At 52.2% G+C, this 55,316-nt stretch carries 64 protein-coding genes and 5 tRNA genes (2 of these 69 only partly in view); 47 read left to right on the top strand and 22 right to left on the bottom strand.

What is annotated here, in order from left to right; translation table 11 throughout:
• The 6 genes from AArcSt2_RS13375 to AArcSt2_RS13350 all read left to right on the top strand — a co-directional run.
• Positions 1-1,283 carry the 3' portion of a PrkA family serine protein kinase gene (locus AArcSt2_RS13375; protein WP_250585310.1) on the top strand. 796 nt of this gene lie to the left of the window's left edge, so only the last 1,283 of its 2,079 coding nucleotides appear in the window; its start codon lies beyond the left edge, outside the window; the stop codon is at positions 1,281-1,283.
• Entirely contained in the window at positions 1,276-3,546 is a 2,271-nt protein-coding gene (locus AArcSt2_RS13370; protein ID WP_250585308.1) for a PrkA family serine protein kinase, read from the top strand. Before AArcSt2_RS13375 ends, AArcSt2_RS13370 begins: the two co-directional genes overlap by 8 nt.
• A complete protein-coding gene (locus AArcSt2_RS13365; protein WP_250585306.1) occupies positions 3,537-4,853 on the top strand; it encodes a DUF444 family protein in 1,317 nt (438 codons plus the stop codon). The genes AArcSt2_RS13370 and AArcSt2_RS13365 overlap by 10 nt, the downstream gene beginning before the upstream one ends.
• Positions 4,854-4,860: 7 nt before the next feature.
• Positions 4,861-6,873, top strand: coding sequence for a SpoVR family protein (locus tag AArcSt2_RS13360; RefSeq protein ID WP_425493665.1), 2,013 nt, complete (start codon positions 4,861-4,863; stop codon positions 6,871-6,873).
• 61 nt (positions 6,874-6,934) lie between these two features.
• On the top strand, positions 6,935-7,468 hold the full coding sequence (locus AArcSt2_RS13355; protein WP_250585301.1) for a DUF7344 domain-containing protein: 534 nt from the start codon (positions 6,935-6,937) through the stop codon (positions 7,466-7,468).
• Between the two features lie 43 nt (positions 7,469-7,511).
• On the top strand, positions 7,512-8,966 hold the full coding sequence (locus tag AArcSt2_RS13350) for a DASH family cryptochrome (RefSeq protein ID WP_250585300.1): 1,455 nt from the start codon (positions 7,512-7,514) through the stop codon (positions 8,964-8,966).
• A 4-nt stretch (positions 8,967-8,970) separates the two neighbouring features.
• Here AArcSt2_RS13350 and AArcSt2_RS13345 read toward each other — a convergent pair whose 3' ends face one another.
• From AArcSt2_RS13345 to AArcSt2_RS13335, 3 genes are all read right to left on the bottom strand, one after another.
• The gene (locus tag AArcSt2_RS13345; protein ID WP_250585298.1) at positions 8,971-9,381 is read right to left on the bottom strand and encodes a disulfide bond formation protein B; all 411 of its coding nucleotides are present in this window, start codon (positions 9,379-9,381) and stop codon (positions 8,971-8,973) included.
• Between the two features lie 63 nt (positions 9,382-9,444).
• Positions 9,445-9,552 (bottom strand) — tRNA-Glu (locus tag AArcSt2_RS13340).
• A 130-nt stretch (positions 9,553-9,682) separates the two neighbouring features.
• Positions 9,683-11,656, bottom strand: a complete 1,974-nt coding sequence (locus AArcSt2_RS13335) for a 3-hydroxyacyl-CoA dehydrogenase/enoyl-CoA hydratase family protein (RefSeq protein WP_250585296.1) — start codon at positions 11,654-11,656, stop codon at positions 9,683-9,685.
• A 125-nt stretch (positions 11,657-11,781) separates the two neighbouring features.
• Between AArcSt2_RS13335 and AArcSt2_RS13330 the strand changes: the two genes are divergently transcribed.
• The gene (locus AArcSt2_RS13330; protein WP_250585293.1) at positions 11,782-12,384 is read left to right on the top strand and encodes a DNA-3-methyladenine glycosylase family protein; all 603 of its coding nucleotides are present in this window, start codon (positions 11,782-11,784) and stop codon (positions 12,382-12,384) included.
• Positions 12,385-12,389: 5 nt separating this feature from the next.
• Here the strand turns inward: AArcSt2_RS13330 and AArcSt2_RS13325 are convergent, their stop codons facing one another.
• Entirely contained in the window at positions 12,390-12,602 is a 213-nt protein-coding gene (locus tag AArcSt2_RS13325; protein ID WP_174654050.1) for a PLDc N-terminal domain-containing protein, read from the bottom strand.
• A 62-nt stretch (positions 12,603-12,664) separates the two neighbouring features.
• Positions 12,665-14,029, bottom strand: coding sequence for a putative ATP-dependent zinc protease (locus tag AArcSt2_RS13320; protein ID WP_484549546.1), 1,365 nt, complete (start codon positions 14,027-14,029; stop codon positions 12,665-12,667).
• 119 nt (positions 14,030-14,148) lie between these two features.
• On the opposite strand from AArcSt2_RS13320, the gene AArcSt2_RS13315 reads away from it, so the two are divergent.
• The 7 genes from AArcSt2_RS13315 to AArcSt2_RS13285 all read left to right on the top strand — a co-directional run bounded on the left by AArcSt2_RS13315 (position 14,149) and on the right by AArcSt2_RS13285 (position 20,184).
• Positions 14,149-15,174, top strand: coding sequence for a succinylglutamate desuccinylase/aspartoacylase family protein (locus AArcSt2_RS13315; protein ID WP_174654052.1), 1,026 nt, complete (start codon positions 14,149-14,151; stop codon positions 15,172-15,174).
• 63 nt (positions 15,175-15,237) lie between these two features.
• Positions 15,238-15,630 (top strand): succinate dehydrogenase, cytochrome b556 subunit, encoded by a 393-nt coding sequence (gene sdhC / locus AArcSt2_RS13310; RefSeq protein WP_174654053.1) that lies wholly within the window; start codon positions 15,238-15,240, stop codon positions 15,628-15,630.
• A 1-nt stretch (position 15,631) separates the two neighbouring features.
• On the top strand, positions 15,632-16,009 hold the full coding sequence (locus AArcSt2_RS13305; protein WP_174654054.1) for a succinate dehydrogenase/fumarate reductase transmembrane subunit: 378 nt from the start codon (positions 15,632-15,634) through the stop codon (positions 16,007-16,009).
• 6 nt (positions 16,010-16,015) lie between these two features.
• Positions 16,016-16,900, top strand: a complete 885-nt coding sequence (locus tag AArcSt2_RS13300; protein WP_174654055.1) for a succinate dehydrogenase/fumarate reductase iron-sulfur subunit — start codon at positions 16,016-16,018, stop codon at positions 16,898-16,900.
• A 51-nt stretch (positions 16,901-16,951) separates the two neighbouring features.
• Complete coding sequence (locus tag AArcSt2_RS13295) at positions 16,952-18,793, top strand: FAD-binding protein (RefSeq protein WP_250585291.1); 1,842 nt, start codon at positions 16,952-16,954, stop codon at positions 18,791-18,793.
• An 86-nt stretch (positions 18,794-18,879) separates the two neighbouring features.
• On the top strand, positions 18,880-19,752 hold the full coding sequence (locus AArcSt2_RS13290; protein ID WP_250585289.1) for a prenyltransferase: 873 nt from the start codon (positions 18,880-18,882) through the stop codon (positions 19,750-19,752).
• Positions 19,753-19,959: 207 nt separating this feature from the next.
• Complete coding sequence (locus tag AArcSt2_RS13285; RefSeq protein WP_174654058.1) at positions 19,960-20,184, top strand: helix-turn-helix domain-containing protein; 225 nt, start codon at positions 19,960-19,962, stop codon at positions 20,182-20,184.
• Position 20,185: 1 nt separating this feature from the next.
• On the opposite strand, the gene AArcSt2_RS13280 is transcribed toward AArcSt2_RS13285, so the two are convergent.
• A complete protein-coding gene (locus AArcSt2_RS13280) occupies positions 20,186-20,344 on the bottom strand; it encodes a DUF7563 family protein (protein ID WP_174654059.1) in 159 nt (52 codons plus the stop codon).
• 109 nt (positions 20,345-20,453) lie between these two features.
• On the opposite strand from AArcSt2_RS13280, the gene AArcSt2_RS13275 reads away from it, so the two are divergent.
• Positions 20,454-21,089, top strand: a complete 636-nt coding sequence (locus tag AArcSt2_RS13275; RefSeq protein ID WP_250585287.1) for a uracil-DNA glycosylase — start codon at positions 20,454-20,456, stop codon at positions 21,087-21,089.
• Positions 21,090-21,093: 4 nt separating this feature from the next.
• On the opposite strand, the gene AArcSt2_RS13270 is transcribed toward AArcSt2_RS13275, so the two are convergent.
• Positions 21,094-21,291: a hypothetical protein gene (locus AArcSt2_RS13270; protein ID WP_174654061.1), complete on the bottom strand. Its 198-nt coding sequence runs from the start codon at positions 21,289-21,291 to the stop codon at positions 21,094-21,096.
• Positions 21,292-21,358: 67 nt separating this feature from the next.
• Here AArcSt2_RS13270 and AArcSt2_RS13265 point away from each other — a divergent pair, with 67 nt between their 5' ends.
• Both AArcSt2_RS13265 and AArcSt2_RS13260 read left to right on the top strand, forming a co-directional pair.
• Complete coding sequence (locus AArcSt2_RS13265) at positions 21,359-22,117, top strand: glycosyltransferase family protein (RefSeq protein WP_174654062.1); 759 nt, start codon at positions 21,359-21,361, stop codon at positions 22,115-22,117.
• Positions 22,118-22,194: 77 nt separating this feature from the next.
• A tRNA-Ser gene (locus AArcSt2_RS13260) sits at positions 22,195-22,277 on the top strand.
• 153 nt (positions 22,278-22,430) lie between these two features.
• Here AArcSt2_RS13260 and AArcSt2_RS13255 read toward each other — a convergent pair.
• The 3 genes from AArcSt2_RS13255 to AArcSt2_RS13245 all read right to left on the bottom strand — a co-directional run bounded on the left by AArcSt2_RS13255 (position 22,431) and on the right by AArcSt2_RS13245 (position 24,173).
• Positions 22,431-22,697: an elongation factor 1-beta gene (locus AArcSt2_RS13255; RefSeq protein ID WP_174654063.1), complete on the bottom strand. Its 267-nt coding sequence runs from the start codon at positions 22,695-22,697 to the stop codon at positions 22,431-22,433.
• 2 nt (positions 22,698-22,699) lie between these two features.
• Positions 22,700-22,876, bottom strand: coding sequence for an HVO_2753 family zinc finger protein (locus AArcSt2_RS13250; protein WP_174654064.1), 177 nt, complete (start codon positions 22,874-22,876; stop codon positions 22,700-22,702).
• Between the two features lie 79 nt (positions 22,877-22,955).
• Entirely contained in the window at positions 22,956-24,173 is a 1,218-nt protein-coding gene (locus AArcSt2_RS13245) for a tripartite tricarboxylate transporter permease (protein WP_250585285.1), read from the bottom strand.
• A 116-nt stretch (positions 24,174-24,289) separates the two neighbouring features.
• Here AArcSt2_RS13245 and AArcSt2_RS13240 point away from each other — a divergent pair, with 116 nt between their 5' ends.
• The gene (locus AArcSt2_RS13240) at positions 24,290-25,027 is read left to right on the top strand and encodes a hypothetical protein (protein WP_250585283.1); all 738 of its coding nucleotides are present in this window, start codon (positions 24,290-24,292) and stop codon (positions 25,025-25,027) included.
• A 7-nt stretch (positions 25,028-25,034) separates the two neighbouring features.
• Here AArcSt2_RS13240 and AArcSt2_RS13235 read toward each other — a convergent pair whose 3' ends face one another.
• The 4 genes from AArcSt2_RS13235 to AArcSt2_RS13220 form a co-directional block, all read right to left on the bottom strand.
• A complete protein-coding gene (locus tag AArcSt2_RS13235) occupies positions 25,035-25,874 on the bottom strand; it encodes a beta-keto acid cleavage family enzyme (RefSeq protein ID WP_250585281.1) in 840 nt (279 codons plus the stop codon).
• Complete coding sequence (locus AArcSt2_RS13230; protein WP_250585279.1) at positions 25,871-26,092, bottom strand: hypothetical protein; 222 nt, start codon at positions 26,090-26,092, stop codon at positions 25,871-25,873. Before AArcSt2_RS13230 ends, AArcSt2_RS13235 begins: the two co-directional genes overlap by 4 nt.
• Before the next feature lie 66 nt (positions 26,093-26,158).
• Positions 26,159-27,124, bottom strand: a complete 966-nt coding sequence (moaA, locus tag AArcSt2_RS13225; protein WP_250585384.1) for a GTP 3',8-cyclase MoaA — start codon at positions 27,122-27,124, stop codon at positions 26,159-26,161.
• Positions 27,125-27,295: 171 nt separating this feature from the next.
• Complete coding sequence (locus AArcSt2_RS13220) at positions 27,296-28,048, bottom strand: MBL fold metallo-hydrolase (protein ID WP_250585277.1); 753 nt, start codon at positions 28,046-28,048, stop codon at positions 27,296-27,298.
• 93 nt (positions 28,049-28,141) lie between these two features.
• On the opposite strand from AArcSt2_RS13220, the gene AArcSt2_RS13215 reads away from it, so the two are divergent.
• Both AArcSt2_RS13215 and AArcSt2_RS13210 read left to right on the top strand, forming a co-directional pair.
• Positions 28,142-30,898 carry an ATP-dependent helicase gene (locus tag AArcSt2_RS13215; protein ID WP_250585275.1) on the top strand — a complete coding sequence of 919 codons (2,757 nt, stop codon included), beginning with the start codon at positions 28,142-28,144 and terminating at the stop codon, positions 30,896-30,898.
• A 57-nt stretch (positions 30,899-30,955) separates the two neighbouring features.
• Positions 30,956-31,639: a VOC family protein gene (locus AArcSt2_RS13210; protein WP_250585273.1), complete on the top strand. Its 684-nt coding sequence runs from the start codon at positions 30,956-30,958 to the stop codon at positions 31,637-31,639.
• Here the strand turns inward: AArcSt2_RS13210 and AArcSt2_RS13205 are convergent.
• On the bottom strand, positions 31,627-32,124 hold the full coding sequence (locus AArcSt2_RS13205) for a DUF6789 family protein (RefSeq protein WP_174654072.1): 498 nt from the start codon (positions 32,122-32,124) through the stop codon (positions 31,627-31,629). The two genes, AArcSt2_RS13210 and AArcSt2_RS13205, sit on opposite strands and share 13 nt — an antisense overlap.
• A gap of 57 nt (positions 32,125-32,181) precedes the next feature.
• Complete coding sequence (locus tag AArcSt2_RS13200; RefSeq protein WP_250585271.1) at positions 32,182-34,875, bottom strand: ATP-dependent helicase; 2,694 nt, start codon at positions 34,873-34,875, stop codon at positions 32,182-32,184.
• A gap of 110 nt (positions 34,876-34,985) precedes the next feature.
• On the opposite strand from AArcSt2_RS13200, the gene AArcSt2_RS13195 reads away from it, so the two are divergent.
• The 4 genes from AArcSt2_RS13195 to AArcSt2_RS13180 all read left to right on the top strand — a co-directional run bounded on the left by AArcSt2_RS13195 (position 34,986) and on the right by AArcSt2_RS13180 (position 36,642).
• Positions 34,986-35,339 (top strand): hypothetical protein, encoded by a 354-nt coding sequence (locus AArcSt2_RS13195; RefSeq protein ID WP_174654074.1) that lies wholly within the window; start codon positions 34,986-34,988, stop codon positions 35,337-35,339.
• A gap of 53 nt (positions 35,340-35,392) precedes the next feature.
• A complete protein-coding gene (locus AArcSt2_RS13190; protein WP_174654075.1) occupies positions 35,393-35,944 on the top strand; it encodes a hypothetical protein in 552 nt (183 codons plus the stop codon).
• A gap of 63 nt (positions 35,945-36,007) precedes the next feature.
• Complete coding sequence (locus AArcSt2_RS13185; protein ID WP_250585269.1) at positions 36,008-36,421, top strand: nuclear transport factor 2 family protein; 414 nt, start codon at positions 36,008-36,010, stop codon at positions 36,419-36,421.
• The gene (locus AArcSt2_RS13180; RefSeq protein WP_250585267.1) at positions 36,421-36,642 is read left to right on the top strand and encodes a hypothetical protein; all 222 of its coding nucleotides are present in this window, start codon (positions 36,421-36,423) and stop codon (positions 36,640-36,642) included. Before AArcSt2_RS13185 ends, AArcSt2_RS13180 begins: the two co-directional genes overlap by 1 nt.
• An 18-nt stretch (positions 36,643-36,660) precedes the next feature.
• Here AArcSt2_RS13180 and AArcSt2_RS13175 read toward each other — a convergent pair whose 3' ends face one another.
• Together AArcSt2_RS13175 and AArcSt2_RS13170 are read right to left on the bottom strand one after the other, a co-directional pair.
• Entirely contained in the window at positions 36,661-37,614 is a 954-nt protein-coding gene (locus tag AArcSt2_RS13175) for a zinc-dependent metalloprotease (RefSeq protein WP_250585265.1), read from the bottom strand.
• Between the two features lie 63 nt (positions 37,615-37,677).
• Entirely contained in the window at positions 37,678-37,974 is a 297-nt protein-coding gene (locus tag AArcSt2_RS13170) for a hypothetical protein (protein ID WP_250585263.1), read from the bottom strand.
• A 119-nt stretch (positions 37,975-38,093) separates the two neighbouring features.
• On the opposite strand from AArcSt2_RS13170, the gene AArcSt2_RS13165 reads away from it, so the two are divergent.
• The 5 genes from AArcSt2_RS13165 to rpl12p all read left to right on the top strand — a co-directional run bounded on the left by AArcSt2_RS13165 (position 38,094) and on the right by rpl12p (position 41,999).
• Positions 38,094-39,158: a M20/M25/M40 family metallo-hydrolase gene (locus tag AArcSt2_RS13165; protein WP_250585261.1), complete on the top strand. Its 1,065-nt coding sequence runs from the start codon at positions 38,094-38,096 to the stop codon at positions 39,156-39,158.
• A gap of 103 nt (positions 39,159-39,261) precedes the next feature.
• A complete protein-coding gene (locus AArcSt2_RS13160) occupies positions 39,262-39,735 on the top strand; it encodes a 50S ribosomal protein L11 (protein WP_174654081.1) in 474 nt (157 codons plus the stop codon).
• A 225-nt stretch (positions 39,736-39,960) separates the two neighbouring features.
• A complete protein-coding gene (locus AArcSt2_RS13155) occupies positions 39,961-40,599 on the top strand; it encodes a 50S ribosomal protein L1 (RefSeq protein WP_174654082.1) in 639 nt (212 codons plus the stop codon).
• Positions 40,599-41,642 carry a 50S ribosomal protein L10 gene (locus AArcSt2_RS13150; protein WP_174654083.1) on the top strand — a complete coding sequence of 348 codons (1,044 nt, stop codon included), beginning with the start codon at positions 40,599-40,601 and terminating at the stop codon, positions 41,640-41,642. The genes AArcSt2_RS13155 and AArcSt2_RS13150 overlap by 1 nt, the downstream gene beginning before the upstream one ends.
• Positions 41,643-41,666: 24 nt before the next feature.
• Positions 41,667-41,999, top strand: a complete 333-nt coding sequence (rpl12p, locus tag AArcSt2_RS13145) for a 50S ribosomal protein P1 (protein ID WP_174654084.1) — start codon at positions 41,667-41,669, stop codon at positions 41,997-41,999.
• A 92-nt stretch (positions 42,000-42,091) separates the two neighbouring features.
• Here rpl12p and AArcSt2_RS13140 read toward each other — a convergent pair whose 3' ends face one another.
• A complete protein-coding gene (locus tag AArcSt2_RS13140; RefSeq protein ID WP_174654085.1) occupies positions 42,092-42,535 on the bottom strand; it encodes an acyl-CoA thioesterase in 444 nt (147 codons plus the stop codon).
• A gap of 421 nt (positions 42,536-42,956) precedes the next feature.
• On the opposite strand from AArcSt2_RS13140, the gene AArcSt2_RS13135 reads away from it, so the two are divergent.
• From AArcSt2_RS13135 to rpsB, 13 genes are all read left to right on the top strand, one after another.
• Positions 42,957-43,041: transfer RNA gene (locus AArcSt2_RS13135), tRNA-Ser, on the top strand.
• A 21-nt stretch (positions 43,042-43,062) separates the two neighbouring features.
• The gene (locus AArcSt2_RS13130) at positions 43,063-43,575 is read left to right on the top strand and encodes a 30S ribosomal protein S13 (protein ID WP_250585260.1); all 513 of its coding nucleotides are present in this window, start codon (positions 43,063-43,065) and stop codon (positions 43,573-43,575) included.
• The gene (locus tag AArcSt2_RS13125; RefSeq protein WP_174654087.1) at positions 43,572-44,099 is read left to right on the top strand and encodes a 30S ribosomal protein S4; all 528 of its coding nucleotides are present in this window, start codon (positions 43,572-43,574) and stop codon (positions 44,097-44,099) included. Before AArcSt2_RS13130 ends, AArcSt2_RS13125 begins: the two co-directional genes overlap by 4 nt.
• Positions 44,100-44,105: 6 nt before the next feature.
• Positions 44,106-44,495, top strand: a complete 390-nt coding sequence (locus tag AArcSt2_RS13120; protein ID WP_174654088.1) for a 30S ribosomal protein S11 — start codon at positions 44,106-44,108, stop codon at positions 44,493-44,495.
• 6 nt (positions 44,496-44,501) lie between these two features.
• Positions 44,502-45,251 carry a DNA-directed RNA polymerase subunit D gene (locus AArcSt2_RS13115; protein WP_250585258.1) on the top strand — a complete coding sequence of 250 codons (750 nt, stop codon included), beginning with the start codon at positions 44,502-44,504 and terminating at the stop codon, positions 45,249-45,251.
• 176 nt (positions 45,252-45,427) lie between these two features.
• Positions 45,428-45,512: transfer RNA gene (locus tag AArcSt2_RS13110), tRNA-Leu, on the top strand.
• Positions 45,513-45,542: 30 nt separating this feature from the next.
• Positions 45,543-45,899, top strand: a complete 357-nt coding sequence (locus tag AArcSt2_RS13105) for a 50S ribosomal protein L18e (RefSeq protein ID WP_174654090.1) — start codon at positions 45,543-45,545, stop codon at positions 45,897-45,899.
• Positions 45,896-46,333 carry a 50S ribosomal protein L13 gene (locus tag AArcSt2_RS13100; RefSeq protein WP_174654091.1) on the top strand — a complete coding sequence of 146 codons (438 nt, stop codon included), beginning with the start codon at positions 45,896-45,898 and terminating at the stop codon, positions 46,331-46,333. Before AArcSt2_RS13105 ends, AArcSt2_RS13100 begins: the two co-directional genes overlap by 4 nt.
• Entirely contained in the window at positions 46,327-46,725 is a 399-nt protein-coding gene (locus AArcSt2_RS13095; RefSeq protein ID WP_174654092.1) for a 30S ribosomal protein S9, read from the top strand. The genes AArcSt2_RS13100 and AArcSt2_RS13095 overlap by 7 nt, the downstream gene beginning before the upstream one ends.
• A gap of 12 nt (positions 46,726-46,737) precedes the next feature.
• Positions 46,738-46,932, top strand: coding sequence for a DNA-directed RNA polymerase subunit N (locus tag AArcSt2_RS13090; RefSeq protein WP_174654093.1), 195 nt, complete (start codon positions 46,738-46,740; stop codon positions 46,930-46,932).
• Positions 46,929-47,105 carry a DNA-directed RNA polymerase subunit K gene (locus AArcSt2_RS13085; RefSeq protein WP_174654094.1) on the top strand — a complete coding sequence of 59 codons (177 nt, stop codon included), beginning with the start codon at positions 46,929-46,931 and terminating at the stop codon, positions 47,103-47,105. The genes AArcSt2_RS13090 and AArcSt2_RS13085 overlap by 4 nt, the downstream gene beginning before the upstream one ends.
• On the top strand, positions 47,105-48,307 hold the full coding sequence (gene eno / locus AArcSt2_RS13080; RefSeq protein WP_250585256.1) for a phosphopyruvate hydratase: 1,203 nt from the start codon (positions 47,105-47,107) through the stop codon (positions 48,305-48,307). Before AArcSt2_RS13085 ends, eno begins: the two co-directional genes overlap by 1 nt.
• Positions 48,304-49,116, top strand: a complete 813-nt coding sequence (gene rpsB, locus AArcSt2_RS13075; RefSeq protein WP_174654096.1) for a 30S ribosomal protein S2 — start codon at positions 48,304-48,306, stop codon at positions 49,114-49,116. Before eno ends, rpsB begins: the two co-directional genes overlap by 4 nt.
• Before the next feature lie 65 nt (positions 49,117-49,181).
• Here the strand turns inward: rpsB and AArcSt2_RS13070 are convergent, their stop codons facing one another.
• The gene (locus AArcSt2_RS13070) at positions 49,182-50,024 is read right to left on the bottom strand and encodes a VOC family protein (protein WP_250585254.1); all 843 of its coding nucleotides are present in this window, start codon (positions 50,022-50,024) and stop codon (positions 49,182-49,184) included.
• Positions 50,025-50,330: 306 nt separating this feature from the next.
• On the opposite strand from AArcSt2_RS13070, the gene mvk reads away from it, so the two are divergent.
• From mvk to AArcSt2_RS13050, 4 genes are read left to right on the top strand one after another with little or no spacing between them, the layout of a single operon-like run.
• Positions 50,331-51,347, top strand: coding sequence for a mevalonate kinase (gene mvk / locus AArcSt2_RS13065; RefSeq protein ID WP_174654098.1), 1,017 nt, complete (start codon positions 50,331-50,333; stop codon positions 51,345-51,347).
• A complete protein-coding gene (locus AArcSt2_RS13060) occupies positions 51,348-52,088 on the top strand; it encodes an isopentenyl phosphate kinase (RefSeq protein ID WP_250585252.1) in 741 nt (246 codons plus the stop codon).
• 59 nt (positions 52,089-52,147) lie between these two features.
• The gene (locus AArcSt2_RS13055) at positions 52,148-53,194 is read left to right on the top strand and encodes an Mrp/NBP35 family ATP-binding protein (RefSeq protein ID WP_174654100.1); all 1,047 of its coding nucleotides are present in this window, start codon (positions 52,148-52,150) and stop codon (positions 53,192-53,194) included.
• Entirely contained in the window at positions 53,191-53,481 is a 291-nt protein-coding gene (locus tag AArcSt2_RS13050; protein ID WP_250585250.1) for a DUF7976 family protein, read from the top strand. The genes AArcSt2_RS13055 and AArcSt2_RS13050 overlap by 4 nt, the downstream gene beginning before the upstream one ends.
• A 14-nt stretch (positions 53,482-53,495) precedes the next feature.
• Here the strand turns inward: AArcSt2_RS13050 and AArcSt2_RS13045 are convergent.
• Both AArcSt2_RS13045 and AArcSt2_RS13040 read right to left on the bottom strand, forming a co-directional pair.
• Positions 53,496-53,569, bottom strand: a tRNA-Thr gene (locus AArcSt2_RS13045).
• 11 nt (positions 53,570-53,580) lie between these two features.
• Positions 53,581-54,066: a GNAT family N-acetyltransferase gene (locus AArcSt2_RS13040; protein ID WP_250585248.1), complete on the bottom strand. Its 486-nt coding sequence runs from the start codon at positions 54,064-54,066 to the stop codon at positions 53,581-53,583.
• Positions 54,067-54,184: 118 nt separating this feature from the next.
• Between AArcSt2_RS13040 and AArcSt2_RS13035 the strand changes: the two genes are divergently transcribed.
• Positions 54,185-55,316, top strand: the 5' portion of a protein-coding gene (locus tag AArcSt2_RS13035) for a branched-chain amino acid ABC transporter permease (RefSeq protein ID WP_174654103.1). 5 nt of this gene lie beyond the right edge of the window; only the first 1,132 of its 1,137 coding nucleotides appear in the window; the start codon lies at positions 54,185-54,187; the stop codon falls past the right edge of the window.

Below are 55,316 nucleotides of genomic sequence, written 5' to 3'. Positions count from 1 at the left end.
AGCTAACGGGTGATGTTAACTATTCAAAACTCGCAATTTATGGCGAGTCCGATCCTCGAGCATTCGATTACTCCGGTGCGTTCTGTAACGCAAACCGTGGGATATTCTCCGGTGAGGAGTTACTGAAACTACAACGAGAGTTCCTCTACGATTTCCTCCACGCCTCTCAAGAAGGGACGATCAAACCGAAAAACAACCCACGAATCGACATTGATCAGGTCATTGTCGGCCGGACAAATATGCCCGAATACCGAGAAAAGAAGGGCGACGAAAAGATGGAGGCGTTCAACGATCGGACAAAACGGATCGACTACCCATACGTTCTTGAATACGAACAGGAAGCCAAAATCTACGGGAAAATGCTCCGGAACGCAGATGTCCCGCATATGAATATCGAGCCACATACGCTTGAGATGGCTGGGCTGTTCGGCGTCCTCACACGACTTGTTGAGCCGTCTGACGATTCGGTAACGGTGGTACAAAAAGCCAAAGCGTACAACGGCGAGATCGACGACTCGGACGATATTGATATCAAAAAGCTCCGCGAAGATGGTGAATCCCGAGCCGATATTGCGGAGGGGATGGACGGTGTCTCCGCACGGTTCATTGGTGATGAGATCGCGGAGGCAATTATGGATTCGACGCACCGTGGTCGATCGTACCTCTCACCGCTGACCGTATTTAGGCACTTTGAGGCGAATCTCGAAAATCACGGTTCAATCCCTGAAGAGAACTTTGAGCGCTATGAGCGCTACCTTGAACTGGTTCGCGAAGAGTACAGAGAGCGTGCGATCGAAGATGTGAGACATGCACTCGCATACGATCTTGACGAAATCCAGCGACAGGGTGAAAAGTACATGGATCACGTGATGGCTTATATTGATGATGCGACCGTTGAGGATCGACTCACTGGCCGCGAGCAAGAGCCGGATGAGACATTCCTCCGATCGGTCGAAGAAAAACTCGAAATCCCAAGCGACAGAAAGGACGATTTCAGACAGGAGGTCTCAAATTGGGTTTCACGTCGCGCACGTGAGGGAACCTCGTTTAATCCACAGGATAACGACAGACTCCGCCGCGCACTTGAACGCAAACTGTGGGAAGATAAAAAACACAATATTAATTTCTCCGCACTGGTCTCCGCTGGTGAGTTGGGCGATGATGAACGAAGCGCCTGGATTAACGCCCTTGAAGAGCAGGGCTACTCGACCGACGGCGCAAAAGAGGTGTTAGAGTTTGCCGGTGCGGAGGTGGCAAAAAGCGAGTTGAGCACCAATGAGTGAGGAGTTTATCAGACAGGCAGATGCAGCGCTTCGTGCGGCGTACGAAGAGCCAATGAGCCTCGTTGAGTACGTCGAGGCCGCGATTTCGGATCCACAGATCGCAGCCCATGCAAGCAGGTATCTGCTGAGTGCGATCGAATCCATGGGAACCCGAACGGTCATCGAGGAAGGGACAGAGAGAGAGCGCTACCGCTTTTTTGATGATCCACACAATCATGGCGAGCATGCTGTTCTTGGTAACACCGCTGTTCTGAACGCATTTGTTGATGATCTCCGAACGATCGCCACGGATCGTGGTAAAGGTGAGAAGCTATTGTGGTTTGATGGCCCAACTGCGACCGGCAAATCCGAACTGAAACGCTGTCTCATCAACGGCCTTCGAGAATACTCAAAGACCCGTGCAGGTCGGCGATACACGCTTGAGTGGAACATCTCTGGTGCCGATAGCGGCAGCGGTCTTAGCTACGGTAATCGAGTCACTGATGATGAGGAGTGGTATCAAAGCCCTGTGCAGACACATCCACTGAGTGTGTTCCCAAAAGAGATCCGCCAAGCGGTTGTGCGTGCAATCAACGATGCAAATCCGGAGAACGTCGCGACAATTGTTGAGACAGACTTGGATCCATTCAGCCGTGAAGCATACTCCTATTTAGAAAACCGCTATCGAAAAGATGGGCGGCGCGATCTATTCAGTGCAATAACGGATCGGAGCCACCTTCGGGTGACAAACTACGTTGTGGATGTTGGCTGTGGAGTTGGGGTTTTACACGCAGAAGATGATGGCTCACCAAAAGAACGGCTCGTTGGATCCTGGATGCCGGGGATGCTTCGAGAGCTCAACTCTCGTGGTCGAAAGAATCCACAGGCGTTCAGTTACGATGGTGTCCTCTCGCAAGGAAACAGCCTCCTGACGATCGTTGAAGATGCAAGCCAGCATGCGGATCTCCTCCGAAAACTGTTGAACGTGCCGGACGATCGTCGCGTCAAACTGGATAAGGGAATCGGGATGGATCTTGATACTCAGTTGCTCATCATCTCAAATCCAGATCTCGACGTTGAGTTAGATCAGTTTTCAGACCGGAATGGCCACGATCCACTGAAAGCACTTAAACGACGGCTCGATCGTCACGAATTCCGTTATCTCACAAATCGTGCGCTTGAAGCAGAACTTATCCATCGAGAACTCACCGGTGAAACAGGTGTGTGGGGAACGCTCCCGGAAACCGAACGGGAACTGAAGGTTCGATCAGCAGTGACACTTCCGGTCCGCGACCACAGCGGGACCGTTCGGGATAGAGAACTTGCGCCCCATGCAGTGAGTGCTGCTGCACTCTATAGCGTTATTACACGATTGGATGGTGAAGCACTCTCACCGGATCTTTCACTTGTCGATAAGGCACTTGCGTTTGAACAAGGGTTCCTTCAGCGTGGGGATACGCGGATTGATATAGAAGACCTCTCGCTCGATGCAACGATTGACGGCAAAAACGGAATTCCCGTCACATACACAAGAGATGTGATTGCAGACCTCCTTCATGTTGTGTTTGATCGATCGCATCCAGATCTCACCGTTGAAAACGTAATCATGCCTACGGATGTGCTCAACGAGATGGCTGCTGGTCTCTCTTCGGCGCCCGTGTTCTCTCGATCAGAGTCTGCAGAGTATGAAAATCGCGTGACAATGGTCAAAGATCAGATTCTTATCGAACAAGAGGCGGATGTGTTGGCTGCACTATTAGCCGAAAAGCGTGTTTCAGAAGAGACTGTCGCAGAGTACGTTGAACACGTCTTTGCGTGGGATAGCGGCGGAGAGATTGAAACGATCCACGGGACGATTGATCCGGACCCACTCGTAATGAAGCTGTTCGAAGTTGAGCATCTTGGTCGCTTCCGAGAACACGATTATGCAGGCTCTGATCCGACAGAGTCGGTGATTGAGTTCCGGCGTCATAACGTAATTACGGCGCTTAATCGATACGCGTGGGAACATCGCGACGAGGAGTTCTCGATCGGCTCAGTAGATCTCACTGCAATCCCGGTCATCCGCTCAGTTCTTGAGACGCACGAGTGGGAAGACATCAAGCGCCTGTTCGAGGATTTCGATCCACGACAGTGGAGTGATCCACCAGAGGGGACCGAAACAGAGCGACTAAAAACTGCAACGGTCGATCGGCTCTGCAGCGACGAGTATGGCTACTCACCTGCCTCTGCGGAGCTGACGACACGTCGAGTAATGCGAGAGGTGCAACACAAATGGGACTAAGAGACGATCTCGAACGATTCCGAGAAGTCGGCGAGAGCCGGAGACAAGACCTTTCACAGTTTATTAGCTATGGCGACCTCGGTCAGTCGACACAAGGAAGCGTCCAAATTCCGATCAAAATCGTCGACCTGCCTGAGTTTGTCTATGATAAGCGATCGATGGGCGGTGTTGGTCAGGGGCAGGGCGGCACGCCACAGCCAGGACAACCTGTTGGTCCACCACAACCCGGAGACGGTGATGAAGACGGCGAACCAGGTGAAGAGGGCGCAGACCACGAGTACTACGAGATGGATCCAGAGGAGTTCGCAAAAGAGCTTGATGAAGAGCTTGGCCTCGAACTGGAACCAAAAGGAAAACAGGTTGTCGAAGAGATTGAAGGAGATTTCACCGATATTACCCGCACTGGTCCACGTGGAACGCTTGATTTCGAAGAGCTGTTCAAACGTGGTCTTAAGCGTAAACTCGCGATGGACTTCGACGAATCCTATGTTCGTGAAGGGTTGAAAGTCCGTGATGCAACACCACGAGACGTCTACGAGTGGGCACGAAATCAGAACATTCCCGTGTCACTTGCATGGATTGCCGACCAAGCGTCACAGCTTGCTGCAGACGAACTGAACCAGTGGGAGTCGTTTGAAGCAGTTGAAGAAAACGTCGCAAACGAACCGACAATCAATCGACTCCGGCGTGAGGGGCTTAGAGAGATTCCATTCAGAAAACAGGATGAACGGTTCCGCTATCCAGAGATTATTGAAAAGAAAGAGCGCAATGTCGTTGTTGTCAATATTCGGGATGTATCCGGCTCAATGAGAGAGCGGAAACGCGAACTCGTTGAGCGGACGCTGACACCGCTTGATTGGTACCTCACTGGCAAGTACGATACCGCATCGTTCCACTATATTGCTCACGACGCAGATGCCTGGGAAGTCGATCGACCGGAGTTCTTCGGCATTCGATCGGGTGGTGGGACAAAAATCTCATCGGCATACAAACTTGCCGCAGAGATCCTCGAACAGTATCCGTTCAGCGAGTGGAACCGCTATGTGTTTGCTGCAGGTGACTCTGAAAACTCCTCGAACGATACAAAAGATGCGGTCATCCCACTTATGGAGTCGATTGATGCGAATCTACACGCCTATATTGAGACCCAACCCGGTGGTGCAGCAATCAATGCAACACACGCAGAGGAGGTTGAACGACAGCTTGGAGACAGAGATAATGTTGCTGTCACACGAGTTGGAGAGCCGAATGATGTGATTGATGCGATCTATGACATTCTGAGCACGGAGGGGACGACCGACGACTAGTCGGGTGATACGTATGAGAGACGAACGACAACTTGCACAAAAAACCGCAACTGAACTTGAAACGCCCGTCAAACGAGCCAGAGAGCTTGCAGAGAAGCTTGGGTTACGTCCATATCCGGTCAACTACTGGATTGTCGATCACGACGAAATGAATGAACTCATCGCCTACAGCGGCTTCCAAAGGCGATATCCACACTGGCGATGGGGAATGGCATATGATCGCCAACGCAAACAAGACCAGTTTGGGATGGGGAAAGCGTTTGAGATTGTCAATAATGACAACCCATCGCATGCCTTTTTGCAGGAGTCAAACACCCACGCCGATCAGAAAGCCGTTATCACGCATGTCGAGGCGCATGCGGATTTCTTTGCAAACAATGCTTGGTTTGGACTGTATAGCGATCGTGGAGATCCGGGACAGCCAAATGCCGCGGCAATGCTTGAACAGCATGCGGCGGCGATCGACCGGTATATGAACGATCCCGAGATCGATCGCGCAGATGTTGAGCGACTCATTGACGCAGTGCTCTGTCTTGAGGACACAATCGACCAACATCGACCGCTCCTTGCTGAGGCCGACCCGGAAGATCGCGATCTGAGCGATATCCGAGACCAACTCGATGAGCTCGGACTCTCAGATGACGTCCGACAGAATGTGTTTGACGATGCATGGATCGAGGCACACGAGGACGCAGCTGCGGAACTAACGCTTGATGACCCAGAGCGCGATGTGCTTGCATACCTTCGCGACCATGGACTTGCATACGATAATTCCCAACAGAAAGCGGTTGAACGTGAGTCATGGGCGACAGATGTGATCGATCGACTCCGCGAGGAGGCGTACTACTTCGCAGCCCAAAAAATGACTAAGATAATGAACGAAGGATGGGCTGCGTACTGGGAATCGCTTATGATGGGCGATGAGCGGTTTGCTGGAACTGATGAGTTCATTACCTACGCAGATCACCAAGCACGAGTGCTTGGGTCGCCCGGACTGAATCCATACAAACTTGGGAAAGAGCTCTGGGAACATATTGAGAACACAACGAACCGAAAAGAGGTTGTTGACAAACTCCTCCGAGTTGAGGGGATCACCTGGCGGAACTTCCATGACGCGATCGACTTTTCGGTTGTTGAAGAGCGACTCCAGCCTGACCCGCTTGTTGCAGGACTCACCGCAAGCGACATCGACGAACTGCTTCAACGTATCGAATCCAATGACGATCGGTTTGATGCAGAGCGAGTTGAAGCCGCAGCAGCGGGCGAACTTGACCTCGATCGATATCCGTGGGCTACACTAACCTACACTGGGCTTTCGGAGCGACATTTCTCACTCACACGGCGACATAACCGCCAATTTGTCAGTCAGATCAGTCGTGAAGCGTTGGAGCGTGAAGCACGATATATGTTCGATGACGAACGGTATGAGACGATCGAAGCAGCGCTTGCGGATATAAACTACACTTCGGGGTGGGATCGAATGCGTGAAATCCGTGCAAGCCACAATGATGTGACATTTATTGATTCATTTCTCACGCCGGAGTTCGTCTCCTCGCATAACTACTTCACCTACGAATACTCACAAGCAACAGGCGATTACCGAGTCGCAAGCATTGACCCTGCCGACGTCAAACGAAAGCTCCTGTTACAGTTTACGAACTTTGGGAAGCCAACGATCGCAGTTTATGATGGAAACTTCGATAATCGAGGGGAACTCCTCTTGGGTCATCGATACAATGGTGTTGCATTAAATGAAAAACAGGCACATGCAGTTCTTGAACGCGTCTTTGAGCTGTGGGGTCGCCCAGTCAATCTGATGACAATCCGGGTTGAGTATGACGAACATGAGCTAGAGGTTGCACGCCGTCGTGGTCGTGAACCAAACGGGACCGAGGTTGGTGTTCGATTCCGATATGATGGATCGGAAGTCACAGAACATGATTTGGAGTACCACCTCCAAGAAGCGATTGAAGCGACTGATGTGGACTACGATACAAAACCGGATGAGTGGCTTGCCTAAGCAAACCGAGAATCTGTTTTTGACGGATACATTCATACGTCTGTGAATGTGATCTTCTGATATGTCTGGCGAGGTGAGCACAGATTCGGGACTTGATCCGACTGAAATACACGATGTGCTCAGAAATAGCCGTCGCCGACTTGTGCTTAAACAGCTAATCGCAGTTGACGAACCGATCGAACTTGGTGAGCTTGCAGAGCATATCGCTGCGATCGAATATGGCGAATCACCACCACCACACAAACTCCGACAAAGCGTCTACGTCTCACTTCATCAAACGCATATTCCGAAGCTTACAGACTTAGACATTATAGCATACAATGATACGGATAAGATGGTGATGCTTTCTGGGCATGCACCAGATATTGCGATCTACTTGGAAATTGTGCCACAGTATGGGTTGAGCCGAACAGAGCTGTTTGCTGGGCTGTCGCTGCTTGGCGTGTTAGCAACGGTTGGGTCTTCGATCGGTGTTCCGATTCTTGAAATGGTTGAGCCGGGGTGGTGGAGTCTACTCGCGTTATTCTGTATTGGGATTCTCGCAGGCTACTATTCATTCACCCAAGAGCCAACACTGTTCGAGCGGGTTCGATAATCACGACCTACCGATTGAAGCCGATTGCATGCAAATAAATCGCATGGGAGATACCACACTCTGGTGGGTTCGACATGATCTTCGGCTCCATGATAACGAGGCACTCGTTGCTGGAGCTGCTTCAGAGAAGCTCATTCCAGTCTATTGTTTTGATCCACGATTAGATGGTGCAGAATCATACGGCGGTTCAGACTCGTTTCAATTCAAAAAAACAGGCCAACATCGACTTCGATTCAGGCATGAGTCGGTAACAACGCTGCGAGAGCAACTCAGAGAACACGGGTCAGACCTCATTGTACGACACGGAACACCGGAAGCTGTTCTCCCTGAAATTGCCGCGATGACCAACGCGTCTCGGGGTGTTCTACAAACACTTCCAGCGCCGGAGGAGATGGCTGTTGAGGCTGCAGTCAAAACACGGCTACGAGATGCAGGGTGTGCGATCGAACGTGTCTGGAGCCATACCCTCTATCATATAAATGATCTACCAACACCGTATGAGTCTATGCGTGACACGTACACTCCGTTCAGAAAATCAGTCGAGGCCGACGCAACAGTTCGTGACCCACTTACGATCCCAAACCTTCCACCAGTGCCAACGGAGATAGACCCTGGTGAAATCACGCCGGTCGATAGACTTGATCCCTCGATTGAGAAGGATATGCCAGGTAACCGTGGTGTCTACAAATTTTCCGGTGGGGAGACCGCTGGCCTCGATCGAGTCGCTGAATACCTTTGGGAAACAGACCACGTAAGTACATATAAAAAAACACGAAACGGGATGCTTGGAGCAGCGTACTCCACAAAGTTCTCGCCGTGGCTCAATGATGGCTCGCTTTCCCCGCGGACGATCGAACATGAGCTTCGGGCATATGAAAAGGAGCGAACAAAAAACGAGTCGACATATTGGGTACTGTTCGAACTGATCTGGCGAGACTTCTTCCAGTTTCAAGTTGCAAAACATGGCGGAGCGTTCTTTTCACAGGGAGGAATCCAACAGCGGACGGATATTGAATGGCGAAACGATGATGCACAGTTCGATCGCTGGTGCCGTGGTGAAACGGGAATTCCATTCGTGGATGCAAACATGCAGGAGCTCAACCAAACCGGATTTATGTCAAATAGAGGCCGACAGAATGTTGCCTCGTTCCTAGTCAACAACCTCCGAATTGATTGGCGGCGCGGTGCAGCGTATTTTGAAACACAGTTAATCGACTATGATCCATGTTCAAACTATGGAAATTGGGCATACATCGCAGGTGTCGGTAATGATTCACGTGATCGGTATTTCAACATCATCAAACAGGCACGAAACTACGACGAAAACGCGGCGTACGTCCATCACTGGCTACCAGAACTTGCAGCCCTGCCTCCGAAATACGCACACGAACCATGGAAAATGAGTCCTAAAGAGCAATCGACATTCGATGTTAAATTGGGAACGACATATCCGGAACCGATGATCAATCTGGACGCGTCATACGAGAAGCTTCAATAGATTGCTACCGTTGCCGATCGACCAACGCAAGCGCGAGGGATAGACCAGTTACCAGCACAAAGGCAATCAGCGCAAGCCGCGGTATTGTGAGTACTCCACCAGCGGTCTGATACTGAATTGAGGTGCAGCCCCCACCAATCGAGCAGGATGCCGCAGGCTGGAACTGTAAATATACATGGTACGTGGAGGCAAGAATTCCCAACCCGGACAGTGGCAACGCCGTTTTCCAGACCCCAATCCGGTTTTCGATCGCTGCAACGCCAAAGACAATCACCAGTGGGTACATCAAAATCCGTTGTATCCAACAGAGGTCACACGGAACCAGCCCAAGCACTTCGCTAAAATAGAGGCTCCCAGTGGTGGCAACGAGGGCAATCGTTGTGGCAAGCGTGAGGACCGATCGGTGGCGATCCATATGAGCAATAACGGGGTGTCATACGTGAACCTACCGTTCGGTAAGTGATTGAAAATTGAAGAATGCTCGATCGGGGATTTGAACCCCGGTCATCGGCTGTCTTCCTGCAAGGCACGATTTACCTCTGCAGTCGAAAGGCCAATATGATTGGCCGGACTACACCAATCGAGCGCATTTTCTTCTATCTGCCGCACTAATATAACCCCTTCGAATTCCCTCGGATATCGTGGTGCCGTCTGTCGATTGTCACGATATGACAACACACGACGATATGGATAAAATTAAAACTGTATGCAGGCGGTTACTTGCCTTTGAAATCCGGCTCCCCATCGCCCATGAACGCGGTGATCCCTTCCATGAGATCATCGGTGTTCATGAGATGGCCAAACGCCTGTGACTCAAGTTCTAATCCAGCATCTGTGCTGTCTCGACCTGCAAGCATTGCGCGTTTGGTATACTTTTGTGCGATTGGTGGGCCGCCAGCAAGCTTTTTGGCAAGTTCCATCGCTTTCTCACCGAGTTCGTCGTTTCCAACGACTTCATTGACAAATCCATATGACTCCATCACGTCTGCATCGTAGCGATCGGCCGTGAAGATGATCTCTTTGGCACGACCCTCACCGACAATATGGGTAAGCCGCTGTGTTCCACCCCAGCCCGGAAGCAACCCAAGGTTATGTTCCGGCTGGCCGAACTGCGATCGCTCGGTTGCGATCCGCATATCAGCACACATTGAGAGCTCCATACCCCCACCGAGACAGTACCCATCAATTCCGGCAACAACTGGTGTATCCGCGGATTCAAGCTTGCCGAAGGTCTGTTGACCCTGTCGGGAGAGCTCAACCGCAAAGATTGGGTCAGCACCACCACCGGCCATGCTCATCACATCTGCACCTGCGGAGAACGCTTTGTCGCCCGCACCAGTCAAAAGAATTGCACGGACATCGTCGTCTGCATCCAGTTTGTCGATCGCATCGCTCAGTTCATCGAGCAGCTCGGTACTGATTGTATTCATCCGGTGTGGACGATTTATAATGATGTGCCCGACTGAGTCGTCAAATTCTACGGCAATCGTATCGTAGCTAAACGCCGCTTCGTCTGCTTCGTCGTTCCCATGGAAGCCAGCAGCATCTTCGGCTAGCTCGCGAAGGAGGGACACAGCCTCATAACGCGGCTCATCAGTCGTTTCATGTAAGGAGTCAAGCGTTTCGACAAGCGTCTCAAGACCGGTTGCATCTGCGAGTTTGGCTGGTCCATCCGGGAAGCCAGCACCAAGCATTACTGCTTTGTCGATCGCAGTTGCGTCAGCCACATCGTTTTCAATGAGTCCAGCAACCTCGTTTGCCATTACTGCGAGCAGGCGATGTTCGATGTTCTCTCGTCCGGCATCTGATGGAATCTCCGCACCACCGTTCTCGTAATCGTAAAATCCAGAACCGGTTTTTTTGCCAAGTTCCTCTGCATCAACCTTTGATTCAAGCAGCGGGCATGGCCGGTATGCATCACCAAGCACGTCATGCATGTAATCAAGGACGTGATAGCCAACATCGATGCCAACCTGGTCTGCAAGCTCGAAGGACCCCATTGGGAGACCCATGTCGAACTTGGTTGTCGAATCAACTTCTGCAACGGTTGCGCTTCCATCTTCGACGATCCATGCAGCCTCATTCATTAGTGGAACAAGAATCCGGTTAACGATGAAGCCAGGACTGTCTTTGTGGACGCGGACTGGTGTTTTGTCCATCTCCGAAGCAAGCGCCTCGATCGTATCGAGCGTTTCATCTGAGGAATGCTCACCGGAAATCACCTCAACAAGCGGCATGCGGATCGGCGGGTTGAAAAAGTGCATTCCACAGAACTGTGCTGGGCGGTCTGTAACCTCAGATAGTTCTGTAATTGAGAGGCTGGAAGTGTTTGTCGCAAAAATGGTTCGCTCGGGTGCGTGTTCCTCAAGCTCTGCGTATACCTCTTTTTTGATGCCCATGACCTCTGGAACCGCTTCAATCACCACATCTGCGCCCGCGACGGCCTCCTTAACCGGCACGACAGGTGTGATCCGATCGAGTGTTTCGTCGGCTTTCTCCTCGGAGATCTGTTCTTTTTCTGCGAGCTTTCCAAGGCTCCATTCGATCTGGTCATATCCGTTTTGAACGAACTCCTCATTGATATCACGGAGGACAACAGTGTAGCCTGCAAGTGCAGCGACCTCAGCGATCCCGTGGCCCATGTTGCCGGCACCAAGAACCGTGATAGTGTTGATTTCATCAATGTCCATATCCCCATCGTTGGCGTCGTAGATGTTCAACGTTTCCCTATTCAACAGTAACAACTATTTTTGAGTTTATTATATCGTCTTCCGATCACCGAATAGTGTATACTGATTGGGACCAATCATTCCCTGTGAGTGATCCATACGAAACGCTTCGAGAGACAGATATCGGACCACTGATTGAGGAGTACGGAGAGATTGAACTTTCCGTGGCAGATGACTTGTTTGAGCGAATGGTCATCTCCGTGGTGAATCAACTCATCTCGACTGAGGCTGCTCGAACGATCAGAGGCCAACTGTTCGACGAATTTGCCATCACACCGGACGCGATGCTTGCCGCAGACGATGTTTCGCTTCGATCGGTCGGGCTCTCTCCCCAGAAGATTGAGTATATTAAATCGATCGCACGCTGGAGTAAGACCGAGAACATCACTGCGGACTCATTTTCCGAGATGGACGACGAGGCTGTGATAGAGGAGCTCACAACAATTAGAGGCGTTGGTGAGTGGACCGCAAAGATGACACTAATGTTTGGATTAGGCCGCGAAGATGTGTTTCCTGTTGAAGACCTTGCGGTGCGACGTGGCATGGAACAGTACTTCGGCGATGAGACACGAGCCGAGATGCGATCGCGAGCAGCGCAGTGGACTCCATATCGATCGTACGCGACGCTCTATATTTGGAACCAGTATGTTCGAGAGAATTCCTCGGTTGAGGATATCGTTGTTGAGTAGCCAGTCTACCGATTTCGACCGAGAAGCACATACAAAATGATCCCAAGGAAGGGGGCGAAAAATACGACTACGGCCCAGAGGAATGCAGGATGAGAACTGTTCTGTTTTGCGTCGGTATAGGTCCAAACTACCATCGCAACGAACACAACAAAGGTGAGAAGGCCAAACAGCAGTGCAATTGCGTTTCCACCGCCTTGAAGCGCGAGGTTTGCTAACATAATGCCCACAACACAAGACATCCAAATGTATGTTGTGGTTTTTTGATCTATGTTAACACCGCTTACTCTTCGAGATACTCTTCCTTGTTGGACTTGCCACCACGGTGATCACCGTCTGCACGCTTTCGCACATCGACACGGTAGTGTTCAAGAATATCTCGACCGAGCAACAGCGGGTAATCCATATGGCTTCGGTCTTCGACGCTTGCAGTGACTGTATGTTGGTTGCCGCCGATTCCGATCACCAAATCAATGACTGGGCGCGATCGACCACGCTTCACAGAGCCAGATTTCACACGCGTCATGCTTTTGATCGGCCCCGCACCGATCTCCGCAGCAAGTTTGGTGTCGATGCTTGATCGGGTTGCACCGGTATCGGATTTGGCCATAATCTGTTTCGAGCCGCTTGTTCCGATAACATGGACCTCTTCGATGTACCCAATAAGCGGTGTATCGGCAAGTGTTGGTGGTTCGACGCGTGGCATACAGGATGGCGTTGAGTCATCAAGCGTTGCTGATAATCCTTCCACTCGCTCATCGTCTACCTCACCATCTGCTTGTTCGATCGCAAGTTTTGCAATGTATGGTGCTGGGCTTGTTCCAGTTGCTTTGTAGAGGCCTTTGAAGCCGGCGGTTGGGTTGACTTCAAGGACGTACCAGCCATCATACCCTTCAATCAGGTCGACACCAGCGTAATCCAGTCCAAGAACATCCGCAGCATACAGTGCGGTTTCAGCAGCCTCTTCAGGCATCGAATCGGTTGCATCCTCGACAGAGCCACCAAGCGCAACGTTCGTTCGCCAGTCGCCTTCCGGCGCGTACCGGTACATCGCGCCAATAATCTCATCGCCAACAATGTAGACACGGAGGTCGCGGTGTGCCTCATCATCCCGATCGATAAGTTCTTGCAAAAACGCCTGTCGGTTACCAACCTTTGGATTTACGGGATCAGTGAGATCCACTTTCCACGTCCCGCCTCCATGGGTTCCGATCGCTGTTTTATAAACGCCAACGTCACCAAACTTGTCTCTGTCTTGATTGAGTCGATCGTTCGAGAGCGCTAAGAATGCGTCAGGAACGCGGATATTCCAGTCTGCAAGCGTTGTTGCGGTTGCGAACTTATGGATCGATGTGAGGACTGCATCCGGCTCGTTGAGCATTGGACGAATTCGATTGAATGTCGTTGCAAGCCCAAGCAGCTCGGCAGGCTCTTCGGTATTCGAGAGGAGCAACCGGTTCGCAATAATATCAACATCCGGGTCGATCGTTACGTTACTGTCTGCGACATCAATTGCGGTGTTTTCAGAGCGTAACCAGAACGGCTCATGCCCTAAATCTTCAACTGCATTAAGAATCGCTTTTGTCTCTTTACTGTTGTGGAGCGACAACACTCCGACACGAACTTGCTCCCCATCGGACATACTCAAACAGTTCAAATACTCGTTGATAGGCGTGCCGGTCTCGGAACACAGTGTGAACAGTCCCCGTACCAACGTTGATACTCACGAGGACGGGTTTATATGATTGAGCCACGAGTGTGTTTGGTATGAACGATGACGGGGCCTTCACGTATAATGGCGGGAAGGTTTCTCCGGGCGAAACACAGAATATCCGATACGGAATCAGCGAGACGTATCTTGGTGATCCGGTTCGAATTCCAGTAACAATCATCAATGGTAAAAAGCCGGGGCCAACAGCATTTCTTTCTGCAGCAGCACACGGTGACGAATTAAATGGCATTGAAGTTGTCAGGGAAGTCGCCCACGAATGGGACCTCACTGACCTTGCAGGAACGCTTGTCTGTATGCCTGTGTTGAATGTTCCTGGATTTCTTGCACAGCAACGATATCTTCCAATCTACGATCGGGACCTGAATCGATCATTCCCTGGTAGGGAAGCGTCTACAAGCGCAAAACGGATGGCATATCGAATTTTCAAGAATTTTATTGAACCATGTGATATCGGTCTTGATTTCCATACGTCAACGCGTGGGCGAACCAATATGCTTCACGTGCGCGCAGACATGGCAGACGTGAAGTCACACCGTCTTGCAATGGCATACGGATCAAACGTTATTCTTGACAGCGAAGGACCGGATGGGACGCTCCGTGGGGAAGCAACCCGTGCGGGGGTCCCAACAATTACGATCGAGATGGGGGAAGCACACCGGTTCCAGCGCACGCTGATTGATGATGCGCTTGCGGGTGTTGAAAGCGTCTTCGCAGAGTATGGGATGTTAGAACAGACTGCGGTTCGATGGCCTGGCTGGCGAACAATCATCACTGGCGATCGCGAAAAGACGTGGATCCGTGCCGATGTCGGAGGGATCGTTGATATGCATTATGAACGTGGAGCACTCGTCCATGAAGGCGATCGGATCTGTACAATCACCAATCCGTTTAAGAACGACAATATCGTGGTTGAAGCACCGTTCACCGGGCTTCTTGTCGGTATTCTGGAGAACCCGGTCGTATATCCTGGCAATCCGCTCTGTCATCTTGTTGAGCTTGGTGAAACAACACGTCGGGTGGTCGAGCTTGAACAAACACCACCGAATGGGGATGCAACCTAAACGAGGCATTGACAGACGAACTGCGTAACTTCTATACCACCCCGGTACGGAGTCACAGACAGTATGAGTCAGTCGTACAATCGGGGCCTCATCGAGGACTTCGGCCGGTGGCGGGAGTTCTCTGCAGGAATGTGGGCATGGATTTTCCACAAGTTTACCGGCTGGGTGCTTGTTGGATACCTCTTTACCCATATTGCTGTGCTTTCGACGGCACTCGCAGGTGACGCAGCCTATACGAATACAATCCAGACGCTCGAAAGCTTGCTTCTGGTGCGAATTCTTGAAGTTGGTCTGCTCGCCGTTGCGGTGTTTCACATCCTCAACGGGATGCGGCTTCTGATGGTTGATCTAGGAATCGGGCTGGAGGCACAGGACAAGAGTTTCTACGCGTCGTTGATTTTGACCGGTGCGATCACTGTCGCATCGGTACCGACGTTCATTGCGGGGGCATTCTAAGATGGCAGAGCGTTACTCTTCGTTTAGACCAGGTGGACGACGGTGGTTGTGGCAGCGAATTACAGCAGCATTCCTCGTTGTTGTTCTCGCATTCCACTTCTTCCTGCTTCACTTCATCTACCATGCAGACGAAGTAACATTCGCCCTCTCAAGTGCCCGAATGGAATCGTGGGCATACTACTCGCTCATGATTCTGTTCTTGGTCACCGCGACATTCCACGGCGTCAATGGTGTCTACAACGCCCTGATTAATCAGGGCCTGAAAGGGACGAAACGGACCATTATCAAATGGACGCTGATCGTTGCAAGTGTAATTCTCATCGTCCAAGGGGTTCGAACCGCGAACGCATGGGCCGGAATTACAATCCTTCCGTTCTAACCTATCATGAGCACACAAGTTCCAAAACAAAAAGAAGCCGAATCGCCTGCGGAAGAAGAATCCGCACCATCTGTCGGCAAACAACGGCGCGATCAAGCGAAAGCAGAGCGTCGAACCGCCGCAGAGAAACAGAAAGAAGCTGCTGAAAAAGCAAAAGAAGCTGAGGACACCTACCATATCAAGGTCTTTAGATACGACCCTGAAGTTGAGGGGAAACAGGAACCACGGTTTGATGAGTTCCACGTTCCGTTCACAAAAGGGATGACTGTCCTTGATGCGCTAATGTACGCACGGGACCATTACGATCCATCGCTTACCTTCCGACACTCGTGTCGACAGGCAATCTGTGGCTCGGATGCATTCTTTGTAAACGGCTCACAGAAACTCGGCTGCAAGACGCAGCTTTCAGAGCTTTCAGAGCCAGTTCGTATCGAACCTCTTCCACACCAAGATGTTGTCAAAGACCTCGTCGTGGATATGGATCACTTCTACGAGCAGATGCATGCGATCGAACCGTACTTCGATCCTGATGAGCTGCCGGATGGAGAACTCGAAGAGCAACGACAGACACGAGAGAACCGAGAGAAGGTGAAGATGTCAACTCGGTGCATCTGGTGTGGTGCCTGTATGTCTTCATGTAACATTGCCGCCGGAGACAACCAGTATCTCGGGCCAGCAGCAATTAACAAAGCCTACCGCTTCGCCATGGATGAACGCGAAGGTGAGGCCCGAAAACAGGAGCGACTCAAGATCATCGAACAAGAACATGGTGTCTGGCGCTGTCAGACCCAATTCTCATGTACGGAAGTCTGTCCAAAGGACATCCCGCTCACAGAGCACATCCAAGAGCTCAAACGTGAAGCGGTGAAAAGCAACCTAAAATTCTGGTAGCGACTCAAAATTCAAGAGTATCCAGACCTAACCTAACTTGAACACATAATTATGTACGAACACGACGTGATCGTGGTCGGCGCTGGTGGTGCGGGCCTCCGAGCGGCGATCGCAGCTAAAAATGAGGGCGCAGACGTCGCTATCGTCTCGAAACTGCATCCCGTCCGCAGTCACACGGGTGCAGCAGAGGGTGGCATTAACGCCGCACTTCGAGACGCCGACTCGTGGGAAGACCACGCCTACGACACAATGAAGGGGTCCGACTATCTCGGTGATGCCCCAGCGATCGAAACGCTCTGTAAGAACAGTCCAAAAGAAGTAATTCAACTCGAACACTGGGGAATGGCGTTTTCCCGTGAAGAGGATGGCCGCGTGTCACAGCGTCCGTTCGGTGGGCTATCGTTCCCACGAACAACGTATGCAGGTGCAGAAACCGGCCACCAGCTGCTTCACACGATGTATGAGCAACTGGTCAAAAGTGGTGTTCAGGTGTACGATGAGTGGCACGTGCTGAACCTCGCCGTCTCCGATGAGGAGCGACCAGAGGATCGCACCTGCCATGGTGTTGTCGCGTATGATGTCCAGTCAGGAGAGGTATCTGGATTCCGCGCACGAAACGGCGTTATTCTCGCAACTGGTGGCCCAGGACAGGCATTCGATCATACAACAAACGCAGTCTCGTGCACTGGTGACGGTCAAGCGATGGCGTACAGAGCTGGTGTCCCACTTGAGGACATGGAGTTTATCCAGTTCCACCCAACGTCGCTGCCGTCGACCGGTGTGCTCATCTCCGAGGGTGTCCGTGGAGAAGGTGGTATCCTCTACAATGCAGAGGGTGAGCGGTTCATGTTTGAGCATGGGTACGCAAACAATGATGGCGAACTTGCCTCCCGTGACGTCGTCTCCCGCGCAGAGTTGACGGAAGTCAATGAAGGACGTGGAATTGAAGACGAATACGTCCACCTCGATATGCGCCACCTTGGCGAAGAGCGGATCATCGATCGGCTCGAAAACATCCTCCACCTGGCAGAGGATTTCGAAGGTGTTGACGGGTTGGTTGAGCCGATGCCGGTGAAACCAGGTCAGCACTATGCAATGGGCGGAATCGAAACTGATGAGAACGGAGAAACCTGCGTTTCCGGTCTCTATGCTGCTGGTGAGTGTGCATGTGCATCCGTTCACGGAGCAAACCGACTTGGCGGAAACGCCCTTCCAGAACTTATTGTCTTTGGAAAGCGTGCTGGGAAACATGCTGCCGGTGCAGATCTGGAAACCGCAAAGATCACCACTGGCAAACGGGGCGAGTACGAACTCGCAGAGATCGACAGTCCAGTCGAACTTGGAGAGCCAGGATCGCGTGGCGATGCAGTTGCAGACGGTGGTGCAGTCGCAGAAGGTGGCGCAACTGATGGCGATTCGATTCTTGAAGCAACAGTTACTGCTGAGAAGGCCAAGATCGAAGACCTACTCGAACGCGATGGCATTCATCACTCCGAAGTTCGATCGGATCTACAAAAATCGATGACGCGGTATGTCAACGTGTTCCGCGAGGAAGACGGCCTGAAAAAGGCGCTCCGAGATATCCGCGAGGCACGCGACCGCTACCAATCGGTTGCCGTCTCTGATCCATCACGGACGTTCAACACCGATCTGTTGCAGACGATCGAGACACAGAATCTGCTTGACCTTGCAGAAGCGATTACGGTTGGCGCACTGGCACGGAAGGAGTTCCGTGGCGCTCACTGGCGTGCTGAAGCACAAGAGCGGCTTGATGACGAGTGGCTTAAGCACACGATGCTTTCATGGAACGACGGTTCACCAGAACTGTGGTACAAGCCAGTCATACTTGAGGGCGAAGAAAAGACCTACGAGCCGAAAATCAGAAGCTACTGATCGGCCCACTCGTGTCACCCCGGCCTCGATCACGATCGAGTTCGCTTTTTCGGACGATTATTGTACCGAGCTACGGCCTCGTGCTAATGGCACGCCCGGATCAACTCTTGTTAATGGTATTTGTCTATCTCATTGGAGTTCTTGCCGGCACTGCCACCTATACTGTCGCCCCTCCGTCACTGGTCTCCGTCAGTGTCGGATTTGGTGTCTACCTCCCGATTGCACTGAGCGTTCATTACGCAAACGAGTATGCTGACTATGAGACCGATCGCCTCACAACGCGGACCCGGTTCTCCGGTGGGAGTGGGGCGTTTGATCGGTTGGCGATCGATCGACAGCTAGCGAAGTATGCGACAATAGGAACCGGGATTCTCGGAGGTGTGCTGATTACAGTCGGGGTTGTGACGGGAGTGGTGAGTCTCTTTTCTGGCGTCCTGCTTTGTACGATCGCACTGCTTGGTTGGGGCTACTCAGTTGGGCCATACCCGCTTGCGTGGAACGGGTTAGGAGAGATCGACAATGCACTGCTTGGCGGCGTGTTGCTTCCATGGTACGGCTTGAGCATCGCTGTTGATGGTTCAGTACCGATCACCTCAGTACTGTTTTTTGTACCGTTCGGCTGCGCTGTGTTCTGTAATCTGTTAGCAACAACGTGGCCCGATCGTCAAGCAGATGCGGCTGTTGGAAAATTCACGCTGGCAACGCAGTGGCCATCGAGCAGCCTCAAACGAATGTATTTCAGCGGTGTTCTCGGCATCATACTGACAACCGCGCTTGCGATTTATATTGGGGGCCTTCCACTGTTCGTCGCGATCGGAATGCTTGCTGTAACGCCCTTGCTATTTTGGAGCGCGCGACAATATACGGCGCAAGAGTCACCATTTCCGACGGTGTTTGTGATGCTCCTGTTTGTTACTACCCAGGTCATCAGTTGGGCATATCTATGTATTATCTACTGATAACCAGTTCCTCATTAAATATCAGGTTATTCGTCATCGGTCGAAATATCCACGATAATCAGCCGAATATAGTAGCATAGTAACTCGCATACATATGAGTAGATGGTCGATAGATCGCTTGAAACATCAAAATTCGGCTAAATTAGTGTTTCGTCGATTGTCGTAGAGCAGTTTTATTATTGTCGAAGATAAGAAGAATGTACGAAGATGATTACGGAAGCAAAACCCGTTGCTCCGCTCCCAACAGAGCTTCGGTCACCGCGTGCAAAACTGGTCTATTTGTATCTCTCAACGCAGAACGGCGCAACGATCTCTGAACTTCAAGACGGGCTTCAGATGAAAAAGATTTCGCTGTACAGCATTCTGAAAACGTTGCAGAAACGTGGAGTGGTCGCAAAGAACGCAGACCAGTACGTTCCATCTGCGCAGTAAATTAGTTGTTTCTGGTCGATCGTGCTTTTCGAACCCCAGCGCCATCTCTAACTAGATCCTCACAGTGGGGGCAGACGCGGGGACGGTCCATGCCATTCGGTGTGAACACGCGGGCATACGCTTGTGTGACGAATGCACCACAGTTCTGACATTCGGGCATATCAGAGACATTCATAAACTATTGTATAAGTTTTGTGGAGATTCACAGAATACAAGTAGTTAGTTGTTGGAGGCGGAGCGATTTTACGAATCGCCGCAGAACGACTACTGTGGACGCACATCAGAGACAGTTTTCGAACCCATTCAGTATGGATACCGCCTGCACCAACTGTGCGGAACTCTGTGAGACGCGGGAGACAATCGTACACGGATATGGCGATGTTGCAGCGGAGTTTCTTTTTATCGGCGAGCACCCAACGGCGGCGGCTGAAGAAACAGGTGTCCCGTTTACCGGGGATGACGCAGGCGAGCGACTGCAGTATATCCTTGGTGAGTTGGGCTTTGTCCGATCAGAACCGACCGCAACAGAACCGGATATCCAAAACGCATTTCTCACATATTTGACCCGCTGTCGGAACCCTGACAGAGCGCCAACAGACAATGAAATCGATCTTTGTGAGCCGTTTTTAAATGCCGAGATTCGGATGATAAATCCACAGATGCTTGTGCCAATCGGTGATCGAGCACTCAAAGCGCTTGCAATGGATTATACGACCACAAATCCGGATTCATTGTCAGTCGAAGAGACCCACGCCACAACGCTTCGTGGCCGTGGATTTGAGCTCCTCCCAATGAGTGAACTAAATGCACAGTCAGACGCTGATACTGAGGCATTTATTAAACACGTAATGGAGAACGTATTTAGCCGGGACTATCGACAGACGAAAGGGAGACAGAGCAGATAAATAGCTACCAGTATGGTGTGCCCCGGGGCGTTTTTGTGGCTCCGCTGAGAATCGCGACGATCGAGATACAAACAACGGCTGCAACAGCTATTATATTTGGCTCGGCCCCAACCTGCGTGAGCCCCCTAAGGGCAGCGAATATCGAGAGGCCAACGATACCGACACCAAGCCATCCGACAGCTTGCTGGAGTGGTCTGTTCATATCAAGACGTCAATCCAAGCAAACCTAAAACAGCGGGTTCAAGGGTGTCGCAGTTCGAACATTTTGTATGACTGTTATCGCGATCATTGCATCACCACCACGAGAGGGATTGGTGCTTCCGGAGTTAGCAGAAACAAGTCCACTAACTGCTGCCGAAAGTGCTGAACTGTATGAAGCACTGTTTCGAGATACAGTCCTCTCAGTTGCCCGATCAGGTGGTGAATTGCTTATCAACTTCCAGCCTGCAGATGATATTCCAGACGCGTACCAGACGGATATCGACCCTGAAGCAGAGCTCCGTGCAATTGTTGCGGACACGCTTGATGATGTGAGCAACGTCCGATTTGAACCACAGGTTGGATCGACAACAGCCGCGCGCATCGGAAATACGGTGACACATCTGCTGCGCGAAGAGGGTGCAAAATCAGTGGCAGCCGTTCCAGGTACGGCCCCACTTATGGCTCGAACCGTCATTGACACTGCAGCGATGCGGCTCCGAACAAATGACGTTGTTCTCGGCCCATCGCTAGATGGACGTGTCTACTACGCTGGGTTCACACAGCCGATCGATTTTGCAGATGCATATGCACCGCCAACGATTGAGACGCTCGCTGATCGTGCAGCAGACGCCGACTACGAGACAGAGTTCCTTCCGATGCAGCCGGTGATCGAACGTGGATCGGATCTGCTTTCGGCGCTGCCGATGCTCCGATCACGATTTACTGCAGAACGAATTGTTCCAACCTACACGTCAACCTTTATTCATGAGACTGGGTTGGCGGTTGTGAACGATGATGGAGACGATCGAATCGTTCTCGACCGATAATTTACACGCTACAATTGATATTCGATCGGCGATAATCGATAACCCTTAAAGGGACAACCCTGTATACAGTAATGCGTGGTGGGATGGCAGAGCGGACTATTGCGCCTGCCTTGAAAGCAGGTGGCCATTGGCCTCCTGGGTTCGAATCCCAGTCCCACCGCATTTCTGTACTACTCATATCTGTGAGCGATTGCGATCATCCGATCACAATGCGCGATCTACAAGTCTGTTTCAATGCCTTGATGGCCACCGCTCACTGTATAGCGAATCGGATCAAAAAATGACCCGATTTTTCGGCGTTCTCGGATGCTAATTAAATACGGCCGACGTTTTCGACAGCGACGCTCTCGACACCCTCAACAGATGAGAATGCTTCTTCGACTGCCTCCGTTCCACCTGCGCCGTCTGCGACGAGCACAGTCGGGAGAAGTGCAACAAGTCCGAACGCAACGTTGTCGCGCTCGAAACCGTTGATTTGTGCACCCTCTGGAAGGGACGCTTCGAGTTTGTCTTGGAGCTCGTCAAGATCGAGTTCCGGACTGTTCGGCATGACTTTCATTTTGGCTGCGACTTTTCCCATAATTATGGACCTCGGAAGTTACAGGTTGGGCATTCGTACAGGTTGCTCTGCTTGCGGCACTTTGCACATCGGTGCACACCAGTGCCACATTCCGGACAGTTGAACGACGCAGCGTTCATGCCGGCAACGTTAATCCCACAGGAGACACATTGTCGCGAATCCTGTTGACTCTGGCTCATACGTATACCAACCGGCGCGCGACTTTTAACCGTTATCTTTCGCCCTCCAACAATTGCGTCATTTGATCTCTCATAGTTATCAGCCAAAAAGTAGTGGTCCGATAAGCACACCCATTAGATGTACACGTTTTACGTTAAATCGCGGTGGGATGAGCCCCACAAGCGTCGACACAACAAATACACCGACACCAAATATCCCCGCAAACCCTCCCGATAAGAGTACGAGTAGTCCAAGAATGCCCACAGAGACCAGCCATGGATCGATCGAACCAACCGCTTCGAGAAATCGATCGCCAACGATAATAACAGTCAAAAACCCAATACACGCGCCAAACACCGCTGCAGGGAGTAGCAAAAATAGATTGAGTGGAACATCGGTGTGATCGACTGCAACCATCACACCGGTTCGGGGTGTGCCGAGCGCATACAGCGCAAACAGTGCAAAAACCGTGTTCGCGGTGCTTGCGCCGCTTGTCACGACAATAAATCCACGATCGATATCATCCGTTGACACCGCAGGAAGCGCCAGTACGCTTGCGATTGCTGCGGAGACTCCCGGTAGATATCCAACAATTGCCCCTGCAATCGACCCGGCTGTTGCGGTCTGGATAAATCCGGCTCGATCCATTAGAATCTGTGAACCGTGCTGTGGAGGAACGCCTTCTCCGTTTACCGCGTCGATCAGAACAGGAGCGCCGAACAAACCAGTGAGAAGCGGCATAAGCATACTTCCTGCACCAAGCGGTGCAGATGGATCCACATCGAGTGTTGTGAGGCCAAGCGCTGCGCTAAGCCCAAATGAAAAGAGCGCAACCACTGCTGCCTGCACCGATCGCTCAGTGAGCAATAGGATACAGACAATGCTGGCTAAAACGATCCATAGATGCGCACGGATCATTGGATACGATCGGATCATCAGCCATGTAATCGGAATGGCTAACACAAGTGCAAAAATCACTGCACAAAGGCTTCCAGCCGCAGAGATACGAAGCGCTTCACGACCTCGGCCAGCAAGGACGAGCCGATGGCCAGGTAGTGCAGCGATCGCCATTGCAGCATCTGGTACCCCGACGGTGAGCGCAGGGACGATGTCAACGAATGAGTGCACAACACCCGCGGTCACCATTGCGGCACCAAGAAAAATTGGATCGATCGGTATGGTGGGTGCAATTGCTGCTAAAAGTAGGGCAAAGTTGTTCGCGTGAAGTCCAGGCACAAGCCCGCTCAGAACTCCGAGAAGTCCACCACAGCCTGCACAAAACACGAATAGAACAACAAATTCGAGGTGTGAAATCATCGGTTAGTGCGATGCATGCTACTGGACATGCAATCCAATTTAAATACCAGCCCAGGTTCAACGTGCCAGTGATATTGCAGAAAGATTGAATATCAATTCAGTATACATATTATGAAGTGACCCTCGCTACGGTGTTGGATCGGGTTGAGGCGTTTCGCAAAACGCTCCGGGTATGTAATTATAACTGTGGGTTAGCGCCGATCGAGACGGTTCTTGAGTATATCGGCGTCCATAACGTGACAGTTGAGTACGCAGCAGATCCAGCCTATGACGAAAATACACTTGTGCTCCTTGATGGGGAGACAGTGATTGCAACGGAGAGCGTCGAGACAGTCTACGAGTATGTGACCAATTGGGAAGCCATTGATCACAACGCGGTGTTAGAACGACCATCAGTGCTTTCAAGGCTCGATGATACAATGTTTCGGTCTGAAGGCAAAGAGCGGATGATTGTTGCCTCTCGAGCGATCGAACAACGAGCGGACAGAGTTGGCCGCGGGCGACTGCACGTTGGGTTTCAGGAACTCTCTCGAGCGAAAGACCAGTGGTCGTTCTACCAAGCACTCGATCCTGTGGTTGATGTGTATATTTATGGAGCGGCTGATTGGGTACCACCAATCAGCACACACATCAATGTTCACACGGGCGATACCGATGAAGTCCGATCGTTCTGGTGGGTTATTTTTGACGGTGCAGGTGCAGATGTTGAAAAAGCAGCGCTGCTTGCAGAGCAACGAAGCCCGCAGAGTTACTACGGATTCTGGACGTACGATCCTGGGATCGTTGATGAACTTTCAGAGTATGTAAAAGAGACATATCCACCGACGATCGCTGCCGGCAAGACTGCAAAATAAGTCCGTACTATTTTAGTCCAAGAATCGATCGCGCTTGTTTGGGCGTTGCGATCGGCCGACCAAGCTCTGTTGCGATCCGAACGGCCCGCTTGACTAGCTGCTCATTACTTGTTGCTAACTCACCACGCCGATAGTACAAATTATCTTCTAACCCAACACGAACATGCCCACCCAAGAGAAGGCCCTGTGTTGTCATCGGAAGTTGATGTGGCCCAAATCCAAGTATATTGAACTCCGTTCCTGGAGGGAGGGTATCGGCAAGGGTGCACAGGTTCCGCGGATGTGGAATGGTTGTTGTACCACCACCAAATACGAGATTGATGTACGGGGGAGCAACAAGATCGTCGATAATCCGCAACGATTCGTTGAGGTGCCCGCCATTGAACACTTCGAGCTCCGGTTTGATGTTCCGATCGAGCATAACTTCGTGTAACCGATCGACCAGCGATCGGGTATTTTCGCTTGTGAGCTTCCCGTATCGGTTGAGTGGACCCATGTCAAGCGACGCCATTTCGGGTGCAGGATCCGTCAACAACGGTTCAACCCGAAGCTCGTCCGGTGCTGCAGTGCCGCCAGTTGAGTGTTGGATGATGATGTTGTCCGTCGCCGATCGAACTGCATCGGTCACCTCCTGGAACGCATCTGTCGAAAACGCTCGCTCTCCGTTTTCTTTGCGTGCGTGCAGATGAACGATGCTCGCACCTGCACCTTCACATGCACGAGCAGCCGCCGCAATTTCAGCAGGTGTTTCGGGGAGGTTCGGGTTTGCCTCTTTTCCATGTACGCCACCAGTAACTGCCGCGGTGATGATGACAGGTTCACCATCAAGATATGACTGGTACGTCATTCTGTCTCCGCACCCGAAACGTCTGTATCGAGTGTTGATTGGTGGGCATCGTATATTTCACAGTCTGTTGTATGCGTGAGCCCGTAGCGATTGTTGCAGATATCGGCTCGCATTGGTTGGACAAAAGAGTCTGTTGCTGTACAAAAGGCACGGGCTGTATCAAACGATTGCTCACCATGCTCTTTACGATATATTAAAAATGGACACTGTGAAGTCATACTGTCCGATCGACCGCCATACTATTGAACACCGTAGTGGCATGCCCGTAACTGCCTGATCAATAGCTACCAGGTTCCGTCGACATATTCATCATTGAACTCCCATTCGCCTTCTCCGTTTCGAATCATGTACTCACCATAGTATGGGACGCGGTTGGAGACTACTTCTCTAAACGCAGCACGAATCTCTGGCTCTGTCATCTCACCCATTGGCTTGAGATCGTCATTTCGGTTGAGACAGCCTTTGAGGAAGCCCTGATGCGTCACCCGAACACGGTGGCAGTTCGCACAGAAGTTTGCATTTTCGACGGGATCAACAATTTCGACCATTCCTTCACCGATCCAGTACCGTTTTCTGTTGTGCATATTCCGATGCTCAACCTCATCTGCGATGTCCGCAAGCCAGTCATGCACGCGCTGAATGTCGATGTTCCAATCGGGTCGTCCGGTAAGCTCCGGCATATACTCGATCAACTGCAGCTGGAGGCCGGGATTCTCTGCAACATGGTTGACCATTCCTTCAACATAGCCTGCGGTGTGTTTGAACACAACCATATTCAGCTTCACGGGGTCTAATCCAGCATCAAGTGCAGCCTCAACACCTTCCATGACCCGATCGTACGCCCCCGATTTGGTGATTTCAGCGAATGCGTCCGGATCAAGCGCATCCTGAGAAACATTCACCCGTGAAAGTCCCGCAGCGGCGAGATCTTCTGCTCGTCCGGGGAGGAATGTGCCGTTCGTCGTAAGTGAGGTCTCCATGTTATTTGGTGTGCGCTCAATGATCTCTTCTAAATCCTGCCGGAGCATAGGCTCGCCACCAGTGAACTTCACCTTCTCCACGCCAAACTCTGCTGCAACGGAGAGGAACCGCACCACATCGTCGGTACTCATCTCCGAGTCAGAGGGCTCCATCGGGCCTCGGGTATCCCCGAGCCCCTCGTTATGACAGTAGATACAATCGAAATTACACCGATCGGTGAGCGAGACGCGGACGCCAGTGACTTCGCGGCCAAAGTCATCCGACAGCACAGACCCATCTCCAGGCTGTGCGGAGTACTCCTGTTCTGGCAGGCTCATATACGGAAGCAATCTGTTCCGACGGTTAAGCATGCGGGTGTGAACCACAGTAACGTAAGCAGTAGTCCTTACGAAGCGAGGTAATACCGGCAAAAGATAGTGTCGAATAGTACCATATGATAGTTATATCTCAATTCGAAGCCCATCACGTGCGATTCGAACCTCCCCAGCAAATCCATTCGATACTGCCTGGCACATCTCGTCGTGTTTGCCTTCCGTATGTGGATATAAATGCGTGAGGTAGAGCCGATCGACGTCGGCGTCTGTGAACGCTTCTCCAAGCTGTGTCGGCGTTGGATGGTTTGAGACATCGATCGAATCCGGAAACGAACAGTCGTGTGCGACGACACGACATCCAGCAAAGAACTGTGCGATCGACGACTGTGCCTCAGTATCGCCACTGTAGCCAAACACCGGCTCTCCATCAGATTCCGGCGCGATTCGATAGCTGTAGCCGTCCATAGAGTGGACCGTCTCGATCGCATCAACACCAAACCCACAGATAGTAACTCGTTCGTCAGCCGCAATCTCTCGAATCGAAAGGTCAACACGTCCCTGAAGATACGAGTGGACAGAAAGGAGCTGTTCGAGCATCGATTCCGTACCTGGTGGGCCAACAATCTCGAGCGCTGTTTCGCCGGCCAGCCATCGAGCTTTGAGAAGTACCAGCAGGTCAGAAATGTGGTCTAGATGATGGTGCGTAAGCAACACCGTGTCGATCGCCTCATACCCAACTGACGTCTGTGAGAGCCTGTGTAAGATTCCGCTTCCACAGTCGAGTAATAGGTGTCTGTCAGCGTTTGAAACAAGGAGTCCGGTTTGGACGCGATCGGCGATCGGCATCGCAGCACCGGTCCCAAGGAATGTAACCTCCATATCAGTGACAGCTGTCGCCAGTTGTTAAATCGTTCTGCATCCCTATTGGGCACAACCGACTTACTACTGTAACCCATAGGTCAACTAACTTGTATGGGGCCACGTGAGCTGTTGAGTGCGGCGGATGAGACGCAGTCGTTTGATTTCGATCCCGAAACCGTCGCACTTGAAGACTGTGCTGAATTTGATCGGCTTGATCCTGTTGTCCAACGCTGGTGGATCGACGAGTTCGGTGCTTATATCGCACAGAACGACGGATTCTTCACACCACCACAGCGTGGTGCAGTGCCGCATATCGACGATCGAGAAAACGTCTTAGTGTGTGCCCCAACTGGGAGCGGAAAGACGCTCTCCTCATTTGCAGCAATTATCAACGATCTCTTTCGACGAGAGCAAGCCTCTGCTGATGGGCTTGAAAACTCGGTGTACTGTCTATACATTTCGCCACTGAAATCGCTTGCAAACGATATCCATCGGAATCTGACGGTTCCGCTGACAGGGATTACCGAACGACTCGAAGAACAAGGCATTGAGACGGAGATCCGCCATGCGATCCGTCACGGCGACACAAAAAGCAGCGAGCGCCAACGAATGCTCTCGGAGACGCCACATATCCTCAATACAACACCAGAGACGCTCGCAATTTTGCTTAATTCGCCGAAATTCAAAGAGAAGCTCAAAACGGTTGAGTACGTGATTGTTGATGAGATTCACAGCCTTGCTGCAAACAAACGCGGTACACACCTCTCGGTAAGTCTTGAACGGTTAGAAGAGCTTGCAGACACCTCACCAACGCGCATCGGCTGTTCTGCAACCGTTGAACCGCTGACAACCGTGGCAGAGTATCTTGTTGGCCGATCGGAGCCAGACGGTGAGCCACGCCCCTACGAGGTTGTTGATACACGGTTTGTTCGCGAACTGGATATCAAGTTAGAGTGCCCAACGGACGACCTCATTAATACGCCATCGGAGATTGTCCATGGCCGCTTCTACGATCGGCTTGACGAACTGATTGAGACGCATACGAATACACTGGTGTTTACGAACACTCGATCGGGCGCTGAGCGAGTGCTACACACGCTTCGTGAGCGATTTCCGGATCGATACACGGACGAAAACTCCGGCTGTCATCACGGGAGTCTCTCAAAAGAGCGACGAACAGAAATCGAGGACGGCCTCAAAAACGGCTCATTGTCGGTTGTAACGACCTCGACAAGCCTGGAACTCGGCATTGATATGCCGTATATTGATCTGGTTGTCCAAATCGGCTCCCCAAAATCCGTTGCTTCGCTGTTACAGCGGGTTGGTCGGGCAGGTCACCAGCTTGGTCAGACTGTCACTGGGCGTGTCATTGCGCTCGATCGGGACGAGCTGGTCGAGTGCGCAGTTATGCTACAAAAGGCAGCCTCAGGCTTTGTTGATCGGGTGTTCGTCCCCGAGAATGCAGCGGACGTTGCCGCCCAACAGGTGTATGGAATGGCGATTAACGGGGTCAAACGCGAATCGACGATTAAGAACACGCTCTGTCGAGCGTATCCATATCGATCGTGTAGCGATCGTGACTGGGAACAGCTCATGCGCTATCTCACCGCATCGTATCCGGGATTAGAAGACAAAAACGTCTACGCGAAAATCTGGCGTGACACGAACGATCGGCCGGATGGAGAGCACCACTATCCAGCGTTCGATGTTGGCGAGCCACTGATCGGAAAACGGGGACGACTTGCTCGCGTCATCTACATGACGAACATCGGAACCATTCCTGATTCGTTTACATGCGATGTGTACACCCGCGGCGACAACAGTTGGGCTGGGACACTCGATGAGGGCTATCTTGACACGCTCGAACGTGGCGATGTATTCGTTCTTGGTGGGCAGCATTTCGAGTTCCGATACCGTCGTGGCTCGAAGGTGTATGTCGATCGGACGAGTGCTCGACCGACCGTTCCGTCGTGGTTTTCCGAACGGTTGCCGCTCTCGTACGATATGGGCCGTGAGATTGTCTCGTTCCAAGGCGAACTGATCGATCGGTACGACGACGGCGGCTCGCCAGCAGTTCGGACGTGGCTTCGGGAGTTTCCGATCGACGAGAACAGCGTTCGCTCTATTACCCGAATGTTTGCAGAGCAACACCAGTATCTCGGCGACGAAAGCGTCAGTACGCCCGAACGGTTGGTCATCGAAGAGGAACTCGACCGAGAGACGTACCGCCGCCGGTTCTACGTCCACTCGAACTACGGTCGACGATTTAATGATGGGCTCTCGCGACTCGTTGCGTATCACTGCGCACAGCACGCAACGGCAAATGTGCAGGTCGCCGTTGCAGATAATGGCTTTTCGATAGAGATGCCACTCAACCGAAAAGTCAACATCGAGCATGTGATCCGATCGATCGATCCTGATACTGTGGGTGCGGATCTTCGAGCAGCGATCGACGGCACTGATCTTCTCCAACGATACTTTCGGATTAATGCGACCCGATCACTGATGATTCTGAAACGGTACAAAGGGTATGAGAAATCAGCAGCCCAACAGCAGGTATCCAGCGAGATGTTGCTCTCGTTTGCTCAAGAGTTGGATTCATTTGCCGTCATGGAGGAAACCTATCGTGAGATTCTGGAGGACAAACTCCATATTGCCGCTGTTACAGAGATTGTCACACAGATCGATCGAGGCGAGATTGCGGTTGTGACACACGAGGTTCGATCGCCAAGTCCACGAGCATTTGGACTGGCAACACTGATGGCGAGCGATGTCGTGCTTGCAGAAGATGAATCTGCAGTGTTGAAAGCGTTCCATGAACAGGTTATTGACTCGATCGAAGATGGGCAGGCAACGACCAACGACTGACACCAATCACGCGCCGCACTCCGTAGACACTAACCGCAAGACCGTTAATACAGGGTCATGAACGTCACGCAGCTCACCCTTCCGTCGGATGATCCAGTTGCGCTCGGTGAGTGGTACAATGATGCACTCAATGTGGATGTTCTATTTTCTGATGGGGCAGCGATAGTATCGGCTGGCAGCACCGAGATGATACTCACCGATGCAGACAAGCGTACAGCGCCGTATCACGTCGCGTTTCGATCGCAGACTCCAGTTACCGAGCTTTATGATTGGTTTACTGATCGTGGTGAACACATCAGCGTTGAGGGAGAGTCAACAATCCGCTTCGAGTTTCTCTCGGCTGATGCAGTGTATTTTGAAGATCCCGAAGGAAACATCTTAGAGTGTCTCCACTACGATCGGGATACACCGAAACAGGATTCGCTCGGACCAAACACCGTTCATAGCGTTACCGAAGTTGGCTTACCAGCACACGACACAGCATCGCTTCAGTCGTGGTTGGTAGACACTGTGGGACTCTCCACGATCGGGTCACCAACTGAGACTTTTGCGTGGGTGGGTGACTTCGATAGTCGATTTGTTGTGGTTCCTGCGGGTCGTGATTGGTATCCAACCGATCGGCCGGCGGGTGTTAGTCCGCTCACTACAGAGGTTGCGGTTGAAAATACAGAATGCGAGGTATATGAATCAACAACACATCCATATACGATTAATAAAACATCTCACACTCAGAGGTCATAGACTGCAATACTTGCGTATTTGTTGGTCAGAGATCCGAGTATAAATCCATAGACCCAGTGAGCTACCAGTGTGAGGCCAAGATATGCAACAAGTGTGAGTCCTGCTTGGCCGGTGTAGAACGCAATGAGAAAGCCACACCACATGATGGTTGCAAAAGTCATGCCACGAAGTGCAATGCTCTTTCCTGGTGGGAGATAGTTTCCAAGCGTTATAAACAACAGCGGGAGCGTTGTCGTACCGCCACCAATGAAAATCACGAGTCCGATTGGAAAGCTTGGACCGAGCCCGACAATCGTCGCCAACCCGGCAAACGCTTCAAGTTGTATCACACCAAACAGATATCCGACGCCAAACAGGGGCATCATTGCAAGCATTCCAATAAGACCAGCAATACCGGCAACAATAATATCTCGTAGCGTAACGCTGCTCGTTTCTTCAATTTCCCGTGAGGGCGTTACGACTCGTTGTTCGGTATCACTAGACATGATACGATAGTTCGTCTAGCACCGCAAAAAACATAGTTATTAATCGTTTAGAATTAACTAACGGGTTGCCCACGTACACATTCGATCGTAGAACGGGTCCGATCGAAGTGCGTCTTCGTCACCAACTAACACAAGCGACTTCTTCGCCCGTGTCAATGCGACGTTGATCCGTCGATAATCTTCAAAGAGTGGGCCGTCAAGCGAGCCGGTTGCGACAAACGAGACAATAATCACTGCCTTGCTCGATCCCTGAAATCGATCGACGGTATCGACGGTCACATCCACTCGATTGCTGATCTCTGCAACCTGTGCACGGAACGGTGCGATCACACCGATATCCGCTGGCTCAACACCCGCATCAAGATACAGCTCAACGATCGATTGGATTCGATCGGCTTCGATCGGATTAGCGTTCCCTTGGCGTGTCCCGTCTGGGTCAATAAAAACAACTTGATCCCGGAACTGTTCAGGAAGCGTCGCATATGAGACGCCAAGATCAGCGAGTGACTGTGCTGCAACAGCCCCGTTTGCCGGACGGAGTTTACCATCATAAAACTCGCTCGATGAGAACGCTTGTATCCGCTGGGGCATTCGGTACTGTCGATCCAAAAGGACCGATGCGTCAGGATATGTTTCGATCAACCGTTCAAACAGCGAGGTTTGGAGCTCGTTCTCCGATCGAACGACGGGTGGGAGCTGTTCGTGATCGCCGACAAGGACAAATCGATCGGCCAAATTGATCGCCGCAAGGGTTGCAGGCTCGGTTAACTGGGAGGCTTCATCAACGAGCGCCACATCAAACGACTCCTCTTTACAGATTCGAGAGCCACACGATGTCGTTGTTGCTGCAACCACTGACGCATCCCGAAGGGTTGCAGCCTGTTGGTTCGGATTCCCTCGACGCGAGAGCCGGAGATCTTGCATATCCGATCGAACACCTGACGCAGTGCCGATCCGAACAATGTCCTCGAATCCTTGCGATCGGAGCGCCTCAAGCAGATTATCAACGGCCCTGTTTGTGAACGCTGAGACCAACACTCGATCGCCACGATCGACAAGCGCACGGACAAGCCGAGCAATTGTGTATGTCTTTCCGGTACCGGGTGGACCGTGAATAAGCACACAATCTTGGGCGGTTACCCCCATGTTGACTGCCTTGTTCTGTGCGTCGTTGTTATCAATGTAGGTTTCATGGTTGCCATCAAAGGCTGGGTCGCGCCGTCCAAAGAGGACGTCTTTCCGATCGGTGCTGCCCTTGAGAATCGCATCATGGACAGCTTCTAACATCCGATCGACCGAAATTTCTGACGGGTAGATGTCGAGTCGTGTGAACGCCACTGGCTCGTCCGTGGTCACCACTACCGTGTCACCCACTTCTTCGATTCGGCACAGTTCCGCATGGCCCGTGACCGGATCACCATCACTTGCGAGTGCAACATCACCTGGACGAAGTTTTGAGACCGCACCTGACTCATTTCGTGCAGTGAGCCGCCAGCGGTTCTCTTCGATCGGTTCACGGCCCGCATATGAGAGATCGATGAGCGCCCGGTCCTCGGCTGCGCGTTCAGTGGCGGTCTGCTCCCACAGCTTTCGATAGGCAGTATGAACGGTCCGTCTCTCTTCTTCGATCGCGTTGTAGAATCGCTCAAAATACGCCTGCTCATCTTCGGGAACGGGCGTTCCGATCGCACCCGCTTTTGACTCCTGTGCTAACCGGCCGGAGACAACCATACAAGCGTCCTGTGAGAAACAGTACTCACATTTTGCATCTGCCTCATATCCAGTTGGGATCTCCCCGCGTGCCTCAAGTGCGGCCAAATGGTTTCTGCAACGAACGACGTACTCGAATAATCCACGTCCCATTGAGAACTCTTTTGCCGGCGAGAGATCGCCGGTCTCCTCATTCCGTTCAAGCGCGGTGTTTTTTGTGTACAGGAGGGTACCGGTATTGACTGGAACCCCACGCTCTTCGAGCATCAGTCCATAGCAGGCTGCCTGTATTTTATCGTGGAAGCGAGGCTCTCGCCGTGTATTCTTCCCTGTTTTGAGTTCAACCGGCATTCCTCGTCGCAGTGCATCTGCCCGCCCTTTGAGGCCGAACGTGGGGCTGATCAGGGTGTACTCCGATCGCCAGTCATCCTCACCAGTAAGGGTTCCTTGTGAGAGCCAGCCCTCGATCGAGGCCGCATTGCGCCGAACCTCGTTTTTGACCTCATCGGTCTCGTAGCCGAGGAGCCCCAACTCAAGCCCAGCCTCCTCAACTCGGTCATCGATCGACTCCGCAAGTGATCGTCCACGAAGCAGGTCACTAAACACCTCGTGAACGATCGTTCCCTTAATAACAGGGTATTTTAGTGGAATACTGGACAGTTTGTTGAGATAGTACTCTCGTGGACACTGCACCCACGATCGGATATCCGTCACATTGACCAAAAAGCCAGGCTCCAACACGACGTATGAGGATTTTTGTGTGCTGTATGTTGTTTCGCCTTGAAATGTATCTTCTGCGGGGTCGGTGAGGAGAAGTTCCATCCCCTCGGTAGCGTACTGTGCAGTTTCGGTCCATTTTCCCCAAACTGTTACTGTCGTGAGCCCAGCAACGCTAATCGGTTCATCGTATGGTGCTGCTGCACCGGTATGGCGATCGCCAACACGGAGTGTAAACTCCGCAAGCTCGCGCTCACCGTACGTTGTTTGGACAGTCTTTGGGCCGTCGATCGAGACAATCGAGCCGCGGAGGGTCGCAGTCACTGTCAACACTCAGATAGCGACACACAAAAACGCTACCGCTGTAGATGCCGCACGGTCTTGGCTCGATCGAATAACGGAGGAACAAAATACCCAACATACCCAGTGTAGATATGGCAGATCCGAACGACGAAGACCTTCCAAACCATGTACAGACGGTAATTCGTGGAATTGTCGTCTTGCTTGTTGCATTCTCTTTCCTTGGAGCATTTGCACTGGTTCAGACGGACGGGCTTACACTTGACACAATGCTTAGTATCGCAGTCAATCTTTACATTGCGGTATTGGTGTTTTATGGGGTCTTCTATGACAAAATTAACTCCAGACCATTCCGTATCGCACTCTACGCCGGAGTTGTATTCTGGGGGCTTTCTGATGTGATCACAGGGACTGACGGAACGCTCACATACGTTCTGATTCTCGGTGGCGGAGCGCTGTTGACACGCGAACTGTTTTTGAAAACGTAACTTCATATCCTGCACCGACATCCTCATACGACTGTTCTCCCTATATCTATCTCATGCGCGTCAGAGAGTGGAAAGATATTCTCGAAGACGTTACAGAGCGTTCGGTTGATCCCGATGGCTGGCGGGCGATCGCCGGACAACGACGTAACGGTGTTGGTGAAGACATGTACATCGGCCACCCACGCGTGGGCGTCTATCAACTCAAAACATACGCAAGAAATCCGTATGACGTCAAAGGCATCGGGGCACAGGTGGCGCGACGGATTGACGACGAGTTGGATCCACTGTTTCCATCACGCGACGATGATGGTCGATTCGCCGTCCGAAAGCCGATTGAAGACAAAAATAAAGCACAGTCGATGGCGAAACGGCTGGAAGAAACCATCAAAGTCCACGCTGATGCACCGACAACCGGTGACGACTTTTTCACCGACGTAATGGATGCGATCGAAAGTCCAGCATACGGACCAATGGAGTTCGACATTGCCGATCGACCGGATCGACTTAATTCGCTCTCAGATACATTTGAAGACGCAGAAAAGCTCCTCACATCCGAGTTGGACGATCTCATAGAGGATGATGGAATCGATCGCGGATTCCAGTAAGGTGTGTGTTATTCTCCGTTCCGAATCATGTAGCTTCAAGCCGCCGCTCATACAGCATTATATATGAACGCGGAATCGACGATCGAAGCCTATTATGAGGCGCTTCGAACGGGAGACTCGCTCGCGGCATTTTTTTGTGAAGAGCCCGGGGCAGTGAAGATTGGCGTGGGTGAAGAGCTATACGGCTTTGCTGATATTGCACGCGGTCTCAGAGACCAAACCGATCGAACAAGTGCGTGGACTGTTGATAGCCAATCGCTCCGAGTTACCGAGCGAGAGTCGTTTGCGTGGTTCTCCGATACCGTTCGAATGGAGTGGCGCGATGAGAGAAAACTGAACACATATGAGTATGATACCCGATGGACTGGAACGCTTGAATACCGATCACAAACTGATTCGTGGCGGTTTGTGAGCATTCACGTGTCTGTCGCTGTCGGGACTGATTCGGTTGAAGACGACCTGTTTGGTGAGTTGTAATGGTTGGGCCAAGCATCACTGAGGAAGAGCGAAATATTGCGAACAAGCGACTCAAAATCGGATTTATTCTGCTGGTTGCATTCTCAGCCGTACTAATGGCCCTTCAGGTTGATCCGACTCTACAACAACTGGCCGTTATTTTTATTGGCGGTGTGGTTTTTGGAGCCGTTCTTCTCTGGTTTGTCCTTCGAAATATGCGAACGTTTTACCGACGCGTCTGAACCGTCACGGTGTACGTATTATGGATGTACCCGGTTAATCCATAGCTGTGGACGATCGAGTTCAGCATCTGTTGGAAGGTTCTCTGGTCGTTCCCAAACCGCACTTGCTGCTGCGACGCCACGCTCATCGGCAACCGCTGCAAAGAATCGTGCACCTCGTTCATACTGACGACGCTTCATGCCCAATCCAAGGAGGCGACGCATAATACGAGCGACTGGTCCACCACCCTGTCTACGCGCATCGAGCTTTCGGCGGAGATCAGTATAATCCTCGTCAAACGCACGGTCCATAAGCAGTTCCGCATACCCTTCAACAGCAGTCATCGCCACGTTCAACTCTTTGAATGATGCGCGATCGATCGAGCCGCTACTAATTCCACTTACTGCCTCATGCATGCGGTCTTCAAGATAATCTGGAAGCCACGGTGCCGCACCAAACTCCGCGGCGTGAGCAACCTCATGAAAGGCAATCCACCGCCGGAACCTCGGATATGGGACGCGAAGTTCGTCTGCAACGCGAAGGATGTTTGGGCGGACAAAATAGAGGCCATGGTCGTCTGAATCTGCCAACAACAACGGATCATACTGCCCCAACACGTTTCGAGAGAGGTAACTCAGGGTGAACGCCATTGTTCCGGTATTGACAGTCCGTGCAACATCAGGAAAGAGCGACTGTGTTTCCGCTTCGATCGGCTCCATCACTCGCCGGAAAGTTGCAATGTTTGCATTGATCCAGTGGTGGCGGTTCTGTACTTCAATTGCGTCTGGGAGCTCAAACTTGACGTCGCCAACAAGCCGAAGACGATCGCGGGCGTCACGAACGTCGTCTGCATAGCCTGCTTCCTCATCAGGAGTAAGGGTGAGATCGCCCGGTTCAGTCGCTGCTTTTGCAGAGGCACCAACGGCGTCCCAATCAACAACGCCGTTTCCGCTTGCGTCTGCGACTGCTCGGACGCTGCGATACAAATCCATACGTGTAGTTTCGTTACGACAACTCAAAGTCCTTGTGTCGCCGTAGCGTACCGCACCGCACGATTAACTGGAATCTAACGCTTCAAGCTCAGACGCAGGTTTGCTACGGAATTTCATCGCCGCAATCGCGATCGCCGCAAAAAGAACAACGAGCACAACTGCAACCGCCATATTCGGCCCAGTTTCAGCTGTTTTGTCTGCAAGCGTCGTCTCCTCTTCAGTCTCAGTAGGTGTAGCCTCGTCAGTGGAGCCTTCCGCAGCATCTCCTCTTACATCCGAAAGTAACTCACCAATGCGCTCTGGACCAAATTGAAGACGCCCACCGTCAAGGTGGACCTCAAAGAGTGTAATATCTCCCATACTACATGTTTCGGCAACTGACTGCTTAGCCATTTTGGTGATTCACTGATACCTATGGCCTCCAGCAGCGTCCGATCGAAACCGGTGTGTTCATACACCAGCCACGAAACCCGCGACATATGGAGACGGAGAGCAGAGAGTTTCTTGAAACGTTGTTAACGACACCAAGTCCCTCAGGGTTTGAAACTGCCGGCCAACGTGTCTGGGTCGAGTATGTGAGCCAGTTTGCTGATGATATCTACACTGATGCATATGGAAACGCAGTTGCAGTTCATGAAGGCGAACCTGATGCACCCGAAATCGCCTTTTCGGGGCACGCAGACGAAATCGGGTTTATTGTCCGAGATATTCTCGAAGATGGTTTCCTTCGAATTGGGATGATTGGTGGCTCCGATCACACTGTCTCGAAGGGACAGCATGTAACGGTTCATACTGAGACTGGCCCTGTTCAAGGAGTCATCGGGCAGACCGCGATTCACCTCCGTGAACCAGGGAGCGAAGAGTACGAAAAAATCGAAGAACAGTTCGTCGATGTTGGTGCCGCAGATGACGAAGAGGCTACCGAACTCGTTGAGGTTGGTGACCCGATCACCTTCTCTACAGAACTGTACGAACTACATGGGAACCGACTTTCCGCACGTGGAATGGATAATCGTGTCGGGACGTGGAGCGCTGCAGAAGGGCTTCGACACGCCGTTGAAAACGATGTCAACGCAACGATCTACGCAGTGAGTACCGTCCAAGAAGAAGTGGGAGTACAGGGTGCAAAGATGGTTGGTTTCGATCTCAATCCGGATGCGGCAATTGCGATCGACGTCACTCACGCCACAGACAATCCAGACGTCGCAAGCAAACACAAAGGGCCGGTGACACTTGGTGACGGACCTGTTGTCGGGCGTGGAAGCGCAAACCACCCAAACGTTGTCAAGCTCGCACGAGCGGCTGCAGAGAATGCCAAAATTGAGATCCAGCTCCAAGCTGCAGGTATTCGAACCGGAACCGATGCAGATGGCTTTTATACAAGCAGGAGCGGTATTCCGTCGCTCAACATCGGTATCCCAAACCGCTACATGCATACCCCGGTTGAAGTGATTGATATCACAGATCTTGATTCCGTTGCCGCGCTGCTTGGCTCGATCGCGGAGCAGGCTGGGTCGGTCAGATCATTTGCGGTTGAGATCTAACTGCTAGAAACGCCAAACCACAGCAGAGGATCGCTGTGGCAACCGTCCACGCACTGAGGCGCAAAGAAAAACCGTTAAAACTCGTCGGAGATTGCGTTACGGTATGGCTGGAACTATTGAAGTCCTCGTCCCTGGTGGGAAGGCCAACCCAGGCCCACCGCTCGGTCCGGAACTCGGCCCGACCCCAGTGGACGTACAGTCCGTCGTACAAGAGATCAACGATCAAACCGCAGCGTTCGATGGGATGGAAGTCCCAGTCACCGTCGAATACGAGGATGACGGATCATTCTCGATCGAAGTCGGTGTCCCGCCAACGTCTGAGCTTATCAAAGACGAGGCAGGGTTCGAATCTGGCAGCGGTGAGCCACACGAGAAGTTTGTCGCTGACCTCTCAGTCGAACAGGTGAAAAAGATTGCCGAGCAGAAATCCTCAGACCTTCTCTCATACGACGTGAAAAACGCCGCAAAAGAGGTTGGCGGAACCTGCATGACACTCGGTGTAACGATCGAAGGCGAAAACGCACGGACGTTCAAACAGCGCGTCGATTCCGGCGAGTACGACGACGTCCTCGCGTAGTTCCACTTCGTTTCACTTTCAAATACAACCATTTTGAGCAGAAGCAATGTCTCAGCAGAATCTGTTAACACAAGCGTGTTAGTCATAGACACGCGTTACAAGGCTTCTCGTGGGAAAGGATGCTTCGACGGTTTTAAGTCCATCATAGGCCACTTTCCGATGAGGCAGGCTAGCCCCTGTTTCACTGACCCGTAGAAGCTCCTACGCGTACTACGGAGGTGAATAATGGCAGACGATATAGTACAAGCAGTCTCTCGCGCACTTGATGAGGCCCCACAGCGGAATTTCCGCGAAACCGTGGACCTCGCAATCAACCTGCGTGATCTAGACCTTAACGATCCGTCGAATCGTGTAGACGAGAGCATCGTGCTCCCGTCTGGCACCGGACAAGACACCAAGATCGTCGTCTTTGCGGAGGGTGAGACCGCCCTTCGATCCGAAGACGTCGCCGATCAAGTTCTCTCTTCTGATGATATTGAAGAGCTTGGTGACGATACCGATGCCGCAAAAGACCTTGCCGACGAAACAGACTTTTTCGTCGCAGAAGCCCCACTGATGCAGGACATCGGTCGCTTCCTCGGAACCGTACTCGGTCCACGAGGAAAGATGCCGACACCACTGCAGCCCGACGACGATGTCGTCGAGACGGTCAACCGGATGAAAAACACGGTCCAGGTTCGCTCACGCGACCGCAGGACCTTCCACACCCGCGTCGGTGCTGACGATATGTCAGCCGAAGACATTGCGGACAACGTGGATGTTATCATCCGCCGTCTTGAGGCAGACCTCGAAAAAGGACCACTCAATATTGACACCATCTTTGTCAAAACAACGATGGGGCCAGCAGTTGAGGTGAACGCCTAATGAGCCAGAGCGAATCCGTCCGAAAGACCGAAACGATCCCACAATGGAAACAAGACGAAGTTGACGAACTTGTTGACTTCATCTCAGGATACGAATCGGTCGGAATTGTCGGTGTTACCGGCATCCCAAGCCGACAGCTTCAGTCTATGCGACGAGAGCTGCACGGCAGTGCGGCAGTTCGGATGAGCCGAAACACGCTCGTTACGCGTGCACTCGAAGAGGTTAATGACGGCTACGAGCAGCTAACCGAGTTCATTGCAGGACAGGTTGCGCTCGTTGGCACTAATGATAACCCATTCGGACTTTTCAAACAGCTCGAAGCGTCGAAAACCCCAGCCCCAATTAACGCGGGCGAAGTTGCACCAAACGACATTGTCATCCCGGAAGGGGACACTGGTGTCGACCCAGGTCCGTTTGTTGGTGAGCTCCAGCAAGTTGGTGCGGACGCACGGATCCAAGATGGCTCCATCAAGGTCATGTCCGACAGCCACGTTCTCGATGAGGGCGGGGTCGTCTCGGAAAACCTTGCTGGTGTCTTGAGCGAACTCGGCATTGAGCCGAAAGAAGTCGGTCTCGACCTCAAGAGTGTATTCTCCGAAGGCGTGCTCTTTTCGCCAGACGAGCTTGCGATCGACATCGACGAGTACCGCGCAGACATTCAGTCTGCTGCGGCAGCCGCTCGAAACGTCTCGATCAATGCAGTCTACCCAACGACACGCACGGCAGGCGACATCGTCGCCAAAGCATCCAACGAGGCAAAAGCCGTTGCACTCTTTGCTTCAATCGAGAGTCCGGACGTCGTTCCAGACCTCATCGGCAAAGCAGATGCACAGCTTCGTGCACTTGCTGCACTGATCGACGACGAGGAAGCATTGCCTGAGGAACTGCAGGGTGTCGAAGCACCAGCAGCACCAGCGGCAGATGCATCCGAAGAAGCACAGCCTGACGAAGATGACGACGATGCGTCAGCCGAAGAAGCCGACGACGAAGACGAAGACGATGATGACGACGGCGCGGACGGCCTCGGCGCAATGTTCGGATAACAAACACAACTTGGAGATATAACAATGGAATACGTTTACGCAGCACTCATCCTGAATGAGACAGACGAAGAGATCAACGAAGACAACATCACCGCAGTCCTTGAGGCAGCAGGTGTCGATGTTGAGGAGTCCCGTGTCAAAGCGCTTGTCGCAGCACTCGAGGATGTTGACATCGAAGAGGCAATCGAAACTGCAGCAGCAGTTCCTGCAGCAGGTGCCGCACCAGCCGCAGCAGGTAGTGATGACGATGCTGACGATGCTGAAGAAGCAGACGCAGCTGACGATGCAGATGACGACGATGAAGAAGAGGAAGACGAAGACGCAAGCGGTGAGGGTCTCGGCTCACTCTTCGGCTAAGTTCGTCTACTCGACGACATAGCTCGAACTCGATCGTCATATCTCAGATTTCTCATTTATTTAGACGCTGAGCAATAGCGCAGTCGCAGCCCTCAGCTATCAGGTTCGCTCTCAAGTGCCGCATCTCTAAGCGCTTGGCATCGATCGGTAGGCGCGTCAAGCGATGGAACGGTTGTAGGAGTACCGTTTTTGTCGATCGAAACGAACACGAAAAACGAATCGGTTGTTTGGCTTTTTTCTCCACTTCGGGGATCTTCTCTGTATGCACGGACACGCACACGAAGACTTGTCTTTCCAACCGCGTATACGTATGACTCGATTACACAAATCTCGCCTTGTGGGACTGGCTGCTCAAAATTCAGCTGGTTAATGCGTGCGGTAACGCATGTTTCACCCGCATGTCGCATTGCAGACATTGCGCCAACTTCGTCCATCCATTTGACGACGTTGCCACCATGTGCGGAGCCATAGTTGTTCGTATCGTCAGGTTGGACTCGTTGACGGTTCTCAATATATGTTGCACTTACCGTGGTCATACCCAGTCAACGAGAGTGCAGGACAAAAGTATAATACACAAAGTGGTAGTGCAATTGAAACGTTTATATGAGTCGTCTCCTCTTTGTGCGAATGTGGAGATAACCGACGACAATCATATTGAGTGCAGCAGATGCGAGGAATTCATCCCGCTTTCGGATGCCGTTGCAATCGAAAAAGGAGTCGCCATCGTCAAACCACTTTGCCACGAGTGTCTGTCGATCGTAGGGGTACCCAAAGGATATGACCTTAGCCGTGATTTGACCTATTTGAGTCGATAGATACGGTACGCAGTGTCGTGTGAATCGCTCACAGATCAACTCTGTTCCGTGATGTTTAAGTAACGCAGACGAGTCCCTCCGAATGTAGATACTGTAGGGATACCGGGTCCCGAGTCCGAAAGGGCGACGATAATAACCGCGTGTTGCGGTAGCCAAGCCTGGCCCAAGGCGCTGGGTTGCTAACTCAGTGGCGTAATGCCCCCGGGGTTCGAATCCCCGCCGCAACGCTCGCTCATCATAACTTAGCCATGAGTGCAGAAGAACCACAAGACGGCTCGCCGGAGGAGGAAGAGAACCTCCGTTACTTCGTCCGAATTGGTCAGACTGACCTTGACGGTACGAAGACGGTAGAGCGCAGTCTCACGGACATGAACGGGATCGGCCAGCGGACGGCACGGATTATTGCCGACACCGCCGGTGTCGACAGAAACGCGACGTTCGGCCTTCTCGAAGACGACGAAATCGAATCAGTCGTTGACGTTGTCGAGAACTTTGCCGAGCACGTCCCGGAGTGGATGGTCAACCGACAGAAAGACTTCTACTCCGGAGAAAACGAGCATATCGTTGGCTCCGATCTCAACCAGCAACGTACGCAAGACATCAACCGAATGCAGATGATCAACTCCTACAGAGGCGTCCGCCACCAGCGCGGACAGAAGGTCCGAGGACAGCGAACAAAGTCCACGGGTCGTACCGAGGGGACGATCGGTGTCAACGTCGAAAAGATCCGCGAAGATGCAGAGGGTGGTGACGACGAATGACGACCGGAAAGAACACCAAAAACTACGAGACGCCAAACCACCCATTCCAGGGTGCACGTATCGCAGAGGAGCACGATCTCCTCAGCCGCTACGGTCTCAAAAACAAAGAAGAGCTTTGGCGTGCACAGTCTGAACTCCGTAGTATGCGCCGTGAGGCACGTCGTCTCATCGGTAGCGCACAGGGAGACATCCAGCTTGCAGCCGAAGAGGGTGCAGCGTTCCTTTCACGACTCCGTCGCTACGGCATTCTCAACGAGAACGACGAGATCAACGACGTGCTGTCGCTTGATGTGACCGATCTTCTTGAGCGTCGTCTTCAGACGATCGCATACCGCAAAGGGTTGGCATCAACACCAAAGCAGGCACGACAGTTCATCGTTCACGGTCACGTGACGGTCAACGGTGCACGTGCACGAACCCCATCGCGGAAACTTGAGGTCGACGAAGAGAACACCATCACATTCGACGGAAACAGCGCGCTTGCAGATGATCTCCATCCAATGCGTGCAGAGGCACAGGAGTAACTACCTATGAGTGAATCAGCTGAACAAAAGTGGGGAATTGCCCACGTGTACGCGTCGTTCAACAACACGCTCATCACAATTACTGATCAGACCGGTGCAGAGACAATCGTCAAGTCCTCCGGTGGATCTGTGGTGAAGCAGAACCGAGACGAAGCGTCCCCGTACGCAGCTATGCAGATGGCTGAAACGGTGGCCGAACAAGTCAAAGCAGCCGGTCTCAGTGGACTCCACGTTCGCGTCCGAGGCCCTGGTGGAAATGGTAACAAATCTCCAGGACCCGGCGCACAGGCCACAATCCGAGCGCTTGCCCGTGCAGGCATTGAGATTGGTCGTATTGAGGACGTCACACCGGTTCCACACGACGGAACACGCGCACCAAAAAACAAGCGAGTCTAACGAACCATGACAACCGAATTCGACGTCGAGTTCATCGAACGGACAGATCGAAACGCACGATTCCTCGTGCGTGGCCTAACGCCTGCGTTCGCAAACGGTATTCGCCGTGCGATGGTCGCAGATGTGCCAACACTTTCGATCGATACGGTTCGATTCGTCGAGAACTCCTCGGTGATGTTCGACGAAATGATCGCCCTTCGATTGGGCCTTATTCCGTTGACAACACCGTTGGATGATTTCGAACTGGGCGACACGGTTACGGTCGCACTCGATGTCGAGGGACCGGCAACCGCATACTCGGGTGACATCGTCACCTCGGAGCCTGGTGTCGAAGTAGCTGACAAGAACATCCCAATCATCAAACTCAACTCCGGCCAACGGCTTGAGTTCGAGGCAGATGCAGTGCTTGACCGTGGAAAAGACCACGCAAAGCACCAAGGTGGAGTTGCAGTTGGCTATCGACACCTACAAAAAGTCGAGGTCGACGGTGACCTTGGCGAATTCGATGACGAGGAGCCACAGATTCTCCGTGGAGTTATTGAAACCGAAGATGGTGAGCTAATTGCATCAAGCGAGTTTGATCACGACCTCACCAAACTGTATCCTGGAAAGGAGCTTTCGGTGACCGATGTTCCCGGTGCGTTCGTCTTCCATGTGGAGACGGATGGCTCGTTCTCAGTTGAGGAATTGGTCGACCGCGCCGCCGAAACGATCGGCGATAGAGCGGACGAACTGAAAAACGCAGTCGCAGTCTAACACCACAACACTAACAGAAATAATGCCCCATTCGATCATCACACCACAACGGCACCTGAGCGAGCTTCCTGAGAGCGATCGCTCACTGTCGGCTGTGGCACGGCCATCATCAACCAGTGATATAAACGGTCGGATCGAAAGTGGTTTTACGGGGCGAGCGGTATCACGGAGTGCGTGCAGGGATAGCCAAGTCTGGCCAACGGCGCAGCGTTCAGGGCGCTGTCCCATAGGGGTCCGCAGGTTCAAATCCTGCTCCCTGCACTCCGTTTTCTCTCAGGAGGTTACAAGACCATGAGTAGCAACAAGACGAATCCGAGACTACAGCGTCTCATTGCCGACTTGAAGACGGTTTCAAGCGAGTCAGATGCTCCTGTATGGGCAGCTGTCGCAGACCGTCTCGAAAAGCCACGGCGTACCCACGCGGAAGTCAATCTTGGTCGTATCGAGCGGTACGCACAGGAAGATGAAACCGTCATTGTCCCAGGTAAGGTTCTGGGCAGCGGTGTGCTTCAAAAGAATGTGACGGTCGCAGCAGTTGACTTTTCTTCGACAGCTCGAAAGAAGATCGAGCAAGTCGGCGATGCAGTGACGCTAGAACAGCTTACTGAACAGAACCCAGAAGGATCGAACGTCCGGGTGATTCGATGAGTCTCGCAGAGTTTGACGCAGATGTAATCGTCGACGCACGTGACTGTATCCTTGGTCGTGTTGCAAGCGAAGTCGCACAGAAAGCGCTTGCAGGCGAAACCGTTGCAGTCGTCAACGCCGAGAAAGCAGTCATTACCGGTAATGAACGCGACACGATGGCAACCTATCGGAAGCGTGCAGAGCTTGGTTCAGACCGAGGTCCGTACTATCCAAAACGCCCAGACCGAATCTTCAAACGTGCAATTCGTGGAATGGTGCCATATAAAACTGACAAAGGCCGCGAGGCGTTCTCGAACGTCCGTGTCTACGTTGGAAATCCATACGACGAAGATGGTGAGATCCTCGACGGAACTTCACTGGATCGACTCTCAAACATCAAATTCACATCTCTCGAAGAGATTTCCGAGCAACTGGGTGCGAAAGTCACATGGTAACAAACACAAGTGGTAAAAAGAAGACTGCTGTCGCCCGCGCAACGGTTCGCGAGGGCGAGGGCCGTGTACGTATCAACTCCCAGCCAGTTGAGCTGGTCGAACCGGAGCTTTCACGCCTCAAGATGCTGGAGCCGTTCCGCATTGCTGGTGACGATCTTCGAGATCAAGTCGATATCGACGTCACCGTCAACGGTGGTGGCTTTTCTGGACAGGCAGACGCTGTCAGAACTGCCATTGCTCGTGGATTGGTCGAGCACCTGAAAGACGCTGAACTTCGTGAGGCATACATGGACTTTGATCGGTCGTTGCTTGTCAACGATGTTCGACAGTCCGAGCCAAAGAAGTGGGGCGGGCCAGGCGCACGTGCACGCTACCAGAAATCCTACCGCTAAGGTGATTCAACTATGATGATTCCCGTCCGGTGTTTCACGTGTGGTAAGGTTGTTTCCGAGCACTACGAAGAGTTTCAGGCTCGCGCGCAAGCGGGAGACGAGGACCCACAAAAAGTGCTTGATGACCTCGGCGTGAACCGCCACTGTTGTCGACGGATGATGGTATCGCACGCCGATCTTGTCGATGTCGTCTCACCGTACCAATGAAAGGAACTTACAACCGTTACGAAAAAGCCCGCATCCTTGGAGCACGAGCGCTGCAGGTCTCATATGGCGCCCCAGTGCTTGTTGAGACTGCACAGAGTGAACCAATCCTTATTGCGGCAGAGGAATATGATGCAGGTGTCTTACCGTTCACCGTTAATCGGGGAGGTAACTAATGACACAAATTAGGTCAATTTCACTCCGACGTATTCTCGACTCACGTGGAAACCCCACTGTCGAGGCAGATGTACTGACAGAGTCCGGTGGTTTCGGCCGCGCTGCAGCGCCGTCTGGTGCTTCGACCGGCGAGTACGAAGCGATCGAACTCCCACCCGAGGAGGCAATTGCAAATGCACGCGAACATGCAGTCCCACGACTGCTTGAGACGTTCGCAGATGACCAACGCGAAGTTGATGCAGCACTCCGTGCTGCAGATGGTACTGACAACTTCTCCGAAATTGGTGCAAATAGCGCGGTTGCAATCTCAATGGCTGCAGCGAAAGCAGGCGCAGATGTGCTTGGTGCACCGCTGTACCAGCATCTTGGCGGTGCATTCCGTGGCCGTAACTTTCCGGTCCCACTCGGTAACGTGATCGGTGGTGGCGAACACGCAAAAGATGCGACACATATTCAGGAGTTCCTCTCTGCACCAGTCGGTGCACCAAGTGTCTCTGAAGCGGTGTTTGCAAACGCACAAGTACACGGTACGATCGGCGACCTGCTTGATGAACGTGGCATCCCGGCAGCAAAAGGTGATGAAGGTGCATGGGCACCAGCAGTCTCCGACGCTGAAGCGTTCGAAATCGTCGAAGAAGCCGTTGATCTCGTCTCCGATGACCTTGGATTTGAGATCGGCTTCGGACTTGATGTCGCTGCAGCAGAGCTATATGACGCCGATGCAGGTGTCTATCGCTACGGTGACGAAGAGAAGACTGTCGACGAACAGGTCGAATACATTGCAGAGCTTGTCACAGAGTATGACTTGGTTTATGTTGAGGACCCACTTGATGAGAATGACTACGAAGCATTTGCTGACCTGACGGACCGCGTCGGTGAGCAGACGCTCATCTGTGGTGACGATCTCTTCGTAACCAATACCGAGCGACTTCAAGATGGAATTGAGCAAGGTGCAGCAAACAGCATCCTCATTAAACCAAATCAGATTGGGACGTTGACGGATGCGTTTGATGCGATCGAACTCGCCGTTGAGAACGGATATGAGACGGTCATTTCGCACCGTTCCGGCGAGACTGAAGATACCACAATTTCTCACCTTGCAGTGGCAACGGACGCTGGATTCATCAAGACCGGAACAGTTGGCGGCGAACGTACAGCTAAGCTAAACGAACTCATTAGAATCGCGGAAGACGCAGTATGAGCGAAAACGAAAACGACGCACTCGAGACCGCGGCCGAGGAGATTGACGAAGAGGCCGACGTGGCCGACGCTGGCGCAGCGCCAGCCGTCGATCCTGATACGGACGCGGAAGAAGAATTGCCCGCTGATGAAGCAGCCGAAGAGGATGCTTCTGAAGCCGAAGCAGTAGAAGATGTGGCTGAAGAAGATCCAGAACCAGTCTTCGACGAGGATGTGATGCCAGACGATGAGGCAGACCTCCTCATTCCAGTTGAAGACTATCTTTCAGCCGGTGTTCACATTGGTACGCAGCAGAAGACAAAAGACATGGAACGGTTCATTCACCGTGTCCGTGACGATGGTCTCTATGTCCTTGACGTAAGCCAGACGGATAACCGAATCCGTGTCGCTGCTGATTTCCTTGCGAACTACAACCCAGAGCAGATTCTCGTGACCTCGTCACGACAGTACGGTCGATTCCCAGCGGAGAAGTTCGCTGATGCGATCGGTGCACGTGCACGAACTGGTCGGTTCATCCCAGGAACACTCACCAACCCGGACTACGCAGGCTACATTGAGCCGGATGTTGTCGTTGTTACTGACCCAATTGGTGACGCCCAAGCAGTCAAAGAGGCGATTACGGTTGGAATCCCAGTCATCGCAATGTGTGACTCAAACAACCAGCTTTCGAACGTCGACCTCGTCATCCCGACGAACAACAAAGGTCGCCGTGCGCTGTCGGTTGTCTACTGGCTCCTTGCCAATGAGACGCTCGATCGCCGAAACGCTGGCACAGTCTACGCCCTCGAAGACTTCGAGGACGAACTGTAACACCCAGTACACAGCGACGTATTTTCTTCGGCTGTCCAATAACACTGAGCGACTGCCGTCGTCGTTCAATTCTCAACAATGCCGAACTGTTTACCAAGCGGCCCCTCAAACCAACAGACTGACTGATTGCCGAATGTCGTTGGCGATGAAACGGGATACATGTCGACTGCCTGTGAGAGGTCCTCGACTGCAAACAAACAGTACGCCGGCCCCGGCGGATATCTGTCAAGCCGCGTTTTCAGTGGGCTGTGTGGGTTCTTTGGTGAGAGAAACGAGACTGGCTCACCTGGGATCGATGCGACTATTGCATCGATCGATTCGATTGACGTCTCGATCGGTGTTGGGATTCGAAACAGTCGCTTGAAGCGTGTTGCCCACGGTTCGATCGCAGAGACTGCGATACCGAGTTCAGCAATCCCAGTAATCGGTCCGTCGTGTGCCCACTCGGATGGGACACGATATGATTTCGGTGTTCGGTCAGTGACAAAGAACGGAAGTGCGAACCGATCGGACTCCGGTCCAACAAATAGCTCGTCCCACTCAATCATCACATCATCTGGACGGGTACGTCCACCTTGTTGAGGTCCGACGATCGGTTCGCCCGCGTCAATCGATCGTTTAGCAGCGGCAACAATATCCTCGGGTTCGATTGCCCAGGCACACGGGCCTGCATCAGTCCCAATGTGCGTTGACCATCTGACTGTCTCGCCCGGTTGTGTTGTTTCGGTCGGTGATATCAGCTCAAGGTACGACCCATCAGCGAATGGAACGATCGACATTTGTGTTGTTCCATCTGCGTGCTCGCCACCAAACTGTGGTGAGAGTCCACCGTCTGTAAACTGTTCAACTGCGGTTGTGTGATTACTCCATGCTGTTGCAATGTGGTCGATCGATAGGTTGCCAGACATACGAGTGGGTAGCACACGTGTCCTCAAAGCAGTATGCGTGAGCGCGGGTTCTCAGACTACATAGCAGCTGCTAAGAGTTCTGACTACCAATTACATAGCATGCGATAAGGATCCACAAATGTGGATTGTGCGGCATTCCCCAGTTCCCTTTCTCCGTGGTATACGCCACTCCGGGGAGGGCCCCATCACGGCACCACACGTGACACAATACGTGCGAAGATATAAAAACAACGGACAAGTAACTCGTCAGCATCATCAGTAAACTAGTCCCGAAAAGTACCTAACAGTTCACAACAACGCATGAATATGACTACTTCAAGCGCACCGGGCAAAGTGTATCTCTTCGGCGAGCATGCCGTCGTATATGGGGAGCCTGCGATCCCCTGTGCAATCGAACGGCGCGCACGCGTCACCGTTGAACCAAGAGAAGATGATCACGTTCGGGTAGAGGCACGCGATCTAACACTTGATGGATTTACAGTCGAATATGATGGCTCAACTGGTGATCGACCGGATGTTGCGGTTCCATCTTCGCTTGTTGATGCGGCAATGGGATATGTTGACGCTGCAGTCCGACAGGCACGTGCTGCTGCGGAATCACCAAAAGCGGGGTTCAATATTACTGTCGAGAGCGATATCCCACTTGGAGCGGGGCTTGGGTCGTCTGCTGCGGTCGTTGTCGCATTGATTGACGCTGCAACACGATCGCTTGACGCACCGATTGAAACACGTGAAGTTGCGAATCGAGCATATCGAGCGGAGTTTGAGGTTCAAGACGGACAGGCTTCACGGGCAGATACATTTTGTTCAGCAATGGGTGGCGCTGTTCGAGTCGAAGGTGATGACTGTCAGACGATCGAAACGCCACGACTGCCGATCGTTGTTGGGTTTGATGGCGGGGCCGGAGATACAGGGACACTTGTTTCGGGCGTTCGAGAGCTAAAAAACACCTATTCGTTCGCTGCAGATACCGTATCGTCGATTGGTGATATTGTTCGCCGTGGCGAACTCCTGCTGGCGGAGTCGGATCCAACTGCTGCACCGAGCGAACAGCTACTCACGGAACTTGGTGAGCTGATGAACTTCAATCATGGATTGTTATCTGCGCTTGGCGTCTCGTCCCGATCGTTGGATGCAATGGTATGGTCAGCCCGCGACGCCGGTGCATATGGAGCAAAGCTCACTGGTGCAGGTGGTGGAGGATGCATTGTCGCGCTTGACTCAACACCGGAGACACGGACTGCACTTCGGTTTACACCTGGCTGTGAGGATGCATTCCGAGCCGAGCTCTCGATGGATGGCGTTCGCGTTGAGGAGCCATAGATGGTCACCGTACTCAAACTGGGTGGAAGTGTTATCACAGACAAAAACACTCCAGAAACGGTCGATACCAGGGCATTAGCGGCTGCTGCAGATGCACTTATGTCGGTTAGCGAGCCGTTAGTGATTGTCCATGGTGGTGGAAGCTTCGGTCATGTCCATGCCGCAGAACATGGTATTTCGACGACAGTGGGGACTACAAACTGGGATGGTATCTACGCAGTGCATGCTGCGATGAAGCGACTCAATACTGCAGTGTTGGACGTCCTGCACGATCGTTCGATTCCTGCAGTACCCGTGCACCCGCTTTCTGTTGCGGAACGGGATCGAGATGGGACGTTGTCGCTTCCGGTTTCCAGTATCGATCGGCTTCTTAAAGAGGGGGCAGTCCCAGTCCTCCACGGCGACGTGATTGCACATGAAGAGCATGGGGCAACCGTTCTAAGCGGTGATGAGGTCGTCACGCATGTTGCAACAGGACTTTCGGCCGACCGGATCGGTATCTGCTCGACTGTCCCTGGCGTGTTAGATGACGAAGACAATGTTATTGAGCAGATCTATTCATATGATGATGTTGAAGCCTATCTTGGTGGCAGCGAAAGCACAGACGTAAGCGGTGGCATGGCTGGAAAAGTCAAAACGTTGCTTTCATTGGGCGCACCAGCCACAATCTTTGGTCCAGAACAGCTTCAGCCGTTTCTTGACGGGGAGGCTGTTGGAACCTATATTGATGGCTCTCAGTAACCGTCAATAGACCTGCGTACACAACAATCCTTATTCGGCACAGTCTCGGAGTGGTGTGTATGGATGCGGACGCTGTTTCCCAACGACTTGAAGCTGTTGTGGACCCTGCACTTGGAGATGATATTGTTTCGCTTGGGCTTGTCAACGCGATCGATGTTGATGATGATGAAGAAACAATCCGAATCTCGCTTGCACTAGGTGCACCATACTCACCTCATGAGAGTTCGATCGCTGCTGACGTCCGAGAAGCGCTATCCGAGACCGGATATGCGATCGATTTGACGGCAAAAATACCATCCGGTATGAACGCGAGTGATGATGTACTACCGGGCGTTGAAAACATTATTGCAGTCGCGTCAGGCAAAGGAGGGGTTGGAAAGTCAACTGTTGCAGTAAATCTTGCAGCAGGGCTTTCAAAACTTGGCGCACGAGTTGGGCTCTTTGATGCGGACGTGTATGGTCCAAATGTCCCACGAATGGTTGCCGCAAAAGACCATCCAGAAGCAACAGAGGATCGGACAATCATCCCACCGGAAAAATACGGGATGAAGCTCATGAGTATGGATTTCCTCGTTGGGCCCGATGATCCAGTTATTTGGCGTGGCCCCATGGTGCATAAGCTCCTCACACAGTTGGTTGAGGATGTTGAGTGGGGGTCGCTTGATTATATGGTGCTTGATCTCCCTCCTGGAACGGGAGATACACAACTCACCGTGTTACAGACGCTTCCACTAACTGGTGCCGTGATTGTAACCACCCCACAACAGGTTGCGCTTGATGATGCAAAGAAAGGGCTCCGAATGTTTGGAAAGCATCAGACAACTGTACTTGGGATTGCTGAAAATATGTCTGGATTCCGCTGTCCCGACTGTAACAGCATTCACGATGTATTCGGCTCTGGTGGCGGCGAAGCGTTTGCAGCCGAAGAAGAGCTTCCATTCCTCGGTGGGATCCCACTCGATCCAGCTGTTCGAAGCGGTGGTGATGGTGGTGAGCCGATCGTCCTTCGCGATGACTCAGAAACCGCAGACGCATTCAAAACACTCACTGAGAACGTTGCAAACAATGTCGGCATTGTTCGTCGCCGCGAGGCCAGTGGTCAATGAATGGGGACGACCAAGCTGGGGATGATGCATTGGATGCCGCTGACGTCGATTGGCAGATGGCTCCCGAAAATGACCAGACATTTAATCCAGACGGCGATCGGGTTGCACTGCTTCGAGAGATCGCGGAAGATGTTCGAGGAAAATCATCAGAAAGTAAGCAGCTATCGGCTATCCTGTACCGTGTGAGCGATCTGTATGATGGTGAAGAAGAGACATCTCCTGAAGAGATCTACCTAAACGTTCGACATATCATGTCGATCAAGGAATCCGGTGGGCTCAGAAAATAGTCGGAACAAAATAGAGCTAGGACGGGGATTTGAACCCCGGAAGTCTCGATTACAAGTCGAGTGCATAAACCGCCTATGCTCTCCTAGCGCGCCTGCAAGTTATCTGTGTTCCCGTGAGTTGTTATCCCTTTCGAATTCTTTTGCAACCTCGATGCGGTGTGGCGAATATCCTTCACGGTCATAGAATCGTCTTGCATCTACATTCTCCGCAAGGACCTCCAATGTAACGAGGTCCACACCGTCTTCATAGAGTGCGTTTTCTGCTTTTGAGAGTAGTGCTGAACCAATTCCTTCTCCGCGGTATGCTGGCAGTACAAAAATATTTGTGACAGTTCCACGAGAGACAGACTCAGAATAAACCCCGTCTTGGGTATGGAACATGACAAAGCCACAGAGCTCACCTTCGCGACGGGCAACAAAGAGATTATCAGCAACAATGAGGTGTGTCACTTCCTTTCGGATCGCTGTTCGATTCTCTTCGATCTTCAGTGTGGACCCATATCGCTGTTGATCCCGCGCGAGCAACAACCATGCATCGACGATCGGTTCAATATCCGCGGCTGTCGCAGCAGTTATGATGGTCACAAGCGGTGTCAGCTAGCAGATTGTGCCCCAATAGCTTATGTTTCGCTATTAAATGTTGACAGAAAGAGCGAAGAGTTATGTATTCTGCGGCAACCCTGATAGTTTGTGATACGTACGCATGGGAGTCACTGAGTCACGTCGTTTAGATCGTCACACGATCCGTGAACAAGCACCACTCATTCTTGTGGGTGTGTTTGGTGCGTTGTTGCTGGTTGATCTTTTGTTCCGGTTGGCCGGAGTCGAAATTGCACTCACTGCAAACCGGTCGTTCGGTGGGTCACTCTCAGCACAACGGTTTGGCGGAATGTTGTGGAATGGTATTGTTATTGGATTGATTATTGGACTTGCTGGAATCGGGCTATCGATGACGTACAGTATCCTTAGTTTTGCAAACTTCTCACACGGGGACCTACTCACGTCGGGCGCATTTGCAGGCTGGGCAGCGTCTTACGTTGTTGCTGGCTTCGGTGTCGTGAGTGTTGGGGAACTCCTGTTTGTCCGAGCGGGAGGTGGTGCACCGTTTGCGGACGAGATCGGAGCAAGCATCGTTCAGGCACCGCTTTCGATCCTTGTTGGAATGGTGGTTGCCGCAGGGGTGACGATTCTGCTTGCGCTTGCGATCGATCGAATCGTGTACAAACCGATGCGCGGCCGAGGTGGAATCAGCCTCTTGATTGCCAGTATTGGTGTGGCACTTGCACTCAGATACATCATTCAGTTCATGTTCGGTGCAAGCAACCGCGGTGTTGTCGACACAACCGATGTCCGTGTCGATATTGCTGGTCTAAGTGTTAATTTGCATGAGGTCACCCTTGTTGTTGCTGCAGTTGCACTCATGCTCGGCATGCATTTTATGCTTCAGCGAACAAAGCTCGGAAAAGCAATGCGGGCAATGGCTGACAATCAGGACCTTGCACTAGTGACGGGGATTCCGACGGAACGGATTGTCCAAGCAACATGGGTCATTGGTGGTGGACTTGCAGGGGTTGCCGGCTATCTCGTTGTACTCGATCGTGGAACGATCGGATTCAACCTCGGTTGGTTCTTGTTGTTGTTGATCTTCGCAGCAGTGATTCTCGGTGGTATCGGATCGATCTATGGGGCGATCGCTGGTGGGCTTCTGATCGGTATTACGTACTCAGTCTCACTTGTATGGATCCCATCCGATTTCAATGAAGCAGCCGCATTTGCGCTCATGATTTTGGTGTTGTTACTCCGCCCTGAAGGGATCTTTAGTGGGGTGTCTACTG

The sequence above is a fragment of the Natronocalculus amylovorans genome, from assembly GCF_023638035.1.
Lineage (GTDB): Archaea > Halobacteriota > Halobacteria > Halobacteriales > Haloferacaceae > Natronocalculus > Natronocalculus amylovorans.
This window is presented reverse-complemented; position numbering and strand designations above follow the sequence as displayed.

Bases quoted from the DNA above. Each gene is read 5' to 3' on its own strand.
- AArcSt2_RS13300 (WP_174654055.1), top strand. From the start codon at position 16,016: ATGAGCACACAAGTTCCAAAACAAAAAGAAGCCGAATCGCCTGCGGAA.
- AArcSt2_RS13365 (WP_250585306.1), top strand. From the start codon at position 3,537: ATGGGACTAAGAGACGATCTCGAACGATTCCGAGAAGTCGGCGAGAGC.
- AArcSt2_RS13325 (WP_174654050.1), bottom strand. From the start codon at position 12,602: ATGTTAGCAAACCTCGCGCTTCAAGGCGGTGGAAACGCAATTGCACTG.
- AArcSt2_RS13105 (WP_174654090.1), top strand. From the start codon at position 45,543: ATGAGTAGCAACAAGACGAATCCGAGACTACAGCGTCTCATTGCCGAC.
- AArcSt2_RS13170 (WP_250585263.1), bottom strand. From the start codon at position 37,974: ATGGGAGATATTACACTCTTTGAGGTCCACCTTGACGGTGGGCGTCTT.
- AArcSt2_RS13370 (WP_250585308.1), top strand. From the start codon at position 1,276: ATGAGTGAGGAGTTTATCAGACAGGCAGATGCAGCGCTTCGTGCGGCG.
- AArcSt2_RS13090 (WP_174654093.1), top strand. From the start codon at position 46,738: ATGATGATTCCCGTCCGGTGTTTCACGTGTGGTAAGGTTGTTTCCGAG.
- AArcSt2_RS13350 (WP_250585300.1), top strand. From the start codon at position 7,512: ATGGGAGATACCACACTCTGGTGGGTTCGACATGATCTTCGGCTCCAT.
- AArcSt2_RS13210 (WP_250585273.1), top strand. From the start codon at position 30,956: ATGAACGTCACGCAGCTCACCCTTCCGTCGGATGATCCAGTTGCGCTC.
- AArcSt2_RS13305 (WP_174654054.1), top strand. From the start codon at position 15,632: ATGGCAGAGCGTTACTCTTCGTTTAGACCAGGTGGACGACGGTGGTTG.
- AArcSt2_RS13235 (WP_250585281.1), bottom strand. From the start codon at position 25,874: ATGACGTACCAGTCATATCTTGATGGTGAACCTGTCATCATCACCGCG.
- AArcSt2_RS13185 (WP_250585269.1), top strand. From the start codon at position 36,008: ATGAACGCGGAATCGACGATCGAAGCCTATTATGAGGCGCTTCGAACG.
- AArcSt2_RS13165 (WP_250585261.1), top strand. From the start codon at position 38,094: ATGGAGACGGAGAGCAGAGAGTTTCTTGAAACGTTGTTAACGACACCA.
- AArcSt2_RS13280 (WP_174654059.1), bottom strand. From the start codon at position 20,344: ATGCCCGAATGTCAGAACTGTGGTGCATTCGTCACACAAGCGTATGCC.
- sdhC (WP_174654053.1), top strand. From the start codon at position 15,238: ATGAGTCAGTCGTACAATCGGGGCCTCATCGAGGACTTCGGCCGGTGG.
- AArcSt2_RS13285 (WP_174654058.1), top strand. From the start codon at position 19,960: ATGATTACGGAAGCAAAACCCGTTGCTCCGCTCCCAACAGAGCTTCGG.
- AArcSt2_RS13150 (WP_174654083.1), top strand. From the start codon at position 40,599: ATGAGCCAGAGCGAATCCGTCCGAAAGACCGAAACGATCCCACAATGG.
- AArcSt2_RS13290 (WP_250585289.1), top strand. From the start codon at position 18,880: ATGGCACGCCCGGATCAACTCTTGTTAATGGTATTTGTCTATCTCATT.
- AArcSt2_RS13050 (WP_250585250.1), top strand. From the start codon at position 53,191: ATGAATGGGGACGACCAAGCTGGGGATGATGCATTGGATGCCGCTGAC.
- AArcSt2_RS13055 (WP_174654100.1), top strand. From the start codon at position 52,148: ATGGATGCGGACGCTGTTTCCCAACGACTTGAAGCTGTTGTGGACCCT.
- AArcSt2_RS13335 (WP_250585296.1), bottom strand. From the start codon at position 11,656: ATGGACATTGATGAAATCAACACTATCACGGTTCTTGGTGCCGGCAAC.
- AArcSt2_RS13120 (WP_174654088.1), top strand. From the start codon at position 44,106: ATGAGTGAATCAGCTGAACAAAAGTGGGGAATTGCCCACGTGTACGCG.
- AArcSt2_RS13355 (WP_250585301.1), top strand. From the start codon at position 6,935: ATGTCTGGCGAGGTGAGCACAGATTCGGGACTTGATCCGACTGAAATA.
- mvk (WP_174654098.1), top strand. From the start codon at position 50,331: ATGACTACTTCAAGCGCACCGGGCAAAGTGTATCTCTTCGGCGAGCAT.
- AArcSt2_RS13205 (WP_174654072.1), bottom strand. From the start codon at position 32,124: ATGTCTAGTGATACCGAACAACGAGTCGTAACGCCCTCACGGGAAATT.
- AArcSt2_RS13060 (WP_250585252.1), top strand. From the start codon at position 51,348: ATGGTCACCGTACTCAAACTGGGTGGAAGTGTTATCACAGACAAAAAC.
- AArcSt2_RS13085 (WP_174654094.1), top strand. From the start codon at position 46,929: ATGAAAGGAACTTACAACCGTTACGAAAAAGCCCGCATCCTTGGAGCA.
- AArcSt2_RS13195 (WP_174654074.1), top strand. From the start codon at position 34,986: ATGGCAGATCCGAACGACGAAGACCTTCCAAACCATGTACAGACGGTA.
- AArcSt2_RS13140 (WP_174654085.1), bottom strand. From the start codon at position 42,535: ATGACCACGGTAAGTGCAACATATATTGAGAACCGTCAACGAGTCCAA.
- AArcSt2_RS13245 (WP_250585285.1), bottom strand. From the start codon at position 24,173: ATGATTTCACACCTCGAATTTGTTGTTCTATTCGTGTTTTGTGCAGGC.
- AArcSt2_RS13190 (WP_174654075.1), top strand. From the start codon at position 35,393: ATGCGCGTCAGAGAGTGGAAAGATATTCTCGAAGACGTTACAGAGCGT.
- AArcSt2_RS13180 (WP_250585267.1), top strand. From the start codon at position 36,421: ATGGTTGGGCCAAGCATCACTGAGGAAGAGCGAAATATTGCGAACAAG.
- AArcSt2_RS13100 (WP_174654091.1), top strand. From the start codon at position 45,896: ATGAGTCTCGCAGAGTTTGACGCAGATGTAATCGTCGACGCACGTGAC.
- rpsB (WP_174654096.1), top strand. From the start codon at position 48,304: ATGAGCGAAAACGAAAACGACGCACTCGAGACCGCGGCCGAGGAGATT.
- AArcSt2_RS13070 (WP_250585254.1), bottom strand. From the start codon at position 50,024: ATGTCTGGCAACCTATCGATCGACCACATTGCAACAGCATGGAGTAAT.
- AArcSt2_RS13255 (WP_174654063.1), bottom strand. From the start codon at position 22,697: ATGGGAAAAGTCGCAGCCAAAATGAAAGTCATGCCGAACAGTCCGGAA.
- AArcSt2_RS13160 (WP_174654081.1), top strand. From the start codon at position 39,262: ATGGCTGGAACTATTGAAGTCCTCGTCCCTGGTGGGAAGGCCAACCCA.
- rpl12p (WP_174654084.1), top strand. From the start codon at position 41,667: ATGGAATACGTTTACGCAGCACTCATCCTGAATGAGACAGACGAAGAG.
- AArcSt2_RS13125 (WP_174654087.1), top strand. From the start codon at position 43,572: ATGACGACCGGAAAGAACACCAAAAACTACGAGACGCCAAACCACCCA.
- AArcSt2_RS13295 (WP_250585291.1), top strand. From the start codon at position 16,952: ATGTACGAACACGACGTGATCGTGGTCGGCGCTGGTGGTGCGGGCCTC.
- AArcSt2_RS13220 (WP_250585277.1), bottom strand. From the start codon at position 28,048: ATGGAGGTTACATTCCTTGGGACCGGTGCTGCGATGCCGATCGCCGAT.
- AArcSt2_RS13115 (WP_250585258.1), top strand. From the start codon at position 44,502: ATGACAACCGAATTCGACGTCGAGTTCATCGAACGGACAGATCGAAAC.
- AArcSt2_RS13095 (WP_174654092.1), top strand. From the start codon at position 46,327: ATGGTAACAAACACAAGTGGTAAAAAGAAGACTGCTGTCGCCCGCGCA.
- AArcSt2_RS13155 (WP_174654082.1), top strand. From the start codon at position 39,961: ATGGCAGACGATATAGTACAAGCAGTCTCTCGCGCACTTGATGAGGCC.
- AArcSt2_RS13215 (WP_250585275.1), top strand. From the start codon at position 28,142: ATGGGGCCACGTGAGCTGTTGAGTGCGGCGGATGAGACGCAGTCGTTT.
- AArcSt2_RS13250 (WP_174654064.1), bottom strand. From the start codon at position 22,876: ATGAGCCAGAGTCAACAGGATTCGCGACAATGTGTCTCCTGTGGGATT.
- AArcSt2_RS13175 (WP_250585265.1), bottom strand. From the start codon at position 37,614: ATGGATTTGTATCGCAGCGTCCGAGCAGTCGCAGACGCAAGCGGAAAC.
- AArcSt2_RS13345 (WP_250585298.1), bottom strand. From the start codon at position 9,381: ATGGATCGCCACCGATCGGTCCTCACGCTTGCCACAACGATTGCCCTC.
- AArcSt2_RS13130 (WP_250585260.1), top strand. From the start codon at position 43,063: ATGAGTGCAGAAGAACCACAAGACGGCTCGCCGGAGGAGGAAGAGAAC.
- eno (WP_250585256.1), top strand. From the start codon at position 47,105: ATGACACAAATTAGGTCAATTTCACTCCGACGTATTCTCGACTCACGT.
- AArcSt2_RS13270 (WP_174654061.1), bottom strand. From the start codon at position 21,291: ATGAACAGACCACTCCAGCAAGCTGTCGGATGGCTTGGTGTCGGTATC.
- AArcSt2_RS13230 (WP_250585279.1), bottom strand. From the start codon at position 26,092: ATGACTTCACAGTGTCCATTTTTAATATATCGTAAAGAGCATGGTGAG.
- AArcSt2_RS13265 (WP_174654062.1), top strand. From the start codon at position 21,359: ATGACTGTTATCGCGATCATTGCATCACCACCACGAGAGGGATTGGTG.
- AArcSt2_RS13315 (WP_174654052.1), top strand. From the start codon at position 14,149: ATGAACGATGACGGGGCCTTCACGTATAATGGCGGGAAGGTTTCTCCG.